Source organism: Mesorhizobium sp. 131-3-5 (assembly GCF_016756575.1).
GTDB classification, from domain to species: Bacteria; Pseudomonadota; Alphaproteobacteria; order Rhizobiales; family Rhizobiaceae; genus Mesorhizobium; species Mesorhizobium jarvisii.
In genome coordinates, this window is the sequence record NZ_AP023254.1 from 6500316 (window position 1) to 6555191 (window position 54876).

The following is a 54876-nucleotide window of genomic DNA, read 5'->3' on the forward strand; positions in this document are numbered from 1 at the left end:
GACCGGCTCGATGAATTCCTCGGTCTGGATGAGGATCACTTCGCTGCCGGCTTCGCTGTGGTGAAGCTCTGGACGCGCCTTCGGTGGCTCGGTTCCACATCGATGTGGATCATTTTGACGGTTGCCGGGTTGTTGTTGGCGATAACGCAGATCATCGACCAGGTGAAAGGAGCGAAGCCGTGAGGGTGCCGCGCACGGCATCCGAAGTTCTGACCGGCCTGGTGTTGCTGTTGGCCGGGGCTCTCGGAGTGTTGCTCTACCTGCAGATCGCGCAGGCGCTTCCCCTGTAATTCCCTACAATCGTCACGCGTCTCCCCATCGGCTCGGCCGGTGGGGACTTTCTTGCGTTTCAGCTGCCACTGATCGGCAAACTCAAAAAACCTGTAAGAAACAAGCCCCACGGAGCCGACAACCAAGCTTGGATTTGTTACTAGACGCTATGAACCTTTTTATGGCGTCCGGAATCGACCTTCTTTCATCGGGCAAGAGCGGCAAGCGAACGCCGACCCGCGTGGCTCATGTGCCACTGTTCGCCCCTAAGGCTATCGATCAGGCGATGGGGAAAAAGGTACTCGCTCCGACTGAGGAGCAGGTCGCGGCGGCTGCAAAATATGCACGTAACATCAAGAGCGAAACGTTCCGAAAGCAGAAGGAAACGGCAGTCAGAAACGCCTTCTATGATGAAATCCTGAAAGGTGTACTGGGATATCAAGGATTTTCTGGCGAAGCCGAATACAGTCTCGTATTCGAACACCCGCTACGCGGCAAACAGGTTGACGCTGCCTTGGGGCGGTTCTTTCCGTCGGGCGAGGGCAATCAAGTAGCCGCGCCGTTCGAGATGAAGGGCCCTACCACACCAGACCTCGACAAGATCATGCCAGGCCGCGGTATCAGTCCGGTTCAGCAGGCTTGGGACTATGCTGCGGACGTGCCAGGCGCGAAATGGGTGCTCGTCTCGAACTGTCTCGAAATCCGCCTCTATCGCTTCGGGCGTGGACGCGACACCTTTGAACGTTTTGACCTGTCGCGCCTCGACGATTCCGCACAACTCAAACGAATGCTTCTGTTGCTAGAAGCGCGGCGTTTCCTCGACGGCGGCACCGAAGACCTGCTAACCGAATCGGATGCAGCGCTGAAAGGGGTCACCGACGAGCTCTACGAAGACTACCGAAAACTGCGCGATACGTTGATTGGGTTCTTGCGGGACTCGGCGGGCGGCCCGAAGCTTGCGCAATTTCAAGCGATCGAGACCGCGCAGAAACTTCTCGACCGCGTAATCTTCATCGCCTTCGCTTCCGGCAATGGGATGTTGCCGAAAACGATCTTTCAACGCGCGATAACCCAGAAAGACGATTTCGAACCAAAGCCAGTCTGGCGGAACGTCAGCCGCCTTTTCCGATGGGTCGATGGTGGCAATGCTAGTTCTAACCCGGACCTTGATATCTGGCCCTACAATGGTGGCCTGTTTGCCCACGACCCGGTTGCCGACACAGTGGAGCTGCCGGACCACCTTGCTGGGGAGATGGCAAAGCTGCTGGAGTGGGACTACGGACAGGAAGTCTCGGTCACCGTACTCGGCCACATTTTCGAGCAGTCGATCGGCGACCTCGAAAAGCTGCGCGAGGGCGAGGCGCCGCCCATTTCCAAGAGGAAGCGCGAGGGCGTTGTCTACACGCCCGACCATATCACGCGGTTTCTCGTCGAGCACACCATTGGCAAGACGCTCTCGGAACGCTTCCGGCTTCTGCTTAAGTCGCTTGCGGGCCTGGACGGCCCCGACGCCAAGGGCGAGTTTCGATGGACGGAGGAGCAGGAGCGTGGTGTCTGGAGCGCCTATCTGGCCGAATTGCGCTGCCTGACCATCGTTGATCCGGCCTGCGGCTCTGGCGCGTTCCTCGTCGCCGCCTTCGATGCGCTAGCCGCTGAATATAGGCGCGTCACTCAGCGGCTCGACGATCTCGGCGTAGAGACCGAGTTCGACGTCTATGACGAGATCCTGTCGAAAAATCTTCACGGCGTCGATCTCAACGTCGAATCGGCGGAAATCGCCAGACTGGCGCTGTGGTTGAAGACGGCGCGTCGCCAACATAGGTTGGCCAAACTCGATCAGACGATCCGCGACGGTGACAGTCTGATCGACGACAAGACGGCGAGCGTGCGGCCGTTGGACTGGCGGGCGGCATTCCAGGAGGTGTTCGATAAGGGCGGCTTCGACATCGTTATCGGCAACCCGCCGTATGTGCGGATGGAGCTTTTGAAGGCGATAAAACCCTGGCTGGCGAAAAACTTCACCGTCGCCGACGAGCGTACCGACCTTTCAGCATATTTTTTTGAGAAGGGAGTGTCGTTGCTGAAGCCCGGTGGCCGGCTGGGCTACATCTCAACTTCCAGCTTCTTCCGCGCCGGCTATGGTGAGAAACTGCGGCTTCTACTTTCCGAGTATACCGACATCGAGGCGGTGATCGACTTCGGCGACACGCAGATTTTCGAGGCCGTGACAACCTATCCCGCGATCCTGACGGCAAGGAAAAAACAGGAGATCGGCCCGCCGGCGGGCGAGCTTTCTTTCCTCAATATCGGCAAAGGGTTGCCGTCAGACCTCGGAAGGGAATTTACAGAGAAAGCGGCGGCCATGCCGCGCGCGCGGTTGACCGGCGGCTCGTGGCAGTTCGAGGGAGATGCATTGGCGCGGCTGCGCGACAAGATCGTGAGGGGCAGGAAGACGCTTGGCGAGGTCTATGGCGCGCCGCTCTACGGCATCAAGACCGGGCTGAACGAGGCTTTCGTCATTGACAGCCCCACGCGCGACCGGCTGGTGGCGGCGGACCCAAAGTCGGCGGAATTGCTGAAGCCCTTTCTGAAAGGCGAGAACATCAAACGCTGGCGCGTCGCGCCGGAAGGGTTGTGGCTGATCAACACGCCTAGAGGCAAGGTGGACATCGAGCAGTATCCCGCAATCCGCGACTGGCTGCTTCCGTTCAAGGACAAACTAGAGAAGCGAGCGACCCAACAGGGATGGTGGGAGTTGCAGCAAGCGCAACTGGCTTATCAAGCGAAATTTCAAGAAGAAAAAATTGTCTATCCAATTATATCTCAAGGTAGGAAATTTGCTTTTGACCCTAGCGGGTACTTCATAAACGACAAATGTTTTATGATTAATTCGGATTATATCTTGATCGGACTCTTGAACAGCACCTTGTTATGGTTCTGGATATTTGGCGAAGGAACTGCTCTCCGAGGCGGCTTTTGGCGCATAGAACTGCGTGAGCAGCTCATTTCCCGCATTCCAATTCCCGATTTGGATTCTTCCAGTCGCATTCAGGTTGCTATACTCGGGGAAAAAGCAACTGAACTTTCCCGCGCCCGCAGCAATGAGAACGTGGCTTTTCATCATCGTCTGCTCGCCGATCTCGCCGCGCCCGGAACCCAGCTCTCTCGCAAACTCGAAAACTTCCACGAGCTTTCCTTCACCGAGTTCCGCGCCGAGGTGAAGCGGGCGCTGAAGGCCGAGATTCCGGTGAAGGAGCGCATCCAGTGGGAAGCACTGCACGCAGAGACCAGCGTTGAGATAAAACGGCGGACGGCGGAAATCGCGGCGGCGGAACGCGAGATCGATCGGCTGGTTTACGAGGCATACGAACTGACGCCGGAAGAAATCACGATGCTTGAAAGATCGCTGGACGGACAGGTCTGAAGCCGTTTTGTATGATCGTGAGAGGCGCCCCGGCGAATGTCAATCTGCTGGCCGGAAACCGATATAACACGCCGCCGCGGTAAAATTTCTGGAACTATTTTAGCTCAATCTTATGGAATCGCGGGTGGAGTGTCGGTGCATGCGTAGCGTTCCCGACCCTGACCGGTTGAAATTCACGAAGGAACCCATTCTAGTGCTCGAGCCGCCCGTCAGCGACGATTGGCTCCACGAGATCAAGTATGACCGCTTCCGCACCCAGCCGATCCGAGATTGGGAAGGCGTGCGCGCCTTCACCAGGACCGGCATCGATTGGTCAAAGCGTTATTGGCCTGTCGTCGACGCGGCCGAGAAGCTTCCGGCAAAGTCCTTCATCATCGATGGCGAGAACATCGCTCCGGATCCTGACGGCGGGCCGAACTTCCACCAGATGCATTCCCGCATGGCGTGGAACGCCGAGCTGCTCGCCTTCGTCGCCTTCGACATCATGTACCTCGACGGGCAGGACGTTCGCGCGCTGCCGGCGATCGAGCGCAAGGCGAAGCTCTGGAACCTGGTGAAGCCAGCCGACGGCATCATCCAGTATAGCCAGCACGTCGAGGGCAACGGCGCCGAGTTCTTCGCGGCCGTCGACAAGATGGGACTCGAGGGGATCGTTTCGAAGCGCAGGAATAGCCCTTACCGCGCCGGCAAGTCCGATTCTTGGGTGAAGGTGAAATGTCAAACGGCTTCCAAAACTGACCCTCGATCGGCGTCCAATTTTGACCCCCTATGCAGTGCGCGGCGGTCAGCATTCGCCCGGGCGGAGCTGGTCAGGGTTGCGCAGCCCGGGCGAACGCGGATGGCGCTGGCAGCTTGATGGGGTGATCAGGCGCGGTTCTTGAAGCGCCAGGATTCGTTTCCGGTCTCGATGATCTCGCAATGATGGGTGAGACGGTCGAGCAGCGCTGTCGTCATCTTGGCGTCGCCGAAGACGGCGGGCCATTCTCCGAACGCCAGGTTGGTGGTGACGATGATCGAGGTCCGTTCATAGAGCCTGCTGATCAAGTGGAAGAGCAATTGTCCGCCGGCCTGGGCAAAGGGCAGATAGCCGAGTTCATCGAGCACGACGAAGTCGAGCCGGGTGAGGTAGTCGGCGATACGGCCCTGCTTGCCGCCGCGGTGCTCGGTCTCGAGCCGGTTGACGAGATCGACGACGTTGAAGAAGCGGCCACGTGAGCCGTTGCGGATCAGGGAGCGGGCAATGGCGATTGCCAGATGCGACTTGCCGGTTCCGGTGCCGCCGATGAGCACGGCGTTGCGCTGGTCGGCGACGAAGGTGCCGTTAGCAAGGTCCCGGACCAGCACCTCATTGACCGGCGTGCCGTCGAAGTCGAACTCATCGATGTCCTTGGCGATCGGCAGCTTGGCGACGGTGAGCTGGTATTTGATGGAGCGGGCCTGCTTCTCGGCGATCTCGGCCGACAGCAGATCGCCGATGATCCTCGGCGGCTCATGCTGACGCTTGATGCCTGTCGCCATGACCTCGTCATAGGCGCCCCGCATCCCGTAGAGCTTCAGCGTGCCCATCAGTTCCAGAACCTGGGTGCGTTCCATCAGCTTGCCCTCCTGAGGCTGTCGTAGCGGGCGCAGTCGGCTTGCGGTTCGTGCTGCAGGCGAAGAGCGTCCGGGGTGAGAATGGTGACTGCCGGCGCCGGATCGCGCTGCCGCGCCAGGATGTTGATGATGACGGCGGATGAGCAGACATTCTGATCGAGCGCGTCCTGGCAGGCAGCCTCCACGGCATCAATGCCGTCGGTCAACACCGTGGCCAGGATTGACACCATCTGCCGATCGCCGTCATGCGCCGCTTTTAATCGGCGTCGGATACGCTCCATCGCTGGTGGCAGAGCCCAGTCCCGGAATGGCGCGCCATTGCGCAGCGCGCCGGGCTTGCGGGCAAGTACAGGGACGTAATGCCAGGGATCGTAGACCGTCTCGTTCCGCCCGAAGGAGCGGGCATGTTCGGCGACGACCACGCCGTCCTGGCGGATGACGATCCTGTCGGCATAGGCATGGATCTCGACCGGGCGGCCGACGGCCGTCGACAGGACCGAGTATTTGTTGGTGTCGAAGCGAACCGTGCAGGTCTTCGACACCGAAGCCGGCACCGTGTGGAATCCGTCGAAGGGGCCGCGATACTCGACCAGTTTGCCGCGCTCTTCCTCGAACACGTTCCAGATCGTTCGTTCCGGTTGCTCGACGTGACGATGCGCCTTGGCGTAGGCGACGCACTTGTCCTGCAGCCAGGCGTTCAGCTCCTCATAGGTCTTGAAGCGCAGCCTGGGCGTGAAGAAGCGCTCGCGCACCAGCCCGACCTGGTTCTCGACCTGACCCTTCTCCCAGCCTGACGCCGGCGTGCAGGCGACCGGCTGCACCAGATAATGGCTGCACATCTGCAGGAGGCGGCGATTGTATTGGCGGTCCTTGCCAACAAAGATCGTTTCCACCGCCGTCTTCATGTTGTCGTAGATGCCGCGCGTGCAGGCGCCGCCGAAGAAGGCAAAGGCCCTGTCGTGGGCGTCGAACACCATCTCCTGCGTCTCCCGCGGATAGGCTCTGACGAACATCATGCGGCTGTGGCAGAGCCGGACATGGGCGACCTTCACGGTCACCGTCACGCCGTTGATCAGGACGATCTCGTGGCTCCAGTCGAACTGGTAGGCCTCGCCCGGCGCGAAGAACAGCGGCACATAGGCGTCCGCCGTCGCCGACCCCTGCGCCTTCGCCCAGCTCTTCGCGTAGCGGCGGACGGCGTCATAGCCACCCTCGTAGCCGAGACTGCAAAGCTCTTCGTAAATCCGGATCAGTGTCAGTTGCTCGCGCGCCGCCTTGCCACGGTTGCCATTCAAGAACCCGTCAAGCTGATCCTGCCACGGACCGATCTTCGGCTTGGGCTGCCGCTCGCGTTCGTAGGAGAACGATGTCTCATTGGATCTAAGAATCTTGCGGACGGTGTTCCGCGACACATGCAGCTCGCGACAAATCCGCTTGAGAGACCATCCCTGCACATGGAAGGCGCGCCGAACCCGGGCAATCGTATCCACCGACTTCATCCCCACACCATCCGCTCGCCACGACGAGCTGATGGTCGCAAATCAAAGCATCAGGGGGGTCAAAATTGGACGCCGATTCCCCGGCTTATGGGGTCAATTTTGCACGCCGATTCACAGGTGAAATGCTGGGATGTCGCCGATTTCGAGTTGCTTGGCCTAAAGCGGGAGCCTGGCAAGCAGACGGTTGGGCTCATGGCGCGGGACGGGAAATACGCCGGCCCTGCCACTATCGCTCTGACCAAACAAATGCGAGAGCGTCTAATGGCACGGGTCCGCAAGGGTAGACGGCCCGAGGGTATCCCGGAAGCGGTCACAGGCCCGAAAGTGGAATGGCTCAAGCCTGGTTTCAGGGCGCGTGTCCGCTACCTCCGAGGCGAAAACAAACTGCGCCATGCGTCCGTGCAAGATGTCCAGGAGACAGATGACAACGAAGCGGCGGTGGGCGACACCGTCCGCGATGTCGACGGCGCAGAATTCGACACCGATCCTGCGTAAGTGGTCTAGCCTACCCTGCTGTCCAGGTCATAATAAACTTGGACGAGGTCCTCAATGTCCTCGTCAGCGTCCTTGATCGTGCGCTCTAATGCGGTGCAAAGCATTTCGAAGGCGGCGGCTAGGTCACCGGTAGCCCCTAGCGCTCGCGCCTGCCGCAAGGCCTCATTCGCAGTTTGAAATCGTATGTACTCTTCCATCGGCTGCGTCATGGCGGTAGCTCCGAATTGGACGGCGATACGAACAAAAAGCATCCTACTTGTCAGGTTTCAAAACCCTTAAAGCTGGTGCCAAATGAAGCGCCGAGGGCCAAACGATTTCGTGGGGCTACAATATCGCCGGGGCGGTCACAAACTGTCCGCTGGAACCCAACGAAGGAACAATTTTAGCAAGCGATAATTTCATAGGTCGGTTAGCCAAGGGAGGGCTATCTTGACCCAACGACGGATCGTCATTGAGCGCATCGAGCGCGCCGCGCAAGAAGCGAAGCGGTTAGTCGAAGCGGAGACGAAAGCGCGAAATGCAAAGACGGCTCGATTGCGGGCGCTACGTCTTTCGGCCAAGCCCACGGAGAGGTCAGGTCCTGTAAAAAGGCGCCGGCCGCCCTCCAAAAAGCCCCCGCGGAAAGTTATTGAAGTCGACTGAGGCCAAAACGGCTTTGGATCCCCGCGGAACGTTAGTCATCCCTAAAGATTGACGCACGCGGAAGGGCGGGTGCCCGCGCCCCTTGTCGAAGATCGGTCTCCGATCGGCCCGCGCTCTCCCCGTCAGAGAGTGCCGCGGTTCCATACAAATTTTTCGATTCGACTTTTTCCGAGCCTGTGCCGAGAGTAGATTAGTTGCGTGGGTTACGGAGGCGACTTGTCATGCCTCTCGCTGGCTGTGGCGGAGTGTTCGAGCCCGAGCATCTGGACTTGCTCCAGCGGGTGTTTGACCGTTTGTGCGCCGAACTTCGGCTAGCCCAAAAAGACAGAGAACAGAGAAAAGTACTCGCTCAAGATCTCATCTACCTGTTTCAAGCGGGCGTCACAGATGAAGCGGAGCGGTGGTGTGCATTAACGAAGCGGAGCCGTGGCCGGATCCGCGAATGAGCCGGCTCGTGACATATGGGCAGGCTATGGTGGCAACGGTGCGTCGCAAGGATCGCACTAGGCGTCCTCATCCTGTTCACCCCAAAGTCGCCAGTGGGTAGGCTCCACATCCACTAAGTAGCCAGTTGTTGCGTCTTTCCACCCGTCGACGGCGCGCCTGCACGGGAATACCAAGGCGTGCATGCCGTCGTCGTCCAGAACGGCCAGTTCCAGGCTGTGAAAGAAGGGGGCATTGAGTATGGTCTGCCACATTGCAAAACGCTGCGCTCTGTCGCCTCCTTCGGCTTTGATTTCACGCAAATCTTTAAAAGCCCACAGCGGCCGACAATGTTAGATCATCATCGCCCTGGGAACATTAGCCATCTCTAAAAGTTGATCGGTGCGGCGGGCGCGTTACCCCTGCCGTAGATCGGGTGAACAGCCTTGATCGGCCCGCGCCTCTGGCCGAGAGAGCGCGGGCTTCCATTTTCCTTGAGGGGGTAGGCCGCAAGCGGGAGAGGCTTCCCCGGCTTAGGTCAACAGGCGTAATTGCGATCTGGCTTGTTGAGGGATAAAACAATTAGGCGGGGAGGACTCACGAGCCCCCACCGCAAACGGTGCGGGTGCCCGAAACCCCCGCAGCCCCACCCGCACCGGCATTCCCTCAATGGGTGGCTACAGCCGATCGAAATCAGCGAGCCCGAGACGTATTCGTTGGCCCTCCGCGAAGGCTAGGGCGAACGACTCCAATTCAAATGATCGGGTCAGTTCTTCTTCGCCATCAACCACACGGACGAACCACTCTCCGCAGGCTTCCATCACTTCAACGCAAGGATTGACCTTGCCGTCGGGCGTCACGCCATCCATCGCAAGCTCCTTAGAAAGCAGTCGTCGCCGATGGCCCGGCTAGCCTTCAGGTTGGCAGGGAGACTAACCGGGCCTTCGCCCGCCGTTAAAGGAAGCGGACGATGGAGAAAATGTTAGTCGCCCGTTGTCGTCTTTCAATAGAATGTACGATTCTTACCAATATGTAATACCGGCTTGTGCGTCCCCGAGTTCCGATCGCCCTAAAACGGCTTGGGGTGATGAAGTCTTTTCGGATCAGGCGGTTTATATCGAGATTGAGGCCTGCCTCTAACGTGGCTCGCTCCCGAGATCTTGGCATGTCACCCCACCAATTCGATTACTTTTGTGATCTCTGCGAGAAGATTGCGAAACCGCCTACGTTCGGCGATTGCCTCCGCCGAGTACCGCCCATGTTTGAACGCGTTGCTATTGCCTCTGGGCGCTCCGGGAGACTTGCCGCCGTGCAATCTGCACCTACCGTTGGGCATTGCGGGGGATTTGCACGGGTTCGCCGACCGCGTCTTGGCCCCGCACCGCAGGCTGGAGTGCATTTGCAATCTTTGCATGGGGTTGATCCTCAATTTGGTTGGTAGCCCCTCCCCCCGCCTGAGAGGCAGCATTGACAGTTCCAACGACGGCCTGCCCGCCAGCGTGGACGTGGACATGCTCGACCGTGACTTTCTGCTGGCCCTTGCCGCGATGGCGGTTGAGGGCTTCGAGCAGCGTCGCATAGGTGCGCGACAGCTTGTTGGCCTGGACAAGGTTTTCGCGCCGGCCTTCGAACGTCTGTTCGCCGATCATGGCGCGCCGGTAGCATTCCATCGCGGCGTTGTGGGTAGCGACCAATTGCGCCGCCACCATGCCTTCTAGTTCGTCCTTCGGACCGATGCCCATCAGAGCGCCGATCGTGGCGCTCAACTGCCTGTTGTGTTCGTCTGGGCTTGAGTTCTTGAGCCACAGCGCCTGCACTGCCTGATTGGCAAGCGTGCTGTTCCAATGATCGGATAGAGATCCGCCAATGTTTTTGAGCCGGCCCTTTCGATCGTTGGGATCGTCGGCAACGATGGTAGCGGCCTTGGCGGCGGTGTTTGGTTTGCTCATTTGATCATCTCACTTGCCTCATCTCCCGAAGGTTCGAGAAACTCGTCCTGCATGCTGGTGATGACAGTACTAGCGAACGCCGACAGTTGAAGATCAATCTCTTCGGCATTGAGGACGCCGCTGACCTGTAGGATGCCGGTCTGCCTGTTGAGAACCGAACGCCAGAAGCGATCAGCAGCCGGGCCATGTCGATTTTGAAGGGCGAGGATTGTTTCCCGAACAAGCTGGGTCCGGGCCGTCAGTGGGAATGCAATGATTATAGCCATTAACTCGCGCCTCCCATCAGTTGGCGTCTTTCTTCAACGTAGAGCTGTTCGGCGCCGCCGTTGACGCTGTCAGCGCCGATTCTGCTTTGGAGGGAAGGACGCCCCCGAGACGTTGGCGCCACGACCGGAAATACCCCGCCAAGACGTTCGGCCATCGAAGGAGACGGTCGCCGAGACGCGGCCTTCTGCGACGTTGGCACTGTTATGTCGCCGGCCGTATATATCTCAACTCGCGACAAAGCAGTGCCACGACGCCGGAACCATGTGCGGCGGCTGATCCCTTCCGCCACCCATGGCTGAATTTGCGCCAGACTGGACGCGCGATTTTGCCGCCCGCTGGCGACCCGATTAGCAGCTTGCCGTGCCTTGTCGCGTTTCCGCTTCCGGTCCTTAACTATCGCTTTGCGGACGCACTCTGAGATATCGCAGGCCCCGATGGTGAAAAGGTGAAGGCGTTCGCGTTCGAGAAAACCAACCTGAAGCAAATGAGCAACCGCCTGGGCGCCCAACATGTGCTTGCGTCTGACCATCTCATTCAGGATTGGGCGGATCACGCTTCCAGCCTGTGGCAATGCCCACGGCGCCCACCGTGCGCACCAGCCCCTGGCCGATTCCTCAAAATCGGCTTCGACCTTGTGACAGTGGTCGTTGACCGCATAGAACGCCGCCTTGATGAACACATCAGCATCATCCGTTTCTGGAACGAATTGGCCGTACCGCGAGCTAATGATTTTCTCGATTTCGCGGAGTTGGGCGAGAGGCAGCGAAAAAGCCCGCCCTTTCTTGCGACGTCGCACCCGGCCGTGACCGAGGGCTAGTTTTTGGCATGTCGATAAATCAGCAAGGGCGCTTGTGGGGTTGCTGGCAAACGACGCGCGCTCTTCATCGGAAATGTTAGCAATCCAAGCCGACACCCAGGCATCTTGCTTATGCACGACACCCATCAGTGCGACCTCGCCCTGATCAGCGCCGCTTGCAGGCATGCCTCGACAGCATCTTTGAACGGCAACGCGAACCGGCCCTGCAATTGAGATATCACCGCCTTGCTGCCGTCCGCAGATTCAGCAGCAAGCCATTTTGCCGCCTCTGTGATCGCAAGATCAGAAAAACCGGAAGGTTTTTCGTTATGGTTTCTGGTCTCTGATAGGTGCTCCGGCAAACCGATGACAATTGCTGCCCCCGGTCCTTGTGTTTGAGACGGCTTCGGCGCCGGATGTGACGATTGTACGGCGCCACTCGTTGCAACTTTAGCCGCACCCATCAGGCCGCCGAATCTTCGATGATAGAGGCATCGTCGCGAAGGGACATACTTGGCATGTAGTCCCGCTAAGGGGCCGCTATGACCCATCACCGTAGCGATTGAGAACGTGTCACGATGAAGCCAAACGTAATGACTCCATCTGGGTGCCGGGTTGTCGATCGGGGTACACCCCGCCTCACCCGCCTGGATCAACTCACGAAGCTCCCAGGCTTCGCGGCCGGCAAACGAAGGAACTTCATCCCGCCGCGCGCCTTTGCCTGACTTCCGGAACGTGATGGCAAATTTTTTGTTCGCTTCGTCAATTCGTGAATTAACGGGCGCCCTCGCGTCTGCTACATGCTGCATTGTCTGTTTCCTATTTCGAGTCCCTGGGGAGGGGTTGAGAAATTTAGGGGCAGATTGCTTGAGCGGTCTGCAAACCGCTCAAGCTTCCCCTGCCGGTGCAGGCTCGGGGTTGCCCTTTGGAAGGCTGTCTAGCCAGGCATCGGCATCAACCTTGCGGATCAAAGTTTTCCTGCCCGCTTTGCGATACTCCAATCGCCCGGCCTTCATTTCGAGATAAGCAGAATTGCGGCGGATGCCGTAAGTGTCGCAAAAATCAGCAACAGTAAAAGCATTTGGGCTATTAGTCATTTGGTTCCTTTCTTCCTTCGAGACTGCAACAAATCAATGCGGACATACTAGCATTTAGAGGACTCGGCGTCGAACAAGAACAACCGCCGTACCCAGTTTCCACAGGCATAAATTTTGCCGTTAAAAAACAAATCGATAGCGAAATTGTTGGCCGAGTCTTCCACAGGTTATCACCAGCCATGTTCACTTTGTGTTCTTGGCATTGCGCACGGCAAAATGACTCGATGCCAAAATCGACAAAATGCCCCTCCAGCCTTATGCTGGGAAATGGCGGAACTGCTTGTGCTTCACGCAGTATCGCGGCCGGCTCAGAATCAAGCCGCGAACAACAGGTCCATTCCACCACAAGCAATGTCGGCTTGTATCGCCAGTCAAGAGTCCCACGGACGGCAGCGGAAGCTAAATCTAGTTTCCCCCAACTAGGCGCAGGTTCCCCCTCGCCGCTGGAGCATTTAAATAGTTTGCCCACGCCGCCATGAGCTTGCGCCTCTTCTCTAAAGCATCGGAACGGCGGTAAGCATTCTCCACCGCATCGCCAACTTTGTGAGCAAGAGCTGCTTCAACCACTTCGCGCGGGAAGCTGGTTTGATCGCCAGCCCAATCCCGAAATGCCGACCGGAAACCGTGCGGCGTATACTGCCCGACTTCCATGCGGCGCATCTGCATAGTCATAGCCATCACAGAGAGCGGCACAGACAGGCCGCGCTTGCTTTCACCTGGGAAGACATAGTCCGATACGCTCGCCTCAGAGAGCGGCTTTAGGATGGCCATGGCTGCATCGGTCAGCGGCACCCGGTGGACCTTGCGCGCCTTCATCCTCGCGGCTGGCACGGTCCAGAGCTTTTCTTGAAGATCCACTTCGCCCCACTTCATGCCGAGGACTTCGCCGGATCGAGCCGCAGTCAGGATGAGAAAGTCCATTGCCTTTGCTGACATCGCGTCCGAGGCGCGGAGCCGCTTCACGAACGCCGGCACGTCACCATAGGGCATGGCGCTATGATGGCCACGCAAAAGCTTCTGGCCCTTCGCCAGGAGGTGTTGCAGATGGCCGCGCCACTGAGCGGGGTTTTCGCCCGATCGATGCCCCGACGCCTTCGCGAAGTCCAGAACCCTTTCGATCCGCCCGCGCAGGCGTTGCGCTGTTTCCGGCTTTGCTTGCCAGACGGGTTTCAGGATGGCCAGCACATCGGTGGTAGAGACTTCCGACACCGGCTTTGCCTGTATGGTTTTGCAGTAGGCATCACCGAGGGTCATCTCCCATTGCGCCTTATGCTTGGGATTGGACCAGCTCTTGCCAACTTCAGCGATGAAGTCTTCCGAGCATTTCGCAAATGTCGGCGCCTCGACCTTGGCTTCCGTGTCGATGGGTTCGAGGCCACGGCGCTGACGGTCCCGGCAATCCGTGGCGGCAATGCGCGCATCCTTCAGCGAGACGGACGGATAGGAGCCGAGGCCCGCTTCCTTCCACTCACGGCCCTTTCCAGAGCCCTTGAAGTGAACGAACGTCCAGGACTTAGTGCCGCCCTTCTTCACCATCAGGTACAGCCCGCCGCCGTCGCTATACCGCCCAGGCTTCATGCCCTTCGCCCGAATGGCGGTTTCTGCCAGCAAGTTGAGTGAGCGAACCATTTCCTGCAACTCCGTTCCTAACTTCGTTGCGTGATGTTAGCGGATGGGCAGGGATAACGGCAAACAAAGAATGGTGTAATCCCAAGGAAATCAACGGGTTTATGCTACATCAGCAAACGTTGGAGGACAAAGGTTTGGAAGACACTCCCTCCGCCAGATCGCATTGAAATCGTTGAGTAATGCCGCTATTTTAGCGATCACTCCACAAATCTACCCACAGTAGGTCAAGCTTTGCCTTTGTCGTCGGGCTTCCAATAAAGGCTGATCGGTTTATGCCGGACGCGAAATGGCCGCCCCGTTCCAGGATGCCGATGTGTGGAATAGTTGACTAGGTTGTCCGATGGCGACACTTCAACCGTGACGTCGGTCCGATTGTTTTTCAAATGCTCCATCCATTTCGCCACAACCTCATCCAGCCCGGCGTTGTAAACGAAGATCAAAATCTCGCCGGTCTCCTGGCCCGGATTGCCGGTGGAATAGCGAGTATCCAATTGCTGATATCCCTTCAATAGCCAATCATATGCGCCATGGATTTTACATTCGCCAATCCAGAGGAAATCACGCTTGCCGCGCACAAGAATATCAACATGCCCACCGATTTGAGTATCATGGGTTGCGTCGTAACCCATCCCAAGCAGTATCTCAATTACATCTATAGTGAGCTCGTCTTCGCTACGATTCTGCTTCAAGTGTCGGTTTTCGGCCAACTTCAAGGCACAATAGTCGATGGCGCGCTCAATTAGCTTCTGCTGATCGCCAAAATCCGAAGCGAAGAATCTTTCGATATTAATCAATGATGGCGTATTCGGAGCCATATCTTTCAATTGTTTGACGCTATAAGAATCGTCAGCGACCGCCATCACTTGCCCGCTGCAAATCGTTCGGTTGGCACGAAGAATGGGAAAACTTTTCCCTCGTAGTCAGAGACCTTTTCGCCCGTCTCGGGGTGAACGAGAATTCCGGTTGCTTGGGCGGAGGCCAATTCGCTAGGTTCAATTTCATGCTCTTCGTTATCATCGTCCACGAACATCGCGTGAGCGTCTAAAGCTGCAATACGCGTACTAGCGAGAATGTTTATTGCAGCTAAGAGATCATCATCGACTGACTTTTTGCCGGTAATGTGGGTTATCGTTTTAAATGTGAGCATTCTTGAATGATCGGCCGGCAACTTTGCGACGAAATCCACGATCTGGAAACAGAGCTCAACCGCCCGCGTTCCAGCCCATCGTTCCTTCAACTCTTTTCTGATGTCGTCGGCGCTCATTTATTTCCCGCACCTTACGCGGCAGGTGTATTCAAATGATGCTCGATTCTTGACCGCACAAATTCGTAGTCAGATGCACCCATGCATTTCCGAATTATCACCGAGAACATAGCGGGCGCTGCTGATCCGGCAACTCGCGAATTGCTATTGAGGCCTAATTCCGGAAATGAGAATCTGTCTCGCCCAATGTGTCTTCTCCACACTAGGCTGACACGAAATGGCTCGATGGGTGTGCGGAGTGCGGCCTTTCCGCCAACGTGGTAGGATTCGGTGCGCAGATTTAGGCCCTTACGTCGCATCTTTTCGTGCTTGACCGAGGCGGTTGTCGTTCCGAATCCGATCTCGACAACTGAACCCTCGTTTGGGTCGAAATACATGCGATCAATCAGGCGGAAAACATTGACCGGATCACCCAGGATCGCCGCGCCAACAAGCGTATTAAAGGCGTTCCGCAAGATCAAATGCGCAGCTTCTACGGCCTCGTGTGCCATGCCCGCCGGAAAGTCCACTCTGACGTCCGCGCGGCCTGCAGCATTCGGAACCCACACTACATCGACCGCCTGCAATCGCCTATTTTTTAGGCCGATAATTTCGTCAAATGACTCAAAAATCGCGTCCGCTGATTGGCCAGGGAAATCCTCTGGCCCAAGCGGCTCACGTACGACAATCGTGCGGACCGAACAAAATACAAACGCTGTCCCCTCCTCGTCTTCCTCGATTGCTGTCAACAAGGGGACGCTTGACAGGCCCGCCAACTGGTTCTCGTCAACAAGACTTGGATAGGCTTCGCTGAATGCCGTGCTTTCGATCGCCGCTGACATAGCAGCTGTCTGACAAGCCGCAATCTCGGCATCGTCAAGTTCATAAAATCGGGTACTCTTCTCACCAAACAACAGGTGTTCGCGCAAAGCTTCGTTTAAATCAGCGAGTTTTTCCTCGCTAACATGGGCATTCGTAATCTTGAGAACTGTCTGGTCCCAACCCTGCCCTCTCGCGAAATCAAGCTCGCGTAGGACTTTTTGTCCTACGGGCCATGGCATTCTGGTTCGCATGCTTTGCGCAATGTCGCCAATCGGCAATATCCCCTCCCGCATTTTTATTGACATTACGCAGAAGGGAATAATTGGCACAAGAGAATACGCGCCGGCGAGCATGCTTAGTCACAGCTTGAAAAAGCTGTCCTTAACCGTCTTCGTCGCCTGCATCCGTTTCTTGATCTCTTCAATGCGATGACGCGGAAAGATCGCGTCGAGGGCCGGAAGCAATTCATCAAGCGTCCGCATATTGGTCGCCTTGGCTTTTTCAATGATCCTTTTGCGGGCGATCAGGTCGCCAGCCAGTTTCTCGGCTTGTCGATTGCGGAGCATCGCGCGCTGCTCGTCCGTAAACCCCGTTAGAAATGCCGGTCCGATCAGAACGGCTGCCATCGTTTCCTTGTCGCCAGCATCAATGGCCTTCAACGCAACCGTAAGACGCGCATTTTCCTTCAGGCCGAGAAGATGACGACGAATCTCATGCGAACGCGGGCCGTCCTCAATTTCGAGCTTTGTGCGGATATCGTTGTCGATAGCTTCGATCGTCTGGTGCTGGACCTTCGTGACCTTGCCTCGGGCCGGAAGCAGCTTATCAAGGTGTCCGCGCCACCTCGCTGGGTTTTCGCCGGTCCTGAAACCGCGAGCCGTTGCCCAATCCAAGATCGCCGGGAGATTCTCTCGCCGCGTCCTACTTGGAGCGTTGGCATCTGTTCCAGCCATAGGAGCCGCGGCGGCCGTAGCGGTTTCAGGCGTTCCCACTACCGAGCCAGCGGAAACGCCCTGCGAGCGCGTCACACGGCTTGCCAAAGAGCTTTTGGCAGCAATGGAAGATATGCACGGGGGCGATTGGCGGGTGACCGTCGATCATTCGTTCGGCTTTGCTCTTATTGTGCAGCATAGTCGCGCGGTGGAGTCATGAACGCCACCACCAACCTGGCCGGAGAGGCTATCCGTTTCACTGACCTTGAGCCCCTGATCTGTGATGCTGACAACATGGTGGATGTCCTCATGGACATGTGCGAGACGCATTTTTCCAAATCCGGCGAGGACGACATCATCGTTACCAGCACGGAAGCTGCCCGGCTTTTCTTCATCGCCTGCCAGGCAGTGACTATGTCGCACAAAATGAAGAAAGCCTTTTACGAGGCCCGGGACAACGAACGCGCCGAAGGCGGCTTGCGCATTGTCGGAGAGCTCGGCGCCTTGTTCGCCGCGCACGTCGGTGCTCTGGCGGCGTATGATGCCACTCCCGGCGAAAACCCGAAGTCGCCGGCTGTGGTGCGGGCCAACGCGCTGGTCACCAAGACGCGCCAAGCTCTGTTCGATCATCGGCCGGCGAACATGGCCGAAGCTGCGCGCAAGGGCGAGTTCATGGCATCGTGCAGAACGTTCATCGAATGGGATGATTTTGATCAGGCCCAGTTGATTAAAGCGCTGGCGCCGGCAGGTGCGAAATGAACGCCCCGACCCTCGATGATCTGCAGGCGGACGCAAAGCACCTGCGTGATCTGCTCGACGTCATCTGTGATCGTGTTTTCGGCAAGGTCGACCACAACCGCGACCAAGCGGTCGACTCCATGCTCTGGATTGCACGCGATCTCGCGGAGAAGATGGCAGCGACGCCGGGCCCCAACTGATATCAACCGGGAAACTTGCCGCTTGAAGCCCGCTGCCTCACGGTGGCGGGCTTTTTTTCAGCGCATCTTCTTCAGCCAAGGACATAAGGAAGTCACGCTGCTCGGCACAGTGTATGGGCAGATTGTCCTCATGTCTTTGCCCCTGGAAATCTATTGATCTCACATCAATGGATACCGTTACCGCCCTTCCGCAGGGCAGTATATCGAACACGCGCACTCCCGGCACCTGCTTCGAAACGGTGAGCGCGAGCAGCCTTGTTTCGCTCGGGGATACGATTGCCGCCCTGCCGCCTAACTCCGCGATCTCAAGTTCTAGGCTGTTGATTTCCTCATCACCGATTTGACCAGACAACGAGGCGCCGGAAATAGTTCCTGCTCTGATGCCGCTGTTTGAAACCAGAATACCGATCGATCGGTCTGCGTTCGCATGGATGGAGTAGATGAGATCCGAATTCTTAGGCGTGAATAGGTTGACTGCTATTGGCACCACAACAACGAAAACTGAAACAATCGAGTTCAAGAGCGCGACGATCGATATCGTCCATGCCAGCTTTTTTTCCAACGAGTCCCGCGCCCCCCCAATGTCCCCCAGCTTCTACGGATAGCACCCGCCAGGGAAGCCAACCAGCATATTCCTCGACGAGTTGCCACGTCTGCGCATTCGGTTTCGGCTCAATCACACTCGCGCATTGGAGTGATTATCAGACAGCTTGGCTCCCGCGCGCTGTAGGGCGTCATCCACCTTTGGCCTTGCCGTAGCCGGTCGGGCTGGTGTCGGGCGTATAGATCAAGCCGACCCGCTTGCTGCCACACTTGGCGTATTTGAGCTTTGGAATGAGATCATCTGCCATGGCTGGCTCATCCGGCCCGAACCGGTCGCGAAGCTTGGCGATATCTAGCACCTGATGGTGATTGCACGGCGCGTGATGGCAGTGCGCTGTCACCTTCATCTTCTCATCGATCAGCGATTGGAAGGTCCAGCCTTTTCCCATCGGGTCCGTATAGAGCAAGGCCGCTCAATCCGCCAAGCCGGCATCATGGTGCACGATCGCGTCTAGGATCGCCTCGTAGACGCTGCCGGTGTCTTCCTTTCCTCGATTTCGGTACTGCCTATGCCGACCGTTTTGGCGTCGGCAAATAGCTTTTGGGTCAACTCGGCAACTGAGATGACGTCGGCGCCGGCCGTCTTGGGGACGTTGTTCCGAATCCATTGATCAAGGAAGTTTGTGCCGCGCGTGCTCATGACGCGATAATCTGCGCACGCATATTAGGTTCCGATTGAGGAATCCCCCGGCCTCAAGGGTCAGCAAACCGAATGCTTGGTTTGTCTCGTGACGGGCAAGGACGTGATGTCTGCGAACCTCGCCCAAGCATCTTCGTGATGGAAGCGATCTTCCATATCCCGGACCACGCGCTCCAACTCCTGGATACGGTTTTCGATATGGTCGACACTCCCGGCCAGATCTTTGAGCGCGCTGACCAAGTGTTCCTTTTCGCTGCGTTCGCGTGATGCTGCCGATCCTGGCGCTGGAATTTCCATACCACGGCGCTCCGCGGTCTCGATCCATTCCGCAATGGCTTCCTTCGTATTTGCAAGCGTCTCTTCGTGCGTCTCGCCATCGGACATGCAGCCGAGAAGATCCGGTGCGAAGCCGAGATAGCCGCCCCCGTCCTCTTCACCGAGGGGGGCGATGATGATCGGATAGTCCATAGTCATGCTCCCAGATTGCCCTGTTTCATGAACTCGATATGTGCGTCCACCATTGCTACCAGAGACTTGATGTACGGGGGCTTAATCGGCCGGCGCGCGGGGACGGTCTGATGCCCTGGGAGGAAAGGGCTGATCGCCTTGTAGTGGCTGCCGGACGATGGAGCCTCAAGTTCTATATCGTGCTCTGCACATAGTTTTGCTACGTCGTCAATGGTCCAGTCCCCTCGTGGGTTCCGGCGCATCTGCTCTAAAAGCGGTTGTTTTGAGGACAACACTCATTCCCCGAGCCCGCGGCGACCATATCGGGGAGGTTCTGAGTCGTCCACAGGGAACCCAACAGCGGGCGTTTCCCCTGTCCGCTGTCCTACACCGCCGAAGCCTGCCGCGCGTCTTGGCGCCCGCCTGTGGCCGGTGCCACAAATCGTTAGGCACTGCCCTCCTGGGAGACGGCTTGCGCGCACGCCTCATTTGCGCAATTGTTGGCCGGGGAAATAAACAGGGGGGAATTACTATGCCGCATATAGAGCGCATCGAGAAACGCAAGCGCGGTTTCTTTGGCATGATTTTCTGGTGGATGTTCCTGGCCTTCAATGCGTTGATGGGGCTATGGATATTCTACGCAATCAAGATTTCCAGCGAGCACTACCAAGCGACGACAGATGCCGCCGGCCAGGCTGGCACCGCCATCGGCGGGACTCTCGCGGTCGGGATGTTGCTTTGGCTTTGGGTGTTCGGCGACATCATACTCGGGCTTCTGGTCGCTCTCTCCCGCGGGAAGAAAGTCACGATCGAGCGGACTGTCGCCTAGGGAGGGGAATTATGTGGCCTAGAAACCGATATACGGGGGCCGGCGGCGGGTTATATACCGGCCCTGGAGGAGGCATGTACACTGGTCCAGGTGGCGGAGCCTACACCGGCCCAGGTGGCGGACGGTACTCGGGCCCTGGGGGAGCCAAATATACCGGCCCGGGCGGAGGTCTTTACCGGGGGCCTGGAGGAGGCGCGTATACCGGTCCAGGGGGTGGTTTCTATAGAGGTCCGGGCGGGGGATTTTACACAGGTCCCGGAGGCGGGCTCTATTCCGGTCCTGGTGGCGCTTTATACAGCGGCCCCGGCAACTATATGTCCGGGCGGCCGCCAATGAGCGACATCCTCCAGTTCTTGAACGAAACCGGGCAAGTTGAGCTTTTCAACTTCCTTGTTCAGGTCCACTGGCAAATAGGCGTGGACATCCTTCAGGAATAGCCAGCCGCGTCACCGTCGTTTTGGCGCAGCACCAAGCCCTTCGAGCACTTCGCGCACGATGTCAGTCTTCAATGCCACGGGATCAATAGCTATCCCGAGTACGATGCCGCACGAGGGGCAGTTGATCTGTACGGCCTTCCAGGAGCGGCCCATTGGCTCACCTACATCGCAACCGTGTAGGTTGCCGCGCAGAACGGGTTTCTCGCATTTCGGGCATTTGCCGGCAATCATCTTATCCCCCTTGCGCCAGGCTCCTTTGCCGTAGCCAGCGCTGCGCACTTGCTGCGCCCGTTCGCTGAAATCGTCAAGCACTCCCTCCGGGGAGCCGGCTTGCGTTTGCCGCTGCCCAGCGCGATGTTGAGCAATAGCCTTGGGAGGGGTTTCAAATGGCACTTGTAACTTGTGGGGAATGTGGTCGCGAAGTCTCGGACAAAGCGCCGAACTGTATAGGCTGTGGCGCTCCGATCGAAGCAGCCGGCAATAAAGTAGCGCAACCGACAAAGGCTGAGCTTCAGCGTGACGGTACGTTCATCGGCACTAAAGCACTCCTTGTGAAGCTAGCAGCCAAGGCAGTGCTGCAGATCGGTTGGAGACTCGACAACGCGGACGAACAGGCTGGCCTTGTCGCCTTTACTACTGGCGTGACTTGGGGATCTTGGAGCGGCGTATCAGGAACCGTTTACATCGAAGATCTGGGCAACAACCGTTTCCGCCCTGTCGGGTCGGCAAAGCAAAATGTGCGCGGCGGCGCCATGTTGTCCATAAATCTGTTCAATGAAGCGGAGAGCAAGGTAGAGCGGATCATTGAAGCGATGCGTTCCCTGGCCGATAATGAATGGAATTAGGGGGCTGCCTTAGGAATGAGCTTGATCACCCTCTACATTGTCGCCGTCACCGTCCTGATGCTCGCCAGCGCCATTTGGCGCTATCGGCAGCGGGATATGGTAGGCATGGCTGCTTCGCTCCTGGTGGCCGGCCTGGGTGGCTTCAGCCTCTTACTCTAGCTCTTCACCTTCGGCGTGATCTCATCGACTCGCACTTTGTCGCCGATCTCCCTGGCTAGTGCGAGCGCTTGTACGAAAATTCTGATTCCGATGAAACCATGGGCCTCTCCGTTCGTTTTGAGCACCGGTTTTGCCGAGTGGAAGAGACGAATTGCCCATGCCCTTGTCCGATGAACTGCGCGATGTAGCGATCGAGTTTCACTGTCCGGTCTGTTCATATACGACGGTGAGAAAGGGATCATGGCTGAAAACGCTCGGTAGCTTCAAATGCGAAAGCTGCGAGACGAAGGTGAGGATTGGCTACGAAGACAAGCTGGCGATTTTTGAGCGCCACCTGAGAAAACGATAAACCGACCGCGCGTTCGTTCGGATGTTTCTCTCAGGTTGATCCCTGCGTTGAAGTGCTCGAAGCCGGCGGAGAGTGGTTCGTCCGTGTGGTTGATGGCGAGGAAGGACTAACCCGATCATTCGAATTGGAGTCGTTCGCCCTAGCCTTCGCAGAGGGGCCGGCGAATACGTCTCGGGCTTGCCGATTTCGATCGGCGGTAGCCAACCTGGCCGGTGCGGGTGGGGCATTGGGGCGCGACGGACACCGCACCGGCCATTGCGGTGGGGGCTCGGGTTCCTCCCCGCCTAATTGATTTATCCCCACACAAGCCAACTCGCAATTAAGCCTGTTGGCCTACGCCGCAGGAGGCCGCACCGGTCCTGTGGTGTTCCACTGGATGAATTCGACTTCCTTCCCGGTCACTTCCCGCACTGCCCTCAACAGCACCTCGTGCAGGACGCGCGTAGCTCGGTAGTGGGTCGCAGTGTGGCGATATAAATGGCTTGACGATGCTCTTGTGCAGCGCTTCCGCTGCCTCCAGTAAGCGCTCGATTTCAGCCTCGGATAACTGCTTGGATGGTTTTGACCTGGCCATTGGCGATCTCCTGTTTGAGGGGGTTCGCCGCAACGGGAGGATTATATTCCTCGCCTCGATCTCGGTGGCAAGGGCTATTCAGGCAGGCCGGGGTCGTAATGCACAATTGCGTCTAGGATCGTGCGATACAGGCTATCCACCTCTTCGTCGATCTCCCCCCGCTTGATGCCAAGCGCTTTCGCGTCCGCGATGAGTTTGTGCGTGAGCTCGTCGACCGAGATGACATCAGCCTTAGTCGTCTCAGGGACGTTGTTGGCGATCCATTGATCCAGGAAGTTGATTCCTCGAGTGCTCATGACGCGATAAGCTCGAGTTGTCGCTTAGGTTCCGGCATCCGGGTTCCCGACGGCGGCCTCGTCGACTTCCGCTTCCATGTCGGAGCGAACAGGCTTGGCCTGGCCGCCCATAGGCACGTCGTCAAAGCCCTCGAGCCAGGCGTCAGCATGCTCCTGCCAGAAAGGCGGCACGGCGCGTTCCTTGCCGTCCTTGCGCGCCTGTGCGCCGTACATCCAAGCGTAATTGGCGCGCTCCTGATCCTTCTTAGCGACTGCCACCGATTTTTCCTCCCGCTAGCGCCCCAAGGGCTGTTTTGAGAGCGAGACAAGTTCAGCCTCGTCTTTGATGCCGGCCATGTAGTTGGCGATGATGCGGGAGGCGATGGCGTCTCGCGCTTCCGGCGACTGGGCTTGAAGCTTCAAATGCTCAAAGACCCTGCCGAGTAAGGCTAACTCGGATGGATCGAAAATGCCGGCCTCATTCGCCCTCGTCCGTATTGGCATCGATATCCTCCCGGAAATCCTGCAGCGAAGCGTGCCGCAAATCTTCCTCGCCGCGCAAGTGCTTCACGCGGCCTATGATGCCCGGCTTGACCCACTGCGTCGCCGGCCGCTTCATACCCTTCGGCGCCGGTCCGGCCTGCTCCTGGACGCGCTGCCATAGCCGTTCGCGGATCGCGCGGCTGGGATTGATAAAGGCCGAACCGACATAGCGGCCGGTCGCCCGATCCGCCATCAAGGCGAAGGCAGGCTTTCCGGCCTCGCGTTCGACGCCAAGCAGATCATACTCATCAACGGAATAGCATTTCGCCTTCAACCAGTTCGTCGACGGGCCGCTTCGGTATTTACTGTCGCGCCGCTTCGATACCATTCCTTCAAGGCCTGCCTTGTCGAGCAGATGGAAAATCGCCTTGGCCTCGCCCGGTAACGGCTCGCTGAACTGGATACGCCTGCCGGGCTCGATCATGCTGGCCAGGATCTTGCGCCGCTCCTCCAGCGCCATGTCGCGCAGGTCGTGGCCGTTGAGGTGCAGAAGGTCGAAGGCCACGAAATATAGGTCGTGTTGCCGCCTGGTGATCGCCTTTCGCAGCTCGCCGAAGTCGGACAGGCCGGCCTCGTTCAAAACGATGATCTCACCGTCGACGATGGCATTCTCGGCACCTAGGCTAGCAGCCTCTTTCACCAGGTCGGAATATTTGGCTGTCCAATCGTGGCCGTTACGCGTGTAGATGCGCGTGCCGTCCTCGTCGATGATCATTTGCGAGCGATAGCCATCGAACTTGACCTCGTGAATCCAGCCATCGCCCTCTGGTGGCTTCTCCACCAGGGTCGGCATCAAGGGCGCGACGAACTTCAAACGCATGCACAGGACTCACAAACCGCGATTCAATTAGCCTGCGCTAAAATAGTTCCGGAACATTTTAGACGAATTGAAAGTTCGATAGCGATGACGAAGCTATCTGACCTTGGGCCGCCGATCCCTGGAAAACGGCATGAGGGCGAGCCAGCCGACGAGCGGGAGAACTTTTATCCCTGCCCGGCCTGCGGGCAGCTGGTGGACATGCGGGATCTTCGTCAAATCATCTGGCATGAACGGCCAGGGCATAAGCCACTTGATTTCGGACCATAACAAAGGGGGTGCATGTGTAAACGGCAAGCTCGCCGGACGAAGACCCCAACAACCTCAAGCCCGGCGAGCCTACAACCCGATCAGAGTACGCGATCAGGGCCGGGATCAACCGGCACGCTGTCAGATGCAAAAGCAGTGCCATTGCGGCCGTCCCAAAATGGGACAAAACGGGGGAAAACCGCCGCTCCGGGTTTTGTTGCAGATTTGCTAATATTACGGTCACGTCAGCCGGCTCGCCCGAGTCGGTTAGGCCCGACGGTCATACAAACCCACCCCAACGGGGACTGTCGGGCCGCCGGAAGCCTCGTTCTTGCCCGCCGCTATCCTACGCCGCCAACTCTTCCCGCGCGTCCTGGCGCCCGCCTGTGGCCAGCCGCATGCATTGCGAGGCCATACTGCGGGAAAGACCCTTTTGCGTCTCGATCCACGGCCCGAAATGACCATGCGGCATCGAGGCCTTGACCTTGAGCAGCCAGCGACCGACGGCGAGCTTCTGGTCGACGGATAGGTGGCCGCGTGGAATTGCCCGAGTGTCGGCCGGCGCCAGATTTGCCAGCGGCACGACATTGGATGGCGACATAAGGGCCAAATAGGCCCGGTGCACTTCCTGCTGCTTGTCGGCCGGAAGCTTGTTGAACTGGCGTACCGTCATCCCGCAACCGATCGCCAGCACCGCGGTATGGCGCGCCTCGCCGCGCAGGCGCCTCAACCGCTGGCTCTGCCACTGGTTTGGCAATCGATAGATGCCGACGCCCTCGATCTCGATTTCGATCATGCTGCCACCTTCTCGAAAATCGCGGTGCCGGCCAGCATCGGATACAGCAGCGCCACCATGTTATTGGAAGTCAGACCAGGCATCGCCCTGGCCATGCGGCGGACGTGGCCAAGGTCGATCCGGTCAAAGGCCTCGAACAAGGCCGAGCCGATCGGAATGACTTCGATCAGGATGAGATAGGAAACGGCCTGCAGCGTGGCGGCATGCAACTCTAAACCATTGCCGGTCGAGTTGATCACCTTCAGCACCATGGCCAGGTGCGCCTCGCCATGCCGGCGCCCGATCGCCCGAAGGGTCGGCTTGCAGTAGCAGTGCCCCGGCTGGCGGCCGCTGTCATGAAGCTTCACACCGCACGTGCGAGCGATGGCGTAGATGTCGCAGGGATGGTGATCGATCCGAGACAGCATGCCGAGCGCCTTGCTGTGAAGAACGTGGTGGATATTGCATAAGTCGCGACTTATAGGCAAGCCACGCCTCTGACCGTCGCAGAGGTCAGGGGAACATTTTAGCCGTGTCGAATGTTCCGTGCCTATGGACAGCCGACACCTACTCTCAGCCGATCAAGCAAGGGCAGCGCGAGCCCTACTGAACTGGTCGCGAGTGCGCCTTGCCGCAAAAGCCAATCTCAGCGAGATGACGATCGCCGTTCTTGAGAATGGCATCAGGAAACCCCGTCCCCACAACATCACGGCCATTCGCAAAGCATTTGAGAATGCCGGAATTCGCTTCACAGGCGAAGGGATTCCATCGCTGACTCACGCTAGAAGTAGCCCGCCCCAGACAGTTTTGCCCCCGTCCAAGGCGGGCTGTGGAAGCTGATGGAGGCAGCCTCCGGCCTTGGCCCACGGGGATCAAAACCAAGGCAGATTCAGAACTTCACCCGGCGAAGAATGTTCCGGCCGTGGTGATCGCCGGCTGAAGTAACATTAGCCTCAACTAAAGCTCTCTGGACTCTTTTCGCTAATGGAAGCATTCTGCCCGCGGGGGAGAATGGGACTGTGGGCAAAGTCCAGCAACAGCACAATATCGGTGCCGATCAGGCTGACCGCTGGCGCAAGAACGCCAGAAAGCGCCGGAGACGCGGGATTTGGCGGCTCGAGTATTTGTTCGCTCTGATCCTTGTTCCCGTCGCCGTTATCCTCTCGCACAACCCCAGCATCATCGGCGCCGCTCCCAGCCTCATGCAAACCGAAGGCATCGCCGACGCGGCTCCTAGCACCTCGCTTTTTTCCATTGGTTGCAACATCAAAGGAAATATCTCGATCAACACGGGGGAGCGGATTTACCACGTGCCCGGCCAGGAACATTACTGGGAGACGAAGATCAGCCCCCAGTATGGAGAACGGTGGTTCTGCAGTGAAGCCGAAGCCGTGGCGGCCGGCTGGCGCAAGGCAAGACGATGAAATATCGCAAGGTGATGGAGGGGACATGAAACGATTGGCGGTCGTCACTGTTGTCGCGCTATGTGCGGCTGTTCCGGTCGCTCACAGCCAGCAGATACCGCGCTACGACGCAGCCGCCTACTGCCGTCAACTATCAGACACCGGCGGCGGATCGGCGGTCGTTTACAACGGCTGCATGGAGATGGAGCAGAACGCCTACAACAAACGCAAACCGCAATGGACTTCCCTCCCAGAGAAGACCCGGAGCTATTGCGATAGCCTGGCCAGAATGGGTGGCGGCGGATCTTACACAGTCCTCGACGGGTGCATCGATATGGAGGTCGGTGCGGCCGGATCGACGCCGGCATTCAAATATTAAAAACGGGGGAACTGCAGATGGGAGTAGTCATCGTAGTGTTCGGCGCCTTGCAGATTTTGGCTGGCTTGGCTGCCTACGGCGCAGCGATTTCCGCCATCCATCAAATCCTCGGCGCCTTGTTCTTCGGGATGGGTATTCTAAGCGTCGCTCTGGGATCCGCCCTCCAGGAGCTGCAGGCAATTAGACTGGCCACACAACGTCACGCGGACGCGATGGAGGTGCTTCGGAAGCGCGCCAAAGTCAGCACCTGATCGCAACGAGATACGGGAGGGGTAAGAATGTTCAGCCGACTAGCGTTGACCGCCATTCTGGCAGCCGCTGTTGGCGATGCTCAGGCGATGGAAATTTCGCGGGAGCAGTGCGAACTCATCCGCGGCGAACTTATCATAAGCGTATCGAATGCGAGGGCCGCTCAAGAGGGACTGAGGCGGGCTCAGCTTGCGATGCTAGATCTCGTGGCGTTGAATTTCCAACTGCAGCACCTCGACGGCAAGCCCAACGTCACCCTGATCACGGACAGGGTTCAAAAGGCTGTCGACGAGGTCTCAGCCGCGAATAGGGAGGCGTTGGCAGGCACCAGCGATAATTCGGCGAAGGGCGCGCTTGCGTTTATGGACGTTTGCGGGCCACCTCCGCAATAAGCAGCCCCCCAGCTGCCAAATATTTCTCAATATCGGAATCGCCCACGCCTTCCGTCCAAGGCGTAGGCAGAGTGCCTTGGAGAACGGAGGAAACTATCAAATGGCCGAACTGAGTGAATTCGTCGACGAAGCGCGATTGCTTCGGGGTCAACTCGGTTGCGGGCATTTGGCACCTGTGCGGTCTAGCCGCGTGAGGCGGCTTGCCTCGCTCCACAACGTTGCGGGCATGGTGTTTTCACCCACGTCAAAGGCCGTGCGGTATGCTTGGGAGGCGTTGCCGGTTTCGATGTACGCCAAGCAAAACGCGTCCTGCTGTGGTGTCAGATCAGCCATCTTTCAAGTCAAAAAGCCCACTTTTTATTTCGTTAACCATGCCTAGCCAGCTACCCTCGCATCCGTTAAAAGCCCCGCCTTCCCCGGCGTAGCCAAAGGAGGAAACCATGGCATTGGGTGATATCCGCAAGTACCAACAAGACGCCGAGAACCGGCAGAAGGAAAAGATGGCGGCGGCGGTAACCGCGCAGTCTCAGGCTATTGCCGAGAATGCGCGGAAGACCAGGGAGGCCTACTCCTTGCTGCTCTCCGATGACGTGCTTGAGAAGCTCATTAATGCGCTGATCGACCGTGGCAGCCGGAACCAGGCCCACGTGTTGGTTGATGGCAGCAGCTTCAGGATCGTCACCCTTCCGCCTGGAACGCGTTGGAATGAACGGAATGATCTTGCCAATTTGAAGCCGGACAACGCCCCGGGGATCACTATCGATGTGGTTACCTTCCCCAACCGGCCAGCGAAAGGCCAGTTGCGAACCGATGATCTCAACCTGCGTGTTCGAGAACTGAAGCAGCGTGGCATCAAGATCAACGACCATCTCATCGAGCCGACCGGTCCGCTGGTCATCGAGATTGATTGGTCGAAGCTCGAATAAACGACAGGCGCACGTTCTGAGAATGCGGGCGGCGATTGCCCGCATCGCTCCGGCGTCGCGGATGAGGGTTCGCTGGTGTGCATACCCTCCTCGCGCCGTCACTGCTGCGGTGGATTGGCCGGCGCCAGCACCGCAGCAAGCGCGTCATTGTTCGCGTTCGACTTTGCGACGAGATCAGCCACCTGGGCCTGAGAAGCCGCGAGATCGGTCTGAGCCGTCTGAAGCTCCGATGTCAGCGTGGCGTTGTCACCCGTAAGCAGCGCGCCATAGATGGTGGCGCGATCGTATTTGGTCAGGTCGACGATGCCCGCCTTGACGACGAGGCCTCCCAGTTCGATCAGATGTCGGGTGCGCTTGCGGCGCTCGACCTGCCAGGTCCTCATGTCATTGCGAACCTGTGCCGCTTGCAGACGATTGAGTGCTGCCCGGTTGCGCTTGAGCGCCACGCAGGTTGCGCTGAGATGCCGGAGCAGTTCGCCGGGAGCCGCTCTCGAAAAACATCACTCCACGCTTCGCCCATGCCTCAAGCTTTGCCGTGTCTTTCGTCTCAGTGATTGCGACGAGCGCGCCGGCCAGTTCGTCGGTGCTGAGCTGATCGGCGCCTGTGGCGATCACCAGTTCGCCAAGTTGCTGCACCTTTCGCGTTTTGAGCTCTCGCGCTTTGTCTTCCAGCGCCTTCAGTTCCGTATCGAAGTCACGTGGTTTTCGCATGGCTGTCTCCATTTCTTGTCGATGTGGCGATGATAGGCGACAGCTTGCCGGAAGGCTTCAGGGTCGCCGAGACAGTCCGGGACGGGCTGGTCCATCCCGAGATTTTTTCGAGGGAGGGCGCGCTTATACGTCGTGCCGACGTAGGCTTTGACGTGCAAATGATCCTGTCGCGATGGCGATTTTTCATCTTCACGTCAAGGTCATTGGCCGCAAGGCCGGCTCAAGCGTTGTGGCGTCGGCGGCCTACCGCTCCGCATCGCGGTTACGCGACGAGCGCATTGATCGAAGCCATGATTTTTCGGCCAAACGCGGTGTCGTCCATTCCGAGGTGATGCTGCCTGAGGATGTACCGGAGGTCTGGCGCGACCGTGAGAGGCTGTGGAACGACGTCGAGGCGTTCGAGGTCCGTAAGGATGCGCAGCTTGCGCGTGAGGTCGAGTTTGCGCTCCCGCGTGAACTCAGCCAAGCGCAAGGCATCGAGTTGGCGCGCGACTTTGTTCAGGCCGAGTTCGTCAGCAAGGGCATGGTTGCCGACCTCAATGTGCACTGGGATAGGGCAGAGGATGGCAGTCCCAAGCCGCATGCCCATGTCATGCTGACCATGCGATCCGTGGACGAGAACGGTTTTGGTGCCAAGGTTCGAGACTGGAATGCTACCCAGCTGGTCGAGCGCTGGCGCGAGCGATGGGCGGAGCTGGCCAATGAACGCCTTGCCGAACTCGACATAGACGCCCGCATCGATCATCGCAGTCTGGAAGCGCAGGGCATTGCCCTGGAGCCGCAAACCCAGATCGGCGCACCGGCGCAACGCATCGAGGGGGGCGGCCTTGCTCCTGGCGACACTGAAGCAGATCGCGCTGAACTGCATCGCGAGATCGCGCGCAACAACGGTGCGCGCATCCTTGCCGATCCATCCGTGGCGCTCGATGCCATCACGCATCAGCAATCGACCTTCACCCGAAAAGACATTGCGAAGTTTGCGCATCGCCACAGCGACGGAGTGGAGCAGTTCAACAAGGTGGTGGCAGCCATTAGCAATGCACCCGATCTGGTCGAACTCGGCAAGGACAGGCGCGGCGAAGACCGCTTCACCACAAGGCAGATGATCGAGACCGAGCAGCATCTTCACCGCGCGGCGGAGCGTATCGATTTGGACGAGCGACACGCGGTGAGTGACGTACATCGCGAGGCAGCGCTGGCGCGGGCCGCGCAACGCGGGCTTGTTCTGTCAGGCGAGCAGATTGATGCGCTGGCGCACATCACCGATGGTCGTGGTCTTGGTGTCGTTGTCGGCTTTGCCGGAACGGGCAAGAGCGCCATGCTGGGCGTTGCGCGCCAGGCATGGGCAGCGGCTGGCTACGAGGTTCGAGGCGCCGCACTCTCCGGCATAGCCGCCGAGAATCTGGAGAGCGGATCAGGCATCTCGTCACGCACCATCGCCAGTATGGAGCATAGCTGGGGACAGGGCAGGGATCTGCTCACCGCCCGCGATGTGCTGGTGATCGATGAGGCCGGCATGGTCGGCACGCGCCAGTTGGAGCGCGTGCTTTCCCATGCGGCGGATGCTGGCGCAAAAGTCGTCCTGGTCGGCGATCCGCAGCAGTTGCAGGCAATCGAAGCCGGCGCTGCATTCCGCTCGATTCACCATCGTCATGGCGGCGTCGAGATTGGCCAGGTGCGCCGGCAGCGCGTGGACTGGCAGCGCGATGCCACGCGCGATCTGGCAACCGGCAGGATTGGCGCGGCGATCAGCGCCTATGACGTGCAAGGCATGGTGCATCAGGCTGCAACGCGCGACGACGCGCGAGGTGAACTCGTCGAGCGCTGGGATCGCGACAGGCAGGCGCATCCAGAGGCAAGCCGGATCATCCTTACCCACACCAACGACGAGGTGCGCGCGCTCAACCAGGCAGCGCGCGAGCGGATGCGCGCTGCCGGCGATCTCGGCGACGAGGTTCGGGTAGATGTGGAACGCGGTGCAAGAGACTTCGCCAGCGGCGACCGTGTCATGTTCCTGCGCAACGAGCGCGGGCTTGGCGTCAAGAACGGAACGCTTGGCATCGTGGAGGAGGTCAGCACACAGAGCATGACCGTTCGCACCGATGACGACAGGGCGGTTCGCTTCGCCCTGAAAGACTATGCCGACATCGACCATGGCTATGCAGCGACTATTCACAAGGCGCAGGGCATGACCGTCGACCGGACCCATGTGCTCGCCACGCCGGGCATGGATGCACATGGCAGCTACGTCGCACTGTCGCGCCATCGAGACAGCATGGACCTGCATTATGGCGGCGACGACTTCGCGACCCGCGAACGGCTGGTCCGTACGCTGTCACGGGACCGCGCCAAGGACATGGCGTCGGATTACGAGCGGATCGACCCGGCGCAACACTTTGCCGAGCGGCGCGGCATCACGTTCCGCGAGCGCGTGGTCGAGATCGTGCGCCGGATCGTTCCGGAGAAGCTGCGCGACAGGATCGGCGGATTGCTGGACGGGTTGCGCTCGCCCGGAGACGACGAGCCCAGGCACGAACGTGGACCTGGGCCGGGAAGGGAGATTGTTGGGGTGCGGATCGGAGATGGCGCTGCCGCGCCGGAAAGGGAGAAGCCAGGGCCGGGTGTACAGCGCAACACGGAAGCACCACTGGATCCAGAAGCTGCGTTGCGCGGCGCTCGTACGCAAGCGCTTGTGCGCCACGCGCGTGCGATCGACGCGATTTTGCACAACGCAAATGCGGACGGGCGGGGCAGTCCCGACCGGATGCGCGAACTGAAAGATGCCCGTAGCGCTTTCGAGAAGGTGCGACCCCACGGCTGGCGCGATGCCGAAGCGGCCTATGTGAAAAATCCCGAACTTGTCCGCGAGGCGGGGGCCGGCCGCGTTAGCCGCGTCGTGCTCGCGCTCCAGCTTGAAACGGAAATCCGCACCGGGATGGACCTCGATCCCGGCCGCCGTGCTGACCGGTTCGTGGAGCGTTGGCAAAGGCTCGACCGGACGGGACGGGAGCAATATCAGGCCGGCGACATGTCCGGCTACAAGTCAACGCGCTCGGCCATGTCCGACATGGCCAAAAGCCTTGAACGCGATCCGCAGCTGGAATCGCTCCTCGCCAACCGCAAGCGCGACCTCGGCATTCAAACCGATTCTGGCCGCCGCCTCGGCGCGGAACTCGCGTTCAGTCACGGCCTGGGACTCGGAAGGGGGCGCGACATCGGAATCTGACTCATCCGATTTGCCGCCGATAACACGTCAGCTTACGATACGGCGGCAACCCGTATTGCGCGGCTGCGGTTCCCCACTATGCCTGCCCACCAGATATCAGAAGCATCCAGCAGGAGGCAGGCCAGCCATGCCAGAACCCGACCGTATCATCCGCAGCAGAACTGTCCTTGCCCGGACCGGCCTGTCCCGCTCAACCATGTATCGCAAGATCGCCGAAGGCACATTTCCGGCTCAGATCAGGATCAGTGTCAACGGTGCCGGATGGCGGGAGTCGGATATCAATCGGTGGATTGAGAATCCCGCATCGTGGAGGCCGAGGCGAGATGATGAAATCCGATTGCAAGAGGTGGCAAAATGATAGCATCTATCGCATCATGCAAAGCAATTTTCTGTGGAAAACGGAACCAAACCATCGGTATGATTTTTGATTGGGTAATTTTGTGGGTATTGATCAATATCCTCACTGACTATTTGTAAGTAAATTCAAATAGATAGCTAACAGTTCGAATCCGCCTCTGGCACCATTTCCTTTGTAAGGTGTTGACGCAGCTGAAAAACCAGCAAAACTAAATGCTTAGGGCTGCCAGAGTGCTACACACAGGTGTTACACATGGTCCTTGCTATGAGGCGTCCTGTCAAACATCGTAAGACCGGGGTTTACTGGTTTCGAAAGCGCCTACCGGCGGAAATTGCCGTGCGGGCGCCGCATGTGCGAGCGATGGCATAGATGTCGCAGGGATGGTGATCGGTCCGAGCCTGCATGCCGCGCGCCCTTGCCATGAGAACGCCGCGGAAATTGCATAAGTCTCCGATTATAGGCAAGGCTCAACGAAGCCCGCCCCAGACAGTTTTGCCCCCGTCCGAGGCGGGCTGTGGAAGCTGATGGAGGCAGCCTCCGGCCTTGGCCCACGGGGATCAAAACCAAGGCAGATTAAAAACTTCACCCGGCGAAGAATGTTCCGGCCGTGGTGATCTCCGGCTGTAGTCACATTAGCCCCAACTAACGCTCTCTGGACTCTTTTCGCCAATGGAAGCATTCTTCCGGCGGGGAGAGTGGGACTGTGGGCCAAGTCCAGCAACAGGGGTCAGCCATCCTGATCGATGGGGGGATCGCAGGGCAGCGGCTCAATCTGCCGCTCGCGATCATCTTGACCGTCAGCCTGGTCATCGCGGCTATTGCGCCATTCGACGTTGGCTTCGTCGCCGTCACGTTCGGATCTCCAGTTCTACGCGTCATGCTTATGGCCGCCCTCGTGATGATCGGCGCTTGGTCAGCGAGCCAAGTCGGCCTACGTCTGACCGCATCGGCTCGATCAGCATTGATCGGGGCGATTGGTGCGATCCTGGTTGCCGGCTATGTAGTCTGCATCGACTGCTATCTATTTCGAAGCGTTGTCCCGGAATCCTATGCGCAATTTTTCGAGCAAATGCCGCTGGGTGAGCGCTTTGCCTATTTCATGCTCCGCGCGTTCAACGAGAATGTGATCTATCGCCTGTTCGTATTCGCGACCGCCCTTTGCCTGCTTTCGAAGCTGACGAGGGTAGGAGCAAGGGAGATGGCACCGATCGCCATCCTAGCCGTCATGGTCGCAACCCAGGCGCTCAACATTGGGATGAACGTGACGGCGTTCTTACCGGGCCCGATATCGCCGCTGGTGCTCACCTACGAGGCTTTGCGCTACGTCGTCCCAGGCGTCATTTGGGCATGGCTGTTCTGGCGCTTCGGTTTCCTGACTGCCGAGATTGCTTCGGTTGGCTGCCATCTGTTTCTTCAGCCGGCGCTGGGCATTCTGCTTTAGCCGCTAACGGTCTATTGCGTGATCCTCGTTTAGCATCCGCTGATGGATGACACGTTCGAAGACTTGATTCACGCTGTGAAAGCTGCGCCAAAAAGCGATCGGCTTGGCATTGTGCTGGCGAGCCTTGCCATCCTTGCCGCGGTGGCCGGCAGTGTGTTGCTCAAAGGAACAGGGCACGATCAGCCGCGACCGCCAACTGTCGACATTGGCCAGATCCTTCACCCCGGAGTGGTCTGAAGCTACCCCCATGCAGAGAAGCCCGACGGCGGAGACTGGTTGAACGCAGTGGCGCCAAAATTGGCGGCGGAAAAGTCTGTGCTGTTATAAATGCTGATACCGGCAAAAACAGCGCCGGAATTGAGGCCACTGGGAAGCGATATCCCGCCGGCACCAGTCGCAGGATCGAGATGTCAGCGCCGTGGTTGATGTGATAGACGGCGCCGTCAATCACGAGCGCCGGGACGGACTTGACCCCGGCTTCTTTCGCTTCGGCAAGCCGGCCCTTTGTCACGCCCCGTGCGGCCGTTGCCGATCCTGGCGCCGTTCACGGTTTCACGGAAACGGCAGCCTGCTCTAACTCTTCGTTTTGACGCCATTCCCAAGGGAAGGCGTCTGCTCTTCCCGTGGGAATGGCCGGCGCGCTGGCGTGCCGGCCATTGGCGTCAAGCGTGGCGGATTTCGGTTCCCAGCACCTTCAAGCATTCGCGGATGAACGCGGCAAGCGCCGTCCAACCCTTGGCGGACACCATCGTCCCGTCCACATAGGCATCGGTGGGAGACAGGTCGATGTAAGTGCCGCCGGCAAGCGTCACCTCCGGCTCGCAAGCCGCGAGAGCCCCGACCTTCTTGCCGCGCACGACGCCATCGACCGCGATCAGAATCTGGACGCCGTGGCAAATCGTGAAGATCGGCTTTTTGGTCTCATGGAAATGGCGCACGATCGCCTGCACGCGCTTGTCGGTACGAATGTATTCCGGCCCGCGGCCGCCTGCGCAGTAGACCGCATGATACTGGTCGAGCTGTCTTTCGGCGTCCGAAAACGTCTTGTTGATCAGCGCATAGTGGCCAAGCTTTTCGGTGTAGGTCTGGTCGCCCTCGAAGTCGTGCAGCGAGGTCTTGATCAGGTCTCCTGCGTTCTTGTCGGGGCATACCACATGAACCATGTGGCCCACCGCCTCCATCGCCTGCTGATAGACGAAGATTTCGTATTCCTCGGTGAACTCACCGGTCAGCATCAGTATTTTCTTGCCTGGCATGGCTCTTCCTCCTGTTGGGGCTGGGCGAGGTGCGGATCGCGCCTCGCCTGTCTTCGAAATCGGATCGGATCAGAACGGCGGGTCCCGGAAATGAGCGCTCGGCGCGCAGCACCGGTTCGACGGCGCCCGGCACGCCACCAGTAGGCAGCGTGCTTCCTCCCTCTCCGGCGATGTTCGCGGCAATGGACATCGGCTCCGACCTCAATCGAAGGCCGGAAGCAATCGATCGCGCGAATGCTCGATATGGACGCGCATCGCCTTTTGAGCGGCGTCGGGATCGGCCGCGCCGAATGCGGCGAGGATCGCCTCGTGTTCGTCGAGCGCTTCCTCGGTCACGCGGGCATGATACATCAGGCGAAAGATATGGAAGTGGGTATGCTGGTGGCTAAGCGTCTGCCGAATGAGTTCGTTTTGCGAAAACTCCATGATCTTGTCGTGGAAGATCGCGTCCTGCCGGGCGAAATTCGAATAGCGCAGGCGATCGTCCTTGCCTTCGCGCCGTGACATCACACCGGCTGCTTCCAGCAAAATGTTGAGCTTGGCTTCATCCATGGCAGCGGCGGCTTTCGCCGCGGCATGCGGCTCAAGCAGAAGGCGCATCTCGTACAATTCGTCGAAGCGGCGCCGTGTGATTTGCGGTGCCGCGCGATAGCCGATCAGGTGCGTCTTGAGCACCAGGCCCTCGCCTTCGAGGCGGCCGAGCGCCTCGCGGATCGGCGTGTGCGAGACGTTGAATTCCTTGACCAGGCTGTCGACGGTGATGCGCGAACCCGGCGCGATCTTCAGCGCCATCAGCTGCGCGAAGATCGCTTCATAGACATCCTCGACCAGGCTGTTGGAGCGCTGGATGCGACCGCCGCCGGCGGTCGTTTCGGTCGTGTCGGCTGAGTTCGCGATCTGCATCTTTTTTGCCTCTTGACAGTGCGGACTGCTAACACGATGCTCCAGCGGATGCAATCCTATATCCTATACGATTTTAAAGCGGATATGTCTGTCGGGCCGTTGCATGGGTGCTACAGGGTGTCCTGGCGCGGTTGCGGACAGATGGCGGATCCGTAGCGAGAACCCTAGCCAGTTCAGCCGCCTTCAAAGGACAAAAGATCATCATGAGCCTCTTCGCCGCCCTCCGGCTTCCGCGTGAAATCCTTTTCGGGAAAGGCCAGCGCCATGCGCTGCCGACAGTCGCCGGCAGGTTCGGCCGGCGCGCCCTGGTCTGTACCGACGAGCGTTTCGCCGGCACGGCGGTGTTCGCGGAAATCGTCAAATCGCTCCAGGCCGCCTCGATCGAGGTGCTGGTGCATGACCGCGTGCTTCCCGACGTGCCGCGCGACAGCGTCAGCATTTGCGTCGACGAGGCGGAGAAATTCCGGCCCGAGATGGTGCTCGGCATCGGCGGCGGCAGCTGCCTCGATTTCGCCAAATGCGCTGACTTGCTGCTCAGCCATGGCGGCACACTTCAGGAGTATTATGGGGAGTTCAAGGTGCCCGGCCCGACGCTGCCGCTGATCGCCGTGCCCACGACGGCGGGCACCGGTTCCGAAGTGACGCCCGTCGCGGTGATCTCCGATCCGGACCGGACGCTCAAGGTCGGCATATCGAGCCCCTATCTGATCGCCGCGGTTGCCTTGTGCGACCCCGAACTGACGATGACATGCCCCCCCGCCCTGACCGCGATAGCCGGCGCGGATGCCTTGACCCATGCGATCGAGGCCTTCACCGCGAAGCGGCGCGGCGAGGACCCCAGCCTGGCGCAACAGCATGTCTTCATCGGCAAGACCGCGCTGACCGACCATTTCGCCCTGCTGGCCATAAAGCTGCTGGGCCGCAGCCTGGAGAAAGCCTGCACCGATGGCACCGATGCCGATGCGCGCGCCGATGTGATGATGGGCGCGCTGGCGGCGGGCTGCGCATTCGGCACCGCCGGCACGGCGGCGGCGCATGCCGTGCAATATCCCGCGGGCGCCCTCACCCACACCGCGCACGGATTGGGCGTGGCGACGATGATGCCCTACGTCATGACCTACAACAGCCGCGTGGTCGCCGCCGAGATGGCCGAGATCGGCGCCGCGCTTGGCCTCGAAGCCAAGGGGCGGAGCGCCGAGGAGATGGCGGATGCCACCATCGGGGAAATCCGGCGGCTATTCACGGCGATCGGCATCACACCGACGCTGGCCGATCTCGGCCTTCCCGCCGACAAGCTCGACTGGACCGCCGATCAGGCGCTCGGCATCGACCGTCTGATCAAGAACAACCCGCGCCCCTTCGATGTCACTGCCATGCGACGCCTGGTCCAGGCCGCCCATGACGGCGACCTCGCAGCCTGCGCCATGTAATCCACGGAACAAGACCATGAACCTTCCTCCCAATGCGCTGTGGATCGACCAGGACGACTATGATGTTCGCGGCTTTTCGCACGGACTGTACATCGACGGCAGATGGCGACCATCTTCCGACGGCCGGGTCATTGACGTCGTCGATCCTTCGTCGGGGTCTGTTATTGCAGCGGTCCCCGACGCGACGCTCGATGATGCCCTGGCCGCGGTCGATGCGGCAGCCAAGGCGGCGACGGGATGGCGGGAGACGGCGCCGCGCGAGCGCTCGGAAATCCTCAGGCGCTGTTTCGAACTCATGGTCGAGCGGTCGGAAACGCTCGCCATGCTGATCTCGCTCGAAAACGGCAAGGCTCTGCGCGACGCGCGCGGCGAGGTTGCGTACGCCGCCGAGTTCTTCCGCTGGAACGCGGAAGAAGCGGTTCGGATCACCGGCGAGTTCGGCACCGCGCCATCCGGCACCAACCGCATCGTGGTCGACTATGAGCCGATCGGCATCTGCGTGCTGATCACGCCCTGGAATTTTCCGGCCGCGATGGCGACACGAAAGATCGCGCCGGCATTGGCGGCCGGTTGCACGGTGATCCTGAAGCCGGCCAGCGAAACGCCGCTGACGGCCTATGCGCTGGCCGCGCTCTACGGCGAGGCCGGCGTTCCGGCCGGCGTGGTCAACGTGCTCACCACGACCAGTCCCGGTCCGCTGACATCGGCCATGCTGGCCGATCCGCGCGTCAGGAAGCTCTCTTTCACCGGCTCGACGGGCGTCGGACGAACCTTGCTTGGCGAAGCCGCCAAGCATGTAGTCTCCTGCTCGATGGAACTCGGCGGCAATGCACCCTTCGTCGTCTTCGACGATGCCGACCTCGATGCCGCGCTCGATGGCGCCATGATCGCGAAGATGCGCAATGCCGGCGAAGCCTGTACAGCCGCCAACCGCATCTATGTCCAGTCGGGCATTCATGATGCGTTCGCCGACGGCCTTCGCAAGCGCATGGCAGCTCTCAAGGTCGGACCAGGCATGAGTGCGGATACCGAGTGCGGGCCGATGATCACCAGAAAGGCGGTCGACAAGATCGACCGCCTGGTCAGGGACGCCGTGGGACGGGGAGCCAAGGTGCTTTGCGGCGGCTCGATCCCGGAAGAGGAAGGCTTCTTTTATCCGCCGACGGTCCTGTCGCAGGTTTCGCCCGATGCCGACATGGCGCATGAGGAGATCTTCGGGCCGGTAGCGCCCATCACGCGATTCGAGACCGAGGCCGAAGCCATCACGCACGCCAACAACACGGAATACGGCCTTGCCGCCTATATCTATACGCGCGATGTGGGCCGAGGATTGCGGGTGGCATCGAGGATCGAGGCCGGCATGATCGGCCTCAATCGGGGGCTGATGTCGGACCCTGCGGCGCCCTTCGGTGGCGTCAAGCAGAGCGGCCTGGGTCGCGAGGGCGGCCAGCACCACGGCATCGCCGAGTTCATGGAGGCGAAGTATATCGCCGTTACCTTCTGATCGGGCATCCATGCAGAAAGACCCCTTCCGCACCCGCGACCACGTTGCCGACTTTGACGACATCGTGGCCGATATCATGGCGCGCAGCGCCACGACCCGGGCGACGCTGCCGATGGTGGCTGATGTCGCCTACGGCAACGGCGAGGCCGAGAGGCTCGACCTGTTCTTTCCGCCGGGCGAGCGTCAGAATCTTGCGGTTCATATTTTCATCCACGGCGGCTACTGGCGCATGTTTTCAAGGGGCGACTATTCCTATGTGGCGAACACAGTCACCAAAGCCGGTGCGATCGCCGTCATCGTCGATTATGCGCTAATGCCCGAGTTCAGGATGGCGGCGATCGTGGAACAGGTCCGGCGCGCCAAACAATGGGTGCTGGACAACATCGTCGACCATGGCGGCGATCCCGCCCGGATAAGCGTCAGCGGCCATTCAGCCGGAGCGCACCTGGCCACATTCCTGTTCGAGAAGACGCCAATGCCATCACGCATCCGTGCGGCGCTGCTGCTGGGCGGCCTTTACGACCTGAAGCCTCTGCAGAGATCCTTCCTCGAGCCGTTGATCGGCATCACCGACGAGGAGGCAGCTGCCTTCACGCCAATGACGCGGCGGCATGACCCGAAGACGGCAGTGACCATGCTCGTCGGGGACCAGGAAACGCAACCCTTCCACCAGCAAGCGGCCGACTTCGGAACACTCTTGCGCGCGCAGGGGCACGGTGTCCGCGACCTCCGCCTGAATGACCGGAACCATATGAACAGCGTACGGGATCTGGGCATCGTCGGCACGCAGGCTGGCGATTGCCTGATGCAGACGATTGAAACAACCCTCGTCTAGAGCAATTCCAGGAAAAGTGTGAGCGGTTTTCCGCAACCTCAGGACTTGGCCCTGTTGCGCGACCAGGCGACTCGCCGAGCGAAACAGCTTTGCTCTCATTGGCCATTCAGCGGATTCGATTTGCTTGGTGATCCCCCACCCTTAGGGCAAACTCCCTGCCGGGGCTGCAGGAGGTGAAATGAGAGCACGCGCAGCAACGCTCGGGGATCTCGAGGATGTGTTTCATGGCCTCTCCAAGCGGATGTCGGAGGAGTACGCGGCGGCCGGCAAGGACAGCAAGATCGCCTACGACAATCTGATGATGAATCTGAAGGAAGGCCGGGCGCACGCGCTGGTCGAGGGCGAGAAGGCCGTGGCGATCATCGCCTGGCATGAGAACAGCGACGCCGCCGATACGCTGTTTGCCGCGCAGGAGGACTTCTTCCGCGGCTCGACCGTGCGCTTCTGCAAGCGGCATATCAGGCACATCCAGGCGCTCGCCGGCAACCTTCCCATCCACTCGCGCAGCTGGCTGCAGGGGCCTGACGTCGCCCGATGGTTCGGCATTATCGGCTATGTCGAGCGCGGCCAACCTGTTTGAGCTGCCGCCGGCCCGCGCCAGCTAAGGAACCCTGGCTGGCGGCATGTGTTCCTCCTTGCCGCAAACGCCGAGTATACCTCGCCATTGCCCGCGCAGATTCGTCGATGCGGGTCACCTCTTCGGCTCCAAGCGCTTTAACTCGGTGGCCGTGCGAATTGCACACTCGGCCGCCTTGGACTGCCTCAGCAAGCGGCTTGCACGGGGCGACGATTGGCGGGATGTTACTGGGGGCAACCGGGGCCAAACCGGCAGGCCGAGATCGATATGGCTGCTGGAAAATGTCGCGAGCTTGCTTCGCCCTTTTTATCCTTGTTGCCTTGCTGATGCCGGTGGAGGCCAGCGAGCGCATGTCTCATCTGCTTGACCGCTCCAACCTGCCGGTCTCCTATCTTCGCGAATCGGATGTTGTGACCGCATACACGACTGCAATGGCGCGCTTCCGTCTGCAGTTCGCAGGACGTGCCGGCGAAACCAATCTTGCGGTCTCTCTCGAACCATTGCTTTTGCGGGCGGAATTCCGTGCGAGGACCTGGCGCTCGGCGGATGGCAGCTTGTTGCAAGGCTTCGCCGGCAAGGGCGGCTTCCGATTGACGATCGGTAACTGCCTGGCGCGTATCTGCGCTGCCAGCGAATGCAGCGATGCCGGTTGGCCGGTTTACGCCTGCAGCGACGGACGCAAGCGCAAGATGTCCGTCACGGATTTTGTGACGGCAAGCTTCGATGGCGTGCCCTATCGTCGATTGAGCGCCCCCCCTTCGCAGGAATGAGGGCGCGAAGTGCCACCATCCTACCGAGGCAGGCGTTCAGCAAGGGGCGGTATTCCTTTCCCGCACCGCGAACGCCTTCCCAGTCAAAAATTACTCGCCTCACGCCCAGCGCTGCGACTCCCCGCCGCAGTCGCGCAGGGCGTTGCGGCACTGAAATTGACGCTCGGCATCATCTTTTCCCCGCGAACTCGGTCCAAATAGAATAGGATGGTGGCGCGCCATCCGAACGCGGACACGTGTTGCATTCGACCCAGGCAGCCGGAAAACCGGTGACAAGCGCCGCCGGAACGTGTTGAAGGTGACGGTCGACACAGAGAGGGACGTGCGATCGGGTTGCACTCGGCAAGTGTTGATGGTTTGTTGCCGGTCTGCGGAGAACGAATGATGCGAGAATCGATCGGTCAAGACGAATATGGGTCGGCGAACCCTTTCGATCCGGACGACCTGCCCAATCTGAATGCGATCGGACCAGGGATCGGCAACAATGATTTCGAGAAATACGCGGTCGCCGTGATCATCGTGTTCGGCGCCCTGATCATCGGCGGGCTGATGGCCGCGTCGATGACCTTCGGCCATCGCAACGGGTTCCTCTTCGCGCTTGGTGGCGCCACATCGGCCTGGATCTCCGGAAACGCGCTTCTGCTTGACCGGCCGCGCATCTACGCGCTGTTCGTCGGCATCGCCGCCCTGATGCTGATCGCATCGACCATCACACTGGTTACCTGACGGTTCTTGCCGGGCCGCGACCCTGTCCGAGGGTCCACCCCGGCATCAATATCCGAGCGCCTCGCCAGAGGCCGCCCGGCTGTCGATGGCGCCATTGTAGCGCGCGCCGCCGCCTTTCCCGATTTCCGCGAGGCTTTTGCCGCCGACCAAAATGCCGGCCGCCTGGCCCCAGGTCTGGTCGCCGAGATCAAGGTGGTAGCCCATGCCGGCCAGCAGCCTTTCGGTGTCCGGCGACAGGCCGAACGGCTCGACATAGACCTTATCGGGCAGCCATTGATGGTGGATGCGCGGCGCGTCGATCGCCTCCTGGATGTTCATGCCGTGGTCGATGACGTTGACGATCGCTTCCAGCGTGATGGTGATGATGCGCGAGCCGCCGGGGCTGCCGATGACCATGAACGGCTTGCCGTCCTTGGCCACGATGGTCGGGCTCATCGATGACAGCGGCGTCTTCTTCGGCTGAATGGCATTGGCCTCGCCCTGGACCAGGCCGTAGAGGTTAGGGACGCCCGGCTTCTGGGTGAAATCGTCCATCTCGTTGTTGAGCAGGATGCCGGTGCCGTCGGCGACGACGCCGGCGCCGAAGGAGCCGTTCAGCGTGTAGGTGACGGCGACCGCGTTGCCGTCCTTGTCGATGATGGAATAGTGCGTCGTCTCCTTCGATTCGCCAAAGCCTTTCGGCATCAGGTCCTGCGACACGCCGGCGCGGAATGGGTCGATCTTGTCGCGGATGTCCTTGGCGTAGGCTTTATCCAGCAGTTTCGAGACCGGATTGTCGACGAAATCGGGGTCGCCGAGCGCGGAGTTGCGGTCGACATAGGCATGGCGCATCGCCTCGACCATGACATGCACGGTCTCGGCCGAACCGGCGCCGAGATAGGACAGCGGGTAGCCTTCCAGCACGTTGAGGATTTCGCAGATGATGACGCCACCGGAGCTTGGCGGCGGCGAGGACGTGATCTCATAGCCGCGATAGGAGCAGGTGACCGGTTTCAGTTCGCGCACCGCATATTGCTCGAAATCCTGCTTGGCCAGGATGCCGCCCTTGGCGCCACTCGCCTTGACGATGGCGTCGGCGATGGCGCCCTTGTAGAAGGCGTCGGGGCCTTTCTCGGATATCGCCGAGAGCGAGGCGGCAAGGTCTGGTTGGGTGAGCCGCTCGCCAATGCCAAAGGGCTTGCCATCGGGTTTCAGGAAGGCGGCGGCCGCCGCCGGATCCTTCGCCAACCTTTCAGCGTTGTCGGCGAACGAGGCGGCGTCGCCCTGATTGAGAATGAACCCGTCCTTGGCATAGCGAATAGCCGGCGCCATCAGCTCTTGTCTTGAGAGTGTGCCATATTTTTCGCGCGCCATTTCGAAACCGGCCACCGAGCCCGGCACGCCGACGGCGAGATAGCCGTCGAGGCTGGCGCCCTTCACCGGGTTGCCATCCTTGTCGAGATACATGGTCTTGGTCGCGGCCAACGGCGCGCGCTCGCGGAAATCGAGGAAGGTCGATTTGCCATCGGCGAAACGGATGGTCATGAAGCCACCGCCGCCAATGTTGCCGGCATTGGGGTAGACGACGGCCAGCGCATAGCCGACGGCGACCGCCGCATCGATGGCATTGCCGCCCTTCTTCAGGACCTCGACGCCGACTTCCGACGCCAGATGCTGGGCCGTCACCACCATGCCGTGCTCGCCCTTGGCCGGCGCCGGCGACGCCGCAAGGACGCTGGTCAATGGTGCGAGGGCAAAGGTGATGGAAAGACTGGCGGCGATCAGTATCCGACGGGTGACGTGCATGGCGGGTTCTCCTGGCGGGGACGCCTAGAAGAGCCCGTCGCTGCGGCCGAGTCCACCTTCAACAATGGGCCAGGCGGATCAATTCCGATGTCAGGCGTGTCAGACAATTCCACCCGAGCCGCCGGCGACAGCCGGGCGTTCGGCCGCGACCTTGGCGCGGTAGCCCGCTGCCCGGTAGGCGGCGACCGGATCGATGGCGCCCCCGGTTTTCAGCCGCGCCATGGCCAGGATCGGCTCGACATCGGTGCGGTAGGCCGCCTTCAGCGTCTGCGTCGCCATCAGCGCGTCATTGCCGTCCTGAAAACCTTCGAGCGCCTTGCGGTCGACCAGCAACGCCTGCGCATAGGCGCGCTGCACCTCGACCGCCGAGAGCATCAGGCTTTCAATCGGATCGGTGACGTTGTGGCTCTGGTCGAGCATGTGGGCCGGATCGAAACCCTCGGCGCCGGACAGTTCGGCATCGACCAGTTCGTTGAAGACCAGGAACAGCCGGTAAGGATCGATCGAACCGGCGTCGAGATCGTCGTCGCCATATTTCGAATCGTTGAAGTGGAAGCCGCCGAGCTTCTTGAACTGGATCAGCCGCGACACGATCATCTCGATGTTGACGTTGGGCGCGTGGTGGCCGAGGTCGACCAGGCAGAAGGCCCTGTCGCCCAATTCCTTGGCGATAAGGTAGTTGGTGCCCCAGTCCTGCACGACCGTGGAATAGAAGGCCGGCTCGTACATCTTGTGTTCGGTGAACAGTTTCCAGTCGGCGGGCAGCCCGGCATAAACCGCCTTCATGGCGTCGAGGTAGCGCTCGAAGGCTTTGGCGAAATTGACCTGGCCGGGAAAGTTCGAGCCGTCACCGATCCACACCGTCAGCGCCTTGGAGCCCAGCGTCTTGCCGATCTCGATGCATTCGAGATTGTGCTCTACCGCCTGCCGGCGGGTGCCTGCGTCGGCATGCGACAGCGAGCCGAACTTGTAAGAGAGTTTCTGGTCCCTGGCATCGGAGAATGTGTTGGAGTTCATGGCATCGAAGCCGAGGCCGAAGCGCGAGGCCGCCTGCTTCAGCCGGTTCGGATCGGCCTTGTCCCATGGAATGTGCAGGGAGACGGTCGGCGTCGCCTGCGTCAACTGGCTGATGACGGCGCAATCCTCGATCTTGTCGAAAATATCGCGCGGCTCGCCAGCGCCGGGAAAGCGGGCAAAGCGCGTGCCGCCGGTGCCGACGCCCCATGAGGGGATGGCCACGGCGAATTTCTCGACCTTGTCGCGGATGGCGTCGATGGCGATGCCGCGGCGATCCAAGCGTTCCCCAAGGGAGGCGTAGTCGCGCTCTAGGTCGGGCTTACGGGCGGCGTTGTGGCTGTCGACGAGGTCGGCGGAGATGATGGTTTCGGACAAGTTCAGGTTCCTCCCAAATGCGTTCCGTCAGCGCTGCCCCTCATCCGGCCCTTCGGGCCACCTTCTCCCCGTGAACGGGGAGAAGGGAAGCGCTCCAAATCAGCGCGTAAAGCTCTGCGCGTTGCCGGCGTCGACGTTGATGATGTTGCCGGTCGATTTGGCCGACATGTCGGAGGCGAAGAAATAGATCGCCTCGGCGATGTCTTCCGGGAAGACCGAGCGCTTCAGCATCGAGCGCGAACGATAATGCTCTTCGAGGTCGTCCGTGGACATCTTGTAGGCGGCGGCGCGCTGTTCCTTCCACTCGCCGGTCCAGATTTTCGAGCCGCGCAGCACGGCGTCCGGATTGACGACATTGACCCTGATCTGGGCTTCCGCGCCTTCCAGCGCGAGACACCGGGCGAGATGGATTTCGGCGGCCTTGGCCGTGCAGTAGGCGGCGGCGTTGGGCGAGGCGGCAAGGCCGTTCTTGGAGGCGACGAAGACGACATTGCCGCCGATCTTCTGCACCCGGAACAGCCGGAACGCTTCCCGCGAGACCAGGAAATAGCCTGTCGACAGGATGTCCATGTTCTTGTTCCACAGCGCCAGCGTCGTCTCCTCGATCGGCGCCGAGGAGGCGAGACCCGCGTTGGAGACCAGAATGTCGATGCCGCCGAACTCGACCGCCGTCTCGGCAAAGCCCGAGACGACCTGGTCTTCCGAGGTGACGTTGATCACCACCGGGCGGACGAAATCCTTGCCGTGGGCCCTTGCCAGTTCCTCATTGGCGCTGGCCAATGCAGCCTCATCGATGTCGGCCAGCACCACGCAGGCGCCTTCGCGCAGCAGCCGGTTTGCGGTCGCCCGGCCAATGCCCCCGGCGCCACCAGTGACCAGCGCGATCTGGCCGGCGAGCGATTTCGGCTTCGGCATGCGCTGCAATTTGAGATCCTCGAGCAGCCAGTATTCGATGTCGAAGGCTTCCTGGGCGGGCAGGCCGACATAGGACGAAACGGTCGAGGCGCCGCGCATGACATTGATGGCGTTGACGTAGAATTCGCCGGAAATTCGCGCCGTCGCCTTGTCGCCGGCGAAGGTGAACATGCCGACGCCGGGCATCAAATAGACCACGGCATTGGGATCGCGGATGGCGGGCGAATCCGGATGCTTGCAGCTGTCGTAATAGGCCTGGTAGCCGACGCGGTATTCGGCGATGTCGTCGGCGAGGCGCGCAATGACGGCATCGACATCGGGTTTTGCCGGATCGAACTCGATAACCAGCGGGCGGATCTTGGTGCGCAGGAAATGGTCCGGGCAAGAGGTGCCGAGTGCCGCCAGCGGACGCAAATCCCTAGAGTTGACGAATTCGAGCACGGCGGCGGAATCGTCGAAATGGCCAAGCTTGTGGCTCTTTTCCGAGATCAGGCCGCGGATTTTCGGCATCAGTTTCGCCGCGACGGCGCGACGCTCCTTGGCATCGAGCGACTTGACCACTTCGCCGCCGAAGATGGCGAGGCCCTCGGAGCGGCGCTCGAACCACTCGATCGCCTGGTTGATCACCGAGATCGTCGTCTCGTAGCATTCCTTGGGCGTGTCGCCCCAGGTGAACAGGCCGTGGCTTTCGAGGATGACGCCCTTGGCGGCGGGATGTTCGAGGCAGAACCTCTCCAGCCACAGGCCAAGCTCGAAGCCCGGCCGCTTCCACGGCAGCCAGCCGATGGCATCGCCGAAGATCTCCTTGGTCAGCGCTTTGGAATCCTTCGCCGCGGCAATGGCGATGATGGCGTCGGGATGCATATGGTCGACAAACGGCTTCGGCACATAGGCGTGCAGCGGCGTGTCGATCGAGGCCGCGCGTGGGTTCAGATTGAACGTGCAGTGGGGCAGATATCCCACCATCTCGTCCTCATGCTCGACGCCGCGATAAAGGCCTTTCAGCGCGCGCAATTTGTCCATGTAGAGCGTGGCGAAGCCGTCAAGCTTGATCGAGGCGCTGTCGCCGCCCGAACCCTTGACCCACAGCACTTCGACAGTCTCGCCGCTGAGCGGGTCCTTCTGCCATATCTTGGAGGAGGTGTTGCCGCCGCCATAGTTGGTGACACGCTTGTCGGAACCCAGCGTGTTCGAACGATACACCAGAAGCTCGGGGTCGCTCATCCCTTGGGTTTTCGCATCATCCCAAAGATTGGCAAGGCGCGAGCCGGAGCGCTTATCGAGCATAGGTATCCTCCCTGGAACGCAAAAAGCCGCAGTCCATTTTGCCCGGAATGTCTACGCAAGCATCTCGCTTGTCAATCATAAACGATCAAGATCGATCATATTGCACTGCACAATGAAATTATATGATCGGAAATGATTGACACTGCTCGTTATGAGTGCCTAGATGGCCAGGCAGGGAGGAACCATGCACGAAAAAGAGCGCCACAGGATCATTCTGTCCGCCGTCCAGGAAAAGCCTGTGGTGACGGTGCAGGAAATGGTCGACCTGACGGAGTCGTCGGAGGCGACGATCCGGCGCGATATCGCGGCTCTGCATGTGCAAAAGCGCCTGCGCCGGGTGCGCGGTGGCGCGGAAGCGATTTCGCCACCGCAATTCATCGGCCTGGCCGGCCGGCCCTTCTCCGTCAACGAAACGATCAACGCTTCGCAGAAGAGGGCGATCGCCCGGGAAGCGGTCGAATTGTGCGGGGATGGCGAGCCGATCATCATCAATGGCGGCACCACCACCTTCCAGATGGTGCATTTTCTGACCGGTCGGCGCATGCCGATCTTCACCAATTCGTTCCCGATCGCCGAGCATCTGCTCAAGCACTCGAAGAACACGGTGATGCTGTCGGGCGGCACTATCTATCGCGAGCAGAACATCATCCTGTCACCCTTCGACAATGACGTGACGCGCAATTTCTATGCACGCCGCATGTTCATGGGCGCGCAAGGGCTGGGACCGCTCGGCCTGATGGAAGGCGACCCGCTGCTGATCCAGGCGGAGCAGAAGCTGATCGACCAGGCAGACGAGCTGGTGGTGCTGGTCGACTCCTCGAAATTCCGCAAGCGCTCCAGCCTGATCCTGTGCGGGTTGTCGCGCATCGCCACCGTCATCACCGATGACGGCATCGAGGATCGCGAAGCCAAGATGTTGGAGACCGCGGGCGTGACACTGATCGTCGCCCGCAAGACGGCAAAGGAAGAATCTTCACTGCAGGCCTGAGACACCTCACGCCCGCAGCGGCGATGGAATGCAACGCTCAAGGGAGGATATGCGATGAGCTTTTTGAAGAAACTGATGGTGACGGCCGCATTCTCGGCCGCCATGTTCGTGAATGCCGCCTATGCCGAAAACGTCAAGATCGCACTGGTGGTGAAGTCGCTCGGCAACGGCTTCTTCGACGCCGCCAACAAGGGCGCCGAAGAGGCGGCCAAGGAACTCGGCGATGTCGACATCATCTACACCGGCCCGACCAAGGCGACCGCCGAAGCGCAGATCGAAGTGGTCAACTCGCTGATCGCGCAGAAGGTCAACGCCATCGCCATTTCGGCCAATGACGCGGACGCGCTGGTGCCGGTGCTGAAGAAGGCCATGGAGCGCGGCATCACCGTCATCTCCTGGGATTCGGGCGTTGCCAAGGAAGGCCGCCAGCTTCACCTCAACCCGTCCGACACCGGCCTGATCGGCGAGACGATCATCAAGCTTGCCGCCGACTATCTGCCGGAAGGCGGCGATGTCGCCATCCTGTCGGCCTCCTCGACCGCGACCAACCAGAACGCCTGGATCGACGCGGCCAAGAAGGTGCTGCCGGAGAAGTTCCCCAAGATCAAGCTCGTCGCCACCGTCTATGGCGACGATGATTCGGCCAAGAGCACCGATGAAGCCAAGGGCCTGCTGAAGTCCTATCCGAACCTCAAGGCGATCATCGCGCCGACCACCGTCGGCGTTGTTGCCGCCGCCCAGGTCGTCACCGACGAGAAGCTGATCGGCAAGGTCAATGTCACCGGTCTGGCGCTGCCGTCCGAGTTCAAGAAGTTCATCGACAACGGCGCCAGCCAGGCGGTCGCGCTGTGGAACCCGATCGACCTCGGCTACTCCGCCGTCTACCTCGCTCACGACCTGGCGGTGAAGAAGGAAGAGGCCAAGCCCGGTGCGACGCTGTCGATCGGCCGCGTCGGCAAGGTCACGCTCGACGATAGCAACTCGGCTGCGATGGCTCCGCCCTTCCAGTTCGACAAGACCAACATCGAGAAGTTCTCCAAGATCTATTGATCTGGGACCCTTTCAAGCCGTCGCGGCGGGGCTCACATCCCGCCGCGATTTTTAACGGACCTACTTTCAGGGCTTGATACGACCATGGACACGACAGCCCAGCACGGCACGGTGAAGGAGGGGCCAGCGGCCTCCGCGCCAAGCCTGTCGCTGTCCGGCATCTCGAAAAGCTTTCCCGGCGTGCGCGCGCTGCACAATGTCAGTCTGTCGCTCTACCCCGGCCAGGTGACGGCACTGATCGGCGAGAACGGCGCCGGCAAGTCGACGCTGGTCAAGATCATGACCGGCATCTATCAGCCGGATTCGGGCACGATCAGCATCGACGGCCAGGCCGTCACCTTGCCCAGCGCGCATGCCGCCTTCGGCCATGGCGTCACCGCCATCCATCAGGAAACCGTGCTGTTCGACGATCTGAGCGTCGCCGAAAACATCTTTCTCAGCCACGCGCCGCGCACACGGCTAGGCACCATCGACTGGCGCACGATGCGCAAAAATGCCCGCGAAGTGCTCGACACCATGCATGCCGGCCATATCGACGCCGATGCGCGCCTGAAAGATCTCGGCATCGCCAACAAGCATCTCGTCGCGGTGGCGCGCGCCATGTCGATCGACGCGCAGATCGTCATCATGGACGAGCCGACAGCAGCCCTTTCGATGAAGGAGATCGAGGAGCTGTTCCTGCTCATCGAATTCCTCAAGGAGGAAGGCAAGGCGATCCTGTTCATCAGCCACAAGTTCGACGAGATTTACCGCATCGCCGACCGCTACACGGTGTTCCGCGACGGCGAGATGGTTGGCGAAGGCCTGATCAAGGATGCTGGCCAGAGCCAGATCGTGCGCATGATGGTCGGCCGCTCGGTCGACCACATCTTCCCGCAGCGCAAGGCCGAGATCGGTGCGCCGGTGCTCTCCGTCTCCGGCCTGTCGCACCCGACCGAGTTCAACAATATCGGCTTCGAGCTGCACAAGGGCGAAATCCTCGGCTTCTACGGCCTTGTCGGCGCCGGGCGCAGCGAGGTCATGCAGGCTATCTCAGGCATCACGCGCACATCAGGCGGCACGATCACGCTGGAAGGCAAGGCGATAGCGCCGAAAACGGCGGCGGATTCGATCGAGGCCGGCATCGTCTATGTGCCGGAGGAACGCGGCAAGCAGGGCGTGGTGATCGGCCTGCCGATCTTCCAGAACGTCTCGCTGCCCTCGCTCAAGCGTACCTCCAAGTCAGGCCTGCTGCGGCTGGCGGAAGAGTTTTCGCTCGCCCGCTCCTACACCGAGCGGCTTGACCTCAGGGCCTCGTCGCTCAGCCAGGATGTCGGCACGCTGTCGGGCGGCAACCAGCAGAAGATCGTCATCGCCAAATGGCTGGCGACCGCGCCCAAGGTGATCATCCTGGACGAGCCGACCAAGGGCATCGATATCGGCTCGAAAGCCGCCGTGCACGGCTTCATGGCCGAGCTGGTAGCGCAGGGCCTGTCGGTGATCATGGTGTCGTCGGAACTGCCGGAGATACTCGGCATGTCCGACCGGGTGGTGGTCATGCGCGAGGGCCTTGTCGCGGCGGTCTATGACAATAAGGGGCTGGACGCCGAGACGCTGGTCCGGACGGCAGCGGGGATCGCGGCATGAAGGCCTTTCTGAAATACCGCGAGATCTGGCTGGCCGCGGCGATCGTTGTTTTGATCGGGCTGATCTCAACCCGCTTCCCGGCCTTCGCCGACCCCGGCAATCTGCGCCAGGTGTTCAACGACACCTCGATCCTGATGATCCTGGCGCTCGGCCAGATGGTGGTCATCCTGACACGGTCGATCGACCTGTCGATGGCCTCCAACCTCTGCTTCACCGGCATGGTGGTGGCGATGCTGAACGCCGCGCACCCGGCGATCCCGATCCCGGCACTGATCGTCATCGCGCTGGCGGTCGGGCTGGTGCTCGGCGCCATCAACGGCCTTCTGGTGTGGCGGCTGAACATCCCCTCGATCGTGGTGACTTTGGGCACACTCACCATCTATCGCGGCGCCACCTTCGTCCTGTCCGGCGGCGCCTGGGTCAATGCCGACAAGATGAGCCCGGATTTCATCGGTTTCCAGCGCGCGGCCTTCCTCGGCATTCCGGTGCTGTCCTGGATCGCCATCCTGGTCATCGCGCTGTTCTTCGTGCTGATGACACGCACCGCGCTCGGCCGCTCGATCTATGCCATCGGCGTCAACCCGACGGCGTCGGTCTATACCGGCATCGATGTCGGCCGCACGAAATTCATCGTCTTCTGCATCTCCGGCATGATCGGCGGGCTTGCCGGCTACCTCTGGATCTCGCGCTACGTCATCGCCTCGGTCGAGGTCGCCAACGGTTATGAACTCAACATCATCGCCGCCTGCGTCATCGGCGGCATCTCGATCGCCGGCGGCATCGGCACGGTCGGCGGCGCGGTGCTTGGCGCGCTGTTCCTCGGCATCATTTCCAACGCGCTGCCGGTCATCAACATCTCGCCCTTTTGGCAGATGGCGATTTCGGGCAGCGCCATCATCCTGGCTGTTGTGCTTAACGCGCGCGGTGAACGCCAGCAAGGCCGCATCATCCTGAGAAAGGCGGAGGTGGCATGACCGACATCCCTGCCCCGCGGCATATTCCCGACCGGCTCGATAAGCCGTTTCGCTCGGCGATCTTTTCCTGGGAGGCGCTGTTGATCGTGGTGGCCGTCGCCATCTTCGCCATCAACAGTTTTGCCTCACCCTATTTCCTCGATCCGTATTCGCTGTCCGATCTCACCTTCAATTTCACCGAGAAGGGCCTGATCGCCTTTGCCATGGCATTGCTGATCATTTCGGGCGAGATCGATCTGTCGGTGGCCGCAATAATAGCGCTCGCCTCGACCATGATGGGCATGGCGGTGCAGGCCGGCGCGGACACGCCGGTGCTGGTGCTGATCGGCATCGTCGTAGGCCTCGGCTGCGGCGCCTTCAACGGGCTGTTGGTGACAAGGCTCGGCCTGCCCTCAATCGTCGTCACAATAGGCACAATGAGCCTGTTCCGCGGCATCGCCTTCATCATCCTCGGCGACCAGGCCTATAAGGGCTATCCCGAAAGCTTCGCCTTCTTCGGCCAGGGCTATGTCTGGTGGGTGGTCTCGTTCGAGTTGGTGCTCTTCCTCATCGCCGCCGTCGTCTACCGGTTCCTGCTGCATCGCACGAGTTTCGGCCGCCGCGTCTTTGCCATCGGCAACAATCCGGTCGCGGCGCAGTTTTCCGGCGTGCGCGTCGGCCGCATCAAATTCATCCTGTTCTGCCTGACCGGACTGATGTCGGGCATCGCCTCGGTGCTGATCACCTCGCGGCTCGGCTCGACGAGGCCGTCGATCGCGCAAGGCTATGAGCTGGAAGTCATCACCATGGTGGTGCTCGGCGGCGTCAGCATTCTGGGGGGGGCCGGTAGCATTGTCGGCGTCGTACTCGCCGCCTTCATCATGGGGCTGGTGACCTTCGGGCTCGGCCTGCTCAACGTGCCCGGCATCGTCATGTCGATCTTCATCGGCGTGCTGCTGATCATCGTCATCGCCCTGCCGATTGTCTGGCGGCGACTGCGTGGTAGCAGCTGATGCCTGAGAAATACGCGTTCAAGATGAAGCTCAAACCGGGCATGAAGGCCGAGTACAGGAGACGCCATGACGAGATCTGGCCGTCGCTGGTCGCGCTCTTGAAGGAGGCCGGCGTGTCCGACTACTCGATCCATCTCGACGAAGAGACCAACATCCTGTTCGGCGTGTTGTGGCGGCGGGACGATCATGGCATGGCCGAATTGCCGAAGCACCCGGTGATGCAGCGCTGGTGGGCTCACATGGCCGACATCATGGAAACGAAGCCGGACAATGAGCCGGTGGCCGTGCCGCTGGAAACTATGTTCCATATGGCATGAGCGCGCTTCGCCACATCGCCGTCATCGACATCGGCAAGACCAACGCCAAGGTGGCGCTTGTCGACCTCGCGACATTGAGCGAGGTGGCGCTGCGCCGCATGGCAAATGCGCCGCTGCGGCAGAAGCCCTACCCACATCACGATGTCGAGGCGCTGTGGACATTCATCCTCGACAGCCTTGCCGGCCTCAACCGCGAACGGCGCATCGACGCCATATCGATCACCACGCATGGCGCGACGGGTGCGCTGGTCGACGCTTCGGGCGAACTGGTTCTGCCGGTGCTGGACTATGAGTTCGACGGCCCCGACAGGCTGGCGGCGGACTATGACGCTGTTCGACCGCCCTTCGTCGAGACCGGGACGCCGCGCCTGCCAATCGGCCTCAATCTCGGCGCGCAACTCTTTTGGCAGCAGAAGTGCTTTCCGGCGGCGTTCGCGCATGCGGCCGCGATTCTGATGTACCCGCAATACTGGGCGCTGCGCCTGACCGGCGTCGCCGCCAACGAAGTGACCTCGCTTGGTTGCCACACCGATCTGTGGAATCCATGGCATGCCGACTTTTCGTCGCTGGTCGATCGGTTGGATTGGCGCGGCCTGATGGCACCGGTGCGGCCGGCCAGGGATCGCCTTGGTCCGATCCTGCCAGCGCTTGCCGCGCGCACCGCCCTTGATGCGCAAACCCCCGTGTTCTGCGGCCTGCACGATTCCAACGCCTCGCTGCTGCCGCATCTCCTGTCCGACGTGCCACCCTTTTCGGTCGTCTCGACCGGCACCTGGGTGGTGTCGATGGCGGTGGGCGGCAGGACGGTCGATCTCGATCCGGCGCGCGATACTTTGGTCAATGTCAACGCGCTGGGCGACCCCATCCCCTCGGCCCGTTTCATGGGCGGCCGCGAATTTTCCG

Annotated in this window: 62 protein-coding genes and 4 pseudogenes (2 of these 66 running past the window's edge); 33 read left to right on the forward strand and 33 right to left on the reverse strand. The window is 60.1% G+C overall.

Annotated elements, in window-relative coordinates; translation table 11 throughout:
* From JG747_RS31785 to JG747_RS31795, 3 genes are all read left to right on the forward strand, one after another.
* Positions 1-183, forward strand: partial view of a hypothetical protein gene (locus JG747_RS31785; protein ID WP_202360834.1) — the 3' portion only. Its footprint begins 129 nt before the window's first position; the window shows 183 of its 312 coding nt (coding positions 130-312); its start codon lies off the left edge, out of view; its stop codon occupies positions 181-183.
* Positions 184-451: 268 nt separating this feature from the next.
* Positions 452-3694, forward strand: coding sequence for an Eco57I restriction-modification methylase domain-containing protein (locus tag JG747_RS31790; RefSeq protein ID WP_202360835.1), 3243 nt, complete (start codon positions 452-454; stop codon positions 3692-3694).
* A 112-nt stretch (positions 3695-3806) separates the two neighbouring features.
* Positions 3807-4550, forward strand: coding sequence for an ATP-dependent DNA ligase (locus JG747_RS31795; RefSeq protein ID WP_244748301.1), 744 nt, complete (start codon positions 3807-3809; stop codon positions 4548-4550).
* Between the two features lie 8 nt (positions 4551-4558).
* Here JG747_RS31795 and istB read toward each other — a convergent pair whose 3' ends face one another.
* Together istB and istA are read right to left on the reverse strand one after the other, a co-directional pair.
* Positions 4559-5287, reverse strand: a complete 729-nt coding sequence (gene istB / locus JG747_RS31800) for an IS21-like element helper ATPase IstB (protein WP_199201302.1) — start codon at positions 5285-5287, stop codon at positions 4559-4561.
* Positions 5220-6786, reverse strand: a pseudogene (gene istA / locus JG747_RS31805) (IS21 family transposase). The gene istB and the pseudogene istA overlap by 68 nt, the downstream one beginning before the upstream one ends.
* Positions 6787-6885: 99 nt before the next feature.
* On the opposite strand from istA, the gene JG747_RS31810 reads away from it, so the two are divergent.
* Positions 6886-7281: an ATP-dependent DNA ligase gene (locus JG747_RS31810; protein ID WP_210384460.1), complete on the forward strand. Its 396-nt coding sequence runs from the start codon at positions 6886-6888 to the stop codon at positions 7279-7281.
* A gap of 1145 nt (positions 7282-8426) precedes the next feature.
* Here JG747_RS31810 and JG747_RS31815 read toward each other — a convergent pair.
* From JG747_RS31815 to JG747_RS31870, 13 genes and pseudogenes are all read right to left on the reverse strand, one after another.
* Positions 8427-8669, reverse strand: a complete 243-nt coding sequence (locus JG747_RS31815) for a hypothetical protein (protein WP_446720606.1) — start codon at positions 8667-8669, stop codon at positions 8427-8429.
* 354 nt (positions 8670-9023) lie between these two features.
* Positions 9024-9215 (reverse strand): hypothetical protein, encoded by a 192-nt coding sequence (locus JG747_RS31820; protein WP_202360836.1) that lies wholly within the window; start codon positions 9213-9215, stop codon positions 9024-9026.
* A 299-nt stretch (positions 9216-9514) separates the two neighbouring features.
* Positions 9515-9760 (reverse strand): HGGxSTG domain-containing protein, encoded by a 246-nt coding sequence (locus JG747_RS37610; protein WP_342216763.1) that lies wholly within the window; start codon positions 9758-9760, stop codon positions 9515-9517.
* On the reverse strand, positions 9669-10295 hold the full coding sequence (locus JG747_RS31825) for a hypothetical protein (RefSeq protein ID WP_202360837.1): 627 nt from the start codon (positions 10293-10295) through the stop codon (positions 9669-9671). The genes JG747_RS37610 and JG747_RS31825 overlap by 92 nt, the downstream gene beginning before the upstream one ends.
* Entirely contained in the window at positions 10292-10561 is a 270-nt protein-coding gene (locus tag JG747_RS31830; RefSeq protein ID WP_202360838.1) for a DUF6074 family protein, read from the reverse strand. The genes JG747_RS31825 and JG747_RS31830 overlap by 4 nt, the downstream gene beginning before the upstream one ends.
* A complete protein-coding gene (locus JG747_RS31835; protein ID WP_202360839.1) occupies positions 10561-11544 on the reverse strand; it encodes a hypothetical protein in 984 nt (327 codons plus the stop codon). Before JG747_RS31835 ends, JG747_RS31830 begins: the two co-directional genes overlap by 1 nt.
* Entirely contained in the window at positions 11505-12167 is a 663-nt protein-coding gene (locus tag JG747_RS31840) for a winged helix domain-containing protein (protein WP_202360840.1), read from the reverse strand. Before JG747_RS31840 ends, JG747_RS31835 begins: the two co-directional genes overlap by 40 nt.
* 78 nt (positions 12168-12245) lie before the next feature.
* Positions 12246-12455 carry a helix-turn-helix domain-containing protein gene (locus JG747_RS31845; protein WP_202362396.1) on the reverse strand — a complete coding sequence of 70 codons (210 nt, stop codon included), beginning with the start codon at positions 12453-12455 and terminating at the stop codon, positions 12246-12248.
* 405 nt (positions 12456-12860) lie between these two features.
* Entirely contained in the window at positions 12861-14084 is a 1224-nt protein-coding gene (locus JG747_RS31850; RefSeq protein ID WP_202360841.1) for a tyrosine-type recombinase/integrase, read from the reverse strand.
* A 224-nt stretch (positions 14085-14308) separates the two neighbouring features.
* Positions 14309-14944, reverse strand: coding sequence for a hypothetical protein (locus tag JG747_RS31855; RefSeq protein WP_202360842.1), 636 nt, complete (start codon positions 14942-14944; stop codon positions 14309-14311).
* Positions 14944-15348, reverse strand: coding sequence for a hypothetical protein (locus tag JG747_RS31860; protein ID WP_202360843.1), 405 nt, complete (start codon positions 15346-15348; stop codon positions 14944-14946). The genes JG747_RS31855 and JG747_RS31860 overlap by 1 nt, the downstream gene beginning before the upstream one ends.
* A 14-nt stretch (positions 15349-15362) precedes the next feature.
* Positions 15363-16427, reverse strand: coding sequence for a hypothetical protein (locus tag JG747_RS31865; RefSeq protein WP_202360844.1), 1065 nt, complete (start codon positions 16425-16427; stop codon positions 15363-15365).
* 504 nt (positions 16428-16931) lie between these two features.
* Positions 16932-17045: pseudogene (locus tag JG747_RS31870) on the reverse strand (tyrosine-type recombinase/integrase); the annotation flags it as partial.
* Between the two features lie 252 nt (positions 17046-17297).
* Here JG747_RS31870 and JG747_RS31875 point away from each other — a divergent pair.
* Positions 17298-17840 carry a hypothetical protein gene (locus JG747_RS31875; RefSeq protein WP_202360845.1) on the forward strand — a complete coding sequence of 181 codons (543 nt, stop codon included), beginning with the start codon at positions 17298-17300 and terminating at the stop codon, positions 17838-17840.
* Complete coding sequence (locus JG747_RS31880) at positions 17837-18019, forward strand: hypothetical protein (protein WP_202360846.1); 183 nt, start codon at positions 17837-17839, stop codon at positions 18017-18019. The genes JG747_RS31875 and JG747_RS31880 overlap by 4 nt, the downstream gene beginning before the upstream one ends.
* A gap of 37 nt (positions 18020-18056) precedes the next feature.
* Here JG747_RS31880 and JG747_RS31885 read toward each other — a convergent pair whose 3' ends face one another.
* The 4 genes and pseudogenes from JG747_RS31885 to JG747_RS37615 all read right to left on the reverse strand — a co-directional run bounded on the left by JG747_RS31885 (position 18057) and on the right by JG747_RS37615 (position 19730).
* Positions 18057-18581, reverse strand: a complete 525-nt coding sequence (locus JG747_RS31885) for a hypothetical protein (RefSeq protein ID WP_202360847.1) — start codon at positions 18579-18581, stop codon at positions 18057-18059.
* A gap of 172 nt (positions 18582-18753) precedes the next feature.
* Positions 18754-19029: a hypothetical protein gene (locus tag JG747_RS31890; RefSeq protein ID WP_244748302.1), complete on the reverse strand. Its 276-nt coding sequence runs from the start codon at positions 19027-19029 to the stop codon at positions 18754-18756.
* 6 nt (positions 19030-19035) lie between these two features.
* A pseudogene (locus JG747_RS31895) lies at positions 19036-19262 on the reverse strand (DUF768 domain-containing protein).
* Positions 19263-19322: 60 nt separating this feature from the next.
* Positions 19323-19730 (reverse strand): type II toxin-antitoxin system HicB family antitoxin, encoded by a 408-nt coding sequence (locus JG747_RS37615; protein ID WP_342216764.1) that lies wholly within the window; start codon positions 19728-19730, stop codon positions 19323-19325.
* A gap of 451 nt (positions 19731-20181) precedes the next feature.
* Here JG747_RS37615 and JG747_RS31905 point away from each other — a divergent pair, with 451 nt between their 5' ends.
* Positions 20182-20538: a hypothetical protein gene (locus JG747_RS31905; protein ID WP_202360849.1), complete on the forward strand. Its 357-nt coding sequence runs from the start codon at positions 20182-20184 to the stop codon at positions 20536-20538.
* A gap of 446 nt (positions 20539-20984) precedes the next feature.
* On the opposite strand, the gene JG747_RS31910 is transcribed toward JG747_RS31905, so the two are convergent.
* The gene (locus JG747_RS31910; RefSeq protein WP_202360850.1) at positions 20985-21287 is read right to left on the reverse strand and encodes a hypothetical protein; all 303 of its coding nucleotides are present in this window, start codon (positions 21285-21287) and stop codon (positions 20985-20987) included.
* Between the two features lie 74 nt (positions 21288-21361).
* On the opposite strand from JG747_RS31910, the gene JG747_RS31915 reads away from it, so the two are divergent.
* Positions 21362-21820 (forward strand): hypothetical protein, encoded by a 459-nt coding sequence (locus JG747_RS31915; RefSeq protein ID WP_202360851.1) that lies wholly within the window; start codon positions 21362-21364, stop codon positions 21818-21820.
* Between the two features lie 15 nt (positions 21821-21835).
* Positions 21836-21979, forward strand: coding sequence for a hypothetical protein (locus tag JG747_RS31920; RefSeq protein ID WP_202360852.1), 144 nt, complete (start codon positions 21836-21838; stop codon positions 21977-21979).
* A gap of 682 nt (positions 21980-22661) precedes the next feature.
* Here JG747_RS31920 and JG747_RS37225 read toward each other — a convergent pair.
* From JG747_RS37225 to JG747_RS31945, 6 genes and pseudogenes are all read right to left on the reverse strand, one after another.
* Positions 22662-22902, reverse strand: a pseudogene (locus JG747_RS37225) (hypothetical protein).
* 74 nt (positions 22903-22976) lie between these two features.
* Positions 22977-23198: a DUF768 domain-containing protein gene (locus JG747_RS31925; protein WP_202360853.1), complete on the reverse strand. Its 222-nt coding sequence runs from the start codon at positions 23196-23198 to the stop codon at positions 22977-22979.
* Between the two features lie 24 nt (positions 23199-23222).
* On the reverse strand, positions 23223-23456 hold the full coding sequence (locus tag JG747_RS31930) for a hypothetical protein (protein ID WP_202360854.1): 234 nt from the start codon (positions 23454-23456) through the stop codon (positions 23223-23225).
* 199 nt (positions 23457-23655) lie between these two features.
* Entirely contained in the window at positions 23656-24540 is an 885-nt protein-coding gene (locus JG747_RS31935) for an ATP-dependent DNA ligase (RefSeq protein ID WP_202360855.1), read from the reverse strand.
* Positions 24541-25132: 592 nt separating this feature from the next.
* On the reverse strand, positions 25133-25582 hold the full coding sequence (locus tag JG747_RS31940) for a DUF3102 domain-containing protein (protein ID WP_202360856.1): 450 nt from the start codon (positions 25580-25582) through the stop codon (positions 25133-25135).
* A complete protein-coding gene (locus JG747_RS31945) occupies positions 25579-25989 on the reverse strand; it encodes a hypothetical protein (RefSeq protein ID WP_202360857.1) in 411 nt (136 codons plus the stop codon). The genes JG747_RS31940 and JG747_RS31945 overlap by 4 nt, the downstream gene beginning before the upstream one ends.
* A gap of 124 nt (positions 25990-26113) precedes the next feature.
* On the opposite strand from JG747_RS31945, the gene JG747_RS31950 reads away from it, so the two are divergent.
* The 7 genes from JG747_RS31950 to JG747_RS31980 all read left to right on the forward strand — a co-directional run bounded on the left by JG747_RS31950 (position 26114) and on the right by JG747_RS31980 (position 28910).
* On the forward strand, positions 26114-26401 hold the full coding sequence (locus JG747_RS31950; RefSeq protein ID WP_202360858.1) for a helix-turn-helix domain-containing protein: 288 nt from the start codon (positions 26114-26116) through the stop codon (positions 26399-26401).
* A 179-nt stretch (positions 26402-26580) separates the two neighbouring features.
* Positions 26581-26985: a sunset domain-containing protein gene (locus JG747_RS31955; RefSeq protein WP_202360859.1), complete on the forward strand. Its 405-nt coding sequence runs from the start codon at positions 26581-26583 to the stop codon at positions 26983-26985.
* A gap of 25 nt (positions 26986-27010) precedes the next feature.
* Positions 27011-27343, forward strand: coding sequence for a hypothetical protein (locus JG747_RS31960; RefSeq protein ID WP_202360860.1), 333 nt, complete (start codon positions 27011-27013; stop codon positions 27341-27343).
* Between the two features lie 17 nt (positions 27344-27360).
* The gene (locus JG747_RS31965) at positions 27361-27594 is read left to right on the forward strand and encodes a hypothetical protein (protein WP_202360861.1); all 234 of its coding nucleotides are present in this window, start codon (positions 27361-27363) and stop codon (positions 27592-27594) included.
* A 27-nt stretch (positions 27595-27621) separates the two neighbouring features.
* The gene (locus JG747_RS31970) at positions 27622-27984 is read left to right on the forward strand and encodes a hypothetical protein (protein WP_202360862.1); all 363 of its coding nucleotides are present in this window, start codon (positions 27622-27624) and stop codon (positions 27982-27984) included.
* 100 nt (positions 27985-28084) lie between these two features.
* The gene (locus tag JG747_RS37235) at positions 28085-28363 is read left to right on the forward strand and encodes a hypothetical protein (RefSeq protein ID WP_244748306.1); all 279 of its coding nucleotides are present in this window, start codon (positions 28085-28087) and stop codon (positions 28361-28363) included.
* A gap of 61 nt (positions 28364-28424) precedes the next feature.
* On the forward strand, positions 28425-28910 hold the full coding sequence (locus tag JG747_RS31980) for a hypothetical protein (RefSeq protein ID WP_202360864.1): 486 nt from the start codon (positions 28425-28427) through the stop codon (positions 28908-28910).
* A gap of 98 nt (positions 28911-29008) precedes the next feature.
* Here the strand turns inward: JG747_RS31980 and JG747_RS37240 are convergent, their stop codons facing one another.
* Together JG747_RS37240 and JG747_RS31990 are read right to left on the reverse strand one after the other, a co-directional pair.
* Positions 29009-29293: a conjugal transfer protein TraD gene (locus JG747_RS37240; protein ID WP_244748308.1), complete on the reverse strand. Its 285-nt coding sequence runs from the start codon at positions 29291-29293 to the stop codon at positions 29009-29011.
* Position 29294: 1 nt separating this feature from the next.
* Positions 29295-29621, reverse strand: coding sequence for a conjugal transfer protein TraD (locus tag JG747_RS31990; protein WP_202360865.1), 327 nt, complete (start codon positions 29619-29621; stop codon positions 29295-29297).
* Between the two features lie 172 nt (positions 29622-29793).
* Between JG747_RS31990 and traA the strand changes: the two genes are divergently transcribed.
* The 4 genes from traA (at position 29794) to JG747_RS32010 (ending at position 34883) form a co-directional block, all read left to right on the forward strand.
* A complete protein-coding gene (gene traA, locus JG747_RS31995) occupies positions 29794-32847 on the forward strand; it encodes a Ti-type conjugative transfer relaxase TraA (protein ID WP_202360866.1) in 3054 nt (1017 codons plus the stop codon).
* Positions 32848-32974: 127 nt separating this feature from the next.
* Positions 32975-33205: a helix-turn-helix transcriptional regulator gene (locus JG747_RS32000; protein ID WP_202360867.1), complete on the forward strand. Its 231-nt coding sequence runs from the start codon at positions 32975-32977 to the stop codon at positions 33203-33205.
* Between the two features lie 703 nt (positions 33206-33908).
* On the forward strand, positions 33909-34646 hold the full coding sequence (locus JG747_RS32005; RefSeq protein ID WP_019863198.1) for a hypothetical protein: 738 nt from the start codon (positions 33909-33911) through the stop codon (positions 34644-34646).
* 42 nt (positions 34647-34688) lie between these two features.
* Positions 34689-34883 (forward strand): hypothetical protein, encoded by a 195-nt coding sequence (locus JG747_RS32010; RefSeq protein WP_167470462.1) that lies wholly within the window; start codon positions 34689-34691, stop codon positions 34881-34883.
* 425 nt (positions 34884-35308) lie between these two features.
* Here JG747_RS32010 and JG747_RS32015 read toward each other — a convergent pair whose 3' ends face one another.
* Both JG747_RS32015 and JG747_RS32020 read right to left on the reverse strand, forming a co-directional pair.
* Positions 35309-35902 (reverse strand): DJ-1/PfpI family protein, encoded by a 594-nt coding sequence (locus JG747_RS32015; RefSeq protein WP_202360868.1) that lies wholly within the window; start codon positions 35900-35902, stop codon positions 35309-35311.
* Positions 35903-36103: 201 nt separating this feature from the next.
* Entirely contained in the window at positions 36104-36805 is a 702-nt protein-coding gene (locus tag JG747_RS32020; RefSeq protein ID WP_064982370.1) for a GntR family transcriptional regulator, read from the reverse strand.
* Positions 36806-37008: 203 nt separating this feature from the next.
* On the opposite strand from JG747_RS32020, the gene JG747_RS32025 reads away from it, so the two are divergent.
* The 6 genes from JG747_RS32025 to JG747_RS32050 all read left to right on the forward strand — a co-directional run bounded on the left by JG747_RS32025 (position 37009) and on the right by JG747_RS32050 (position 42647).
* Positions 37009-38235 carry an iron-containing alcohol dehydrogenase gene (locus JG747_RS32025; RefSeq protein WP_202360869.1) on the forward strand — a complete coding sequence of 409 codons (1227 nt, stop codon included), beginning with the start codon at positions 37009-37011 and terminating at the stop codon, positions 38233-38235.
* A gap of 16 nt (positions 38236-38251) precedes the next feature.
* Positions 38252-39739, forward strand: a complete 1488-nt coding sequence (locus tag JG747_RS32030; RefSeq protein WP_202360870.1) for an NAD-dependent succinate-semialdehyde dehydrogenase — start codon at positions 38252-38254, stop codon at positions 39737-39739.
* Positions 39740-39749: 10 nt separating this feature from the next.
* A complete protein-coding gene (locus JG747_RS32035; RefSeq protein ID WP_202360871.1) occupies positions 39750-40574 on the forward strand; it encodes an alpha/beta hydrolase in 825 nt (274 codons plus the stop codon).
* 178 nt (positions 40575-40752) lie between these two features.
* Complete coding sequence (locus JG747_RS32040) at positions 40753-41154, forward strand: hypothetical protein (RefSeq protein ID WP_202360872.1); 402 nt, start codon at positions 40753-40755, stop codon at positions 41152-41154.
* Between the two features lie 218 nt (positions 41155-41372).
* The gene (locus JG747_RS32045; protein WP_236952160.1) at positions 41373-41921 is read left to right on the forward strand and encodes a hypothetical protein; all 549 of its coding nucleotides are present in this window, start codon (positions 41373-41375) and stop codon (positions 41919-41921) included.
* A gap of 381 nt (positions 41922-42302) precedes the next feature.
* The gene (locus JG747_RS32050; protein WP_010913447.1) at positions 42303-42647 is read left to right on the forward strand and encodes a hypothetical protein; all 345 of its coding nucleotides are present in this window, start codon (positions 42303-42305) and stop codon (positions 42645-42647) included.
* A gap of 45 nt (positions 42648-42692) precedes the next feature.
* Here the strand turns inward: JG747_RS32050 and ggt are convergent, their stop codons facing one another.
* From ggt to JG747_RS32065, 3 genes are all read right to left on the reverse strand, one after another.
* Positions 42693-44432: a gamma-glutamyltransferase gene (gene ggt, locus JG747_RS32055; protein ID WP_202360873.1), complete on the reverse strand. Its 1740-nt coding sequence runs from the start codon at positions 44430-44432 to the stop codon at positions 42693-42695.
* 99 nt (positions 44433-44531) lie between these two features.
* Positions 44532-45824, reverse strand: coding sequence for an L-rhamnose catabolism isomerase (gene rhaI / locus JG747_RS32060; protein WP_202360874.1), 1293 nt, complete (start codon positions 45822-45824; stop codon positions 44532-44534).
* Positions 45825-45923: 99 nt separating this feature from the next.
* Positions 45924-48026, reverse strand: coding sequence for a bifunctional rhamnulose-1-phosphate aldolase/short-chain dehydrogenase (locus JG747_RS32065; RefSeq protein ID WP_202360875.1), 2103 nt, complete (start codon positions 48024-48026; stop codon positions 45924-45926).
* A 184-nt stretch (positions 48027-48210) separates the two neighbouring features.
* On the opposite strand from JG747_RS32065, the gene JG747_RS32070 reads away from it, so the two are divergent.
* From JG747_RS32070 to JG747_RS32100, 7 genes are all read left to right on the forward strand, one after another.
* Positions 48211-49014, forward strand: a complete 804-nt coding sequence (locus JG747_RS32070) for a DeoR/GlpR family DNA-binding transcription regulator (RefSeq protein ID WP_010913443.1) — start codon at positions 48211-48213, stop codon at positions 49012-49014.
* 54 nt (positions 49015-49068) lie between these two features.
* Positions 49069-50064, forward strand: coding sequence for a rhamnose ABC transporter substrate-binding protein (gene rhaS, locus JG747_RS32075; protein WP_010913442.1), 996 nt, complete (start codon positions 49069-49071; stop codon positions 50062-50064).
* An 84-nt stretch (positions 50065-50148) separates the two neighbouring features.
* Positions 50149-51690 (forward strand): sugar ABC transporter ATP-binding protein, encoded by a 1542-nt coding sequence (locus JG747_RS32080; protein ID WP_202360876.1) that lies wholly within the window; start codon positions 50149-50151, stop codon positions 51688-51690.
* Positions 51687-52664 carry an ABC transporter permease gene (locus JG747_RS32085; protein ID WP_202360877.1) on the forward strand — a complete coding sequence of 326 codons (978 nt, stop codon included), beginning with the start codon at positions 51687-51689 and terminating at the stop codon, positions 52662-52664. The genes JG747_RS32080 and JG747_RS32085 overlap by 4 nt, the downstream gene beginning before the upstream one ends.
* Complete coding sequence (locus JG747_RS32090; RefSeq protein ID WP_202360878.1) at positions 52661-53656, forward strand: ABC transporter permease; 996 nt, start codon at positions 52661-52663, stop codon at positions 53654-53656. The genes JG747_RS32085 and JG747_RS32090 overlap by 4 nt, the downstream gene beginning before the upstream one ends.
* A complete protein-coding gene (rhaM, locus tag JG747_RS32095) occupies positions 53656-53973 on the forward strand; it encodes an L-rhamnose mutarotase (RefSeq protein ID WP_069090979.1) in 318 nt (105 codons plus the stop codon). Before JG747_RS32090 ends, rhaM begins: the two co-directional genes overlap by 1 nt.
* A protein-coding gene (locus JG747_RS32100) for an FGGY-family carbohydrate kinase (RefSeq protein WP_069090978.1) crosses the window boundary here: on the forward strand, positions 53970-54876 show its 5' portion. 470 nt of this gene lie beyond the right edge of the window; the window shows 907 of its 1377 coding nt (coding positions 1-907); it begins with the start codon at positions 53970-53972; its stop codon lies off the right edge, out of view. Before rhaM ends, JG747_RS32100 begins: the two co-directional genes overlap by 4 nt.

What these genes read in the sequence shown, in the direction of transcription:
- JG747_RS31825 (WP_202360837.1), bottom strand. Translation starts at nt 10,295, where the DNA reads ATGAGCAAACCAAACACCGCCGCCAAGGCCGCTACCATCGTTGCCGAC.
- JG747_RS31945 (WP_202360857.1), bottom strand. Translation starts at nt 25,989, where the DNA reads ATGCTGTCTCGGATCGATCACCATCCCTGCGACATCTACGCCATCGCT.
- rhaS (WP_010913442.1), top strand. Translation starts at nt 49,069, where the DNA reads ATGAGCTTTTTGAAGAAACTGATGGTGACGGCCGCATTCTCGGCCGCC.
- JG747_RS32045 (WP_236952160.1), top strand. Translation starts at nt 41,373, where the DNA reads ATGTTACTGGGGGCAACCGGGGCCAAACCGGCAGGCCGAGATCGATAT.
- JG747_RS31950 (WP_202360858.1), top strand. Translation starts at nt 26,114, where the DNA reads ATGGACAGCCGACACCTACTCTCAGCCGATCAAGCAAGGGCAGCGCGA.
- JG747_RS32025 (WP_202360869.1), top strand. Translation starts at nt 37,009, where the DNA reads ATGAGCCTCTTCGCCGCCCTCCGGCTTCCGCGTGAAATCCTTTTCGGG.
- JG747_RS32070 (WP_010913443.1), top strand. Translation starts at nt 48,211, where the DNA reads ATGCACGAAAAAGAGCGCCACAGGATCATTCTGTCCGCCGTCCAGGAA.
- JG747_RS32010 (WP_167470462.1), top strand. Translation starts at nt 34,689, where the DNA reads ATGGATGACACGTTCGAAGACTTGATTCACGCTGTGAAAGCTGCGCCA.
- JG747_RS32030 (WP_202360870.1), top strand. Translation starts at nt 38,252, where the DNA reads ATGAACCTTCCTCCCAATGCGCTGTGGATCGACCAGGACGACTATGAT.
- JG747_RS37235 (WP_244748306.1), top strand. Translation starts at nt 28,085, where the DNA reads ATGGCCGAACTGAGTGAATTCGTCGACGAAGCGCGATTGCTTCGGGGT.
- JG747_RS31835 (WP_202360839.1), bottom strand. Translation starts at nt 11,544, where the DNA reads ATGCCTGCAAGCGGCGCTGATCAGGGCGAGGTCGCACTGATGGGTGTC.
- traA (WP_202360866.1), top strand. Translation starts at nt 29,794, where the DNA reads ATGGCGATTTTTCATCTTCACGTCAAGGTCATTGGCCGCAAGGCCGGC.
- JG747_RS31790 (WP_202360835.1), top strand. Translation starts at nt 452, where the DNA reads ATGGCGTCCGGAATCGACCTTCTTTCATCGGGCAAGAGCGGCAAGCGA.
- JG747_RS31920 (WP_202360852.1), top strand. Translation starts at nt 21,836, where the DNA reads ATGAGCTTGATCACCCTCTACATTGTCGCCGTCACCGTCCTGATGCTC.
- JG747_RS37615 (WP_342216764.1), bottom strand. Translation starts at nt 19,730, where the DNA reads ATGGACTATCCGATCATCATCGCCCCCCTCGGTGAAGAGGACGGGGGC.
- JG747_RS31940 (WP_202360856.1), bottom strand. Translation starts at nt 25,582, where the DNA reads ATGATCGAAATCGAGATCGAGGGCGTCGGCATCTATCGATTGCCAAAC.
- JG747_RS31960 (WP_202360860.1), top strand. Translation starts at nt 27,011, where the DNA reads ATGAAACGATTGGCGGTCGTCACTGTTGTCGCGCTATGTGCGGCTGTT.
- JG747_RS31860 (WP_202360843.1), bottom strand. Translation starts at nt 15,348, where the DNA reads ATGAGCGCCGACGACATCAGAAAAGAGTTGAAGGAACGATGGGCTGGA.
- JG747_RS31830 (WP_202360838.1), bottom strand. Translation starts at nt 10,561, where the DNA reads ATGGCTATAATCATTGCATTCCCACTGACGGCCCGGACCCAGCTTGTT.
- JG747_RS32020 (WP_064982370.1), bottom strand. Translation starts at nt 36,805, where the DNA reads ATGCAGATCGCGAACTCAGCCGACACGACCGAAACGACCGCCGGCGGC.
- JG747_RS32015 (WP_202360868.1), bottom strand. Translation starts at nt 35,902, where the DNA reads ATGCCAGGCAAGAAAATACTGATGCTGACCGGTGAGTTCACCGAGGAA.
- JG747_RS32040 (WP_202360872.1), top strand. Translation starts at nt 40,753, where the DNA reads ATGAGAGCACGCGCAGCAACGCTCGGGGATCTCGAGGATGTGTTTCAT.
- JG747_RS31820 (WP_202360836.1), bottom strand. Translation starts at nt 9,215, where the DNA reads ATGGATGGCGTGACGCCCGACGGCAAGGTCAATCCTTGCGTTGAAGTG.
- JG747_RS31935 (WP_202360855.1), bottom strand. Translation starts at nt 24,540, where the DNA reads ATGCGTTTGAAGTTCGTCGCGCCCTTGATGCCGACCCTGGTGGAGAAG.
- JG747_RS32035 (WP_202360871.1), top strand. Translation starts at nt 39,750, where the DNA reads ATGCAGAAAGACCCCTTCCGCACCCGCGACCACGTTGCCGACTTTGAC.
- JG747_RS31915 (WP_202360851.1), top strand. Translation starts at nt 21,362, where the DNA reads ATGGCACTTGTAACTTGTGGGGAATGTGGTCGCGAAGTCTCGGACAAA.
- JG747_RS31970 (WP_202360862.1), top strand. Translation starts at nt 27,622, where the DNA reads ATGTTCAGCCGACTAGCGTTGACCGCCATTCTGGCAGCCGCTGTTGGC.
- JG747_RS32050 (WP_010913447.1), top strand. Translation starts at nt 42,303, where the DNA reads ATGATGCGAGAATCGATCGGTCAAGACGAATATGGGTCGGCGAACCCT.
- JG747_RS31875 (WP_202360845.1), top strand. Translation starts at nt 17,298, where the DNA reads ATGAACGCCACCACCAACCTGGCCGGAGAGGCTATCCGTTTCACTGAC.
- JG747_RS31855 (WP_202360842.1), bottom strand. Translation starts at nt 14,944, where the DNA reads ATGGCGGTCGCTGACGATTCTTATAGCGTCAAACAATTGAAAGATATG.
- JG747_RS31850 (WP_202360841.1), bottom strand. Translation starts at nt 14,084, where the DNA reads ATGGTTCGCTCACTCAACTTGCTGGCAGAAACCGCCATTCGGGCGAAG.
- JG747_RS32000 (WP_202360867.1), top strand. Translation starts at nt 32,975, where the DNA reads ATGCCAGAACCCGACCGTATCATCCGCAGCAGAACTGTCCTTGCCCGG.
- JG747_RS31840 (WP_202360840.1), bottom strand. Translation starts at nt 12,167, where the DNA reads ATGCAGCATGTAGCAGACGCGAGGGCGCCCGTTAATTCACGAATTGAC.
- JG747_RS31880 (WP_202360846.1), top strand. Translation starts at nt 17,837, where the DNA reads ATGAACGCCCCGACCCTCGATGATCTGCAGGCGGACGCAAAGCACCTG.
- JG747_RS37240 (WP_244748308.1), bottom strand. Translation starts at nt 29,293, where the DNA reads ATGAGGACCTGGCAGGTCGAGCGCCGCAAGCGCACCCGACATCTGATC.
- rhaM (WP_069090979.1), top strand. Translation starts at nt 53,656, where the DNA reads ATGCCTGAGAAATACGCGTTCAAGATGAAGCTCAAACCGGGCATGAAG.
- JG747_RS32085 (WP_202360877.1), top strand. Translation starts at nt 51,687, where the DNA reads ATGAAGGCCTTTCTGAAATACCGCGAGATCTGGCTGGCCGCGGCGATC.
- ggt (WP_202360873.1), bottom strand. Translation starts at nt 44,432, where the DNA reads ATGCACGTCACCCGTCGGATACTGATCGCCGCCAGTCTTTCCATCACC.
- JG747_RS31965 (WP_202360861.1), top strand. Translation starts at nt 27,361, where the DNA reads ATGGGAGTAGTCATCGTAGTGTTCGGCGCCTTGCAGATTTTGGCTGGC.
- JG747_RS31980 (WP_202360864.1), top strand. Translation starts at nt 28,425, where the DNA reads ATGGCATTGGGTGATATCCGCAAGTACCAACAAGACGCCGAGAACCGG.
- JG747_RS37610 (WP_342216763.1), bottom strand. Translation starts at nt 9,760, where the DNA reads ATGCAAAGATTGCAAATGCACTCCAGCCTGCGGTGCGGGGCCAAGACG.
- JG747_RS32080 (WP_202360876.1), top strand. Translation starts at nt 50,149, where the DNA reads ATGGACACGACAGCCCAGCACGGCACGGTGAAGGAGGGGCCAGCGGCC.
- istB (WP_199201302.1), bottom strand. Translation starts at nt 5,287, where the DNA reads ATGGAACGCACCCAGGTTCTGGAACTGATGGGCACGCTGAAGCTCTAC.
- JG747_RS31925 (WP_202360853.1), bottom strand. Translation starts at nt 23,198, where the DNA reads ATGAGCACTCGAGGAATCAACTTCCTGGATCAATGGATCGCCAACAAC.
- JG747_RS31990 (WP_202360865.1), bottom strand. Translation starts at nt 29,621, where the DNA reads ATGCGAAAACCACGTGACTTCGATACGGAACTGAAGGCGCTGGAAGAC.
- JG747_RS31795 (WP_244748301.1), top strand. Translation starts at nt 3,807, where the DNA reads ATGGAATCGCGGGTGGAGTGTCGGTGCATGCGTAGCGTTCCCGACCCT.
- JG747_RS31845 (WP_202362396.1), bottom strand. Translation starts at nt 12,455, where the DNA reads ATGACTAATAGCCCAAATGCTTTTACTGTTGCTGATTTTTGCGACACT.
- JG747_RS32090 (WP_202360878.1), top strand. Translation starts at nt 52,661, where the DNA reads ATGACCGACATCCCTGCCCCGCGGCATATTCCCGACCGGCTCGATAAG.
- JG747_RS32065 (WP_202360875.1), bottom strand. Translation starts at nt 48,026, where the DNA reads ATGCTCGATAAGCGCTCCGGCTCGCGCCTTGCCAATCTTTGGGATGAT.